The following is a 55,659-nucleotide window of genomic DNA, read 5'->3' as shown; positions in this document are numbered from 1 at the left end:
CGGCGCAAGTCAGCGAGTTGATGCACCTGTCCGACAAACTCGCGGCCCTGAATGTCGCGCGCTTCGGCAGCTGGACCGCGAAGTTCACGCCTGAAAATGCCAAACAGGCGCTGCTCGCGTTCAAGGGCGACGTCTACACCGGCCTCGCAGCCGAGGATTTCTCCGAAGAGGACTTCGACTTCGCCCAGCAGCACCTGCGCATGCTGTCAGGACTGTACGGCCTGCTGAGGCCACTGGACCTGATGCAACCCTATCGCCTCGAGATGGGCACCAAGCTCGCCAATCCACGCGGCAAGGATCTTTACGCTTTCTGGGGCGAGCGCATCAGCGAATGGTTGAACGCTGCACTGCAGGCACAAGGTGACCAGATACTGCTCAACCTCGCGTCCAACGAGTATTTCTCGGCAGTCAAGCGCAAAACCTTGCAGGCCCGGGTAATCGACGTGGATTTCAAGGACCTGAAGAACGGGCAGTACAAGATCATCAGCTTCTACGCCAAGAAAGCCCGGGGACTGATGGCGCGATACGTGATCAAGGAACGCATCCAGAACCCTGATCGACTGCGCGACTTCGATTACGACGGCTATCGATTCAGCGCGGCGGATTCAACACCCGACCACCTGGTCTTCCTGCGCGACAACCCGGACGCCTGACCTCTGGGCGGGCCGGACGTCCTCCGCTCGGCCTGCGCCCCCTACCCGGCAACCTCTCCTCACTGAACCCCGCATCGCCGACCGTGATGCGCGATGCAGACCTCTTGCACCGTTCGAAATTACTCACCGATCAACGGTCTAGCCCGCGGGAACTATCGAGCGGCCCCCGCAATCATAAAGCGCGTACCGACAATTCCAGACTGGAAAGGGACGTCGCACATGAACGTGCTTGGGTTCTTCAACACCGATTACAGCCACCCGCTCCGCTGGCGGATGACGCGGACGGGCTCAGCGCACGCCGCGACGCGGCTGCAACACAGCGCTAGCGCCAGGACTGCCGCGCCACACAGCCGATCGACACCAGCTTGGCGACGCGCACCACGAGGGGTTCGGCCATGTGGGCACATCACCCTTACGCATCTCTTCAAGCGGAAATTGCGACGACGGCGCGCCGCTTCGGCATCTGCTCGAGCCATTGCCCTACACCCGCGCTTTCCCATGGTGGAACCGCGCGCTACGACCTGCGGCGACAACCACGCAACTAAGTCGATTCGCCAGGATGCAGGCAACAAACAACTGAGACTCGGATGACCGATCCGATCGAGGGACATCAGGCTGCGCCGCTCAGCGCGGCAGCATCTGAAGTCCGCCCAGAACAATTCGATTTCGACCGCCTGATGGCGCGTCAAGAGACAGCAGAACGATTAACGATTCAGGAGAGATGACATGATCCCGGTAATTCTTTCAGGCGGTAGCGGTTCGCGCTTGTGGCCTTTATCCCGCAAGCTCTTCCCGAAGCAGTTCCTCGCGCTGACCGGCGAACAGACGCTGTTTCAGCAAACGGTCGAGCGTCTGGCGTTCGAGGGTATGCACCAGCCGCTGCTGGTATGCAACAAGGAACACCGCTTCATCGTCAAGGAACAACTGGCTGCGCGCAAACTCGGCGTTCAGGGCCTGCTGCTCGAACCGTTCGGCCGCAATACCGCCCCGGCCATCGCCATTGCAGCGATGAAGCTCATCGAAGAGGGTCGCGACGAGCTGCTGCTGGTTCTGCCGGCGGATCATGTGATCGAAGACCAGCGCGCGTTCCAGCGCTCACTGGCATTGGCGACCAACGCCGCAGAGAACGGCGAAATGGTGCTGTTCGGCATCCCGGCAACGCGTCCGGAAACCGGCTACGGTTACATCAAGTGCGACCTTGACGATGACAGCGGCCTGCCGGAAGGCATCAATCGTGTCAGCCAGTTCGTCGAGAAACCGGACGAAGCCCGCGCGCAAAGCTATGTCGAATCTGGCGACTATTACTGGAACAGTGGCATGTTCCTGTTCCGTGCCAGCGTCTTCCTCGAGGAGCTTAAGAAGCACGATCCAGACATCTACGACACCTGCTGGGTGGCGCTCGAGCGCAGCACCAAGAACGGTGATGAAGTAGTGATCGACCCCGCCACCTTCGCCTGCTGCCCGGACAATTCGATCGACTACGCGGTGATGGAAAAGACCAACCTCGCCTGCGTGGTACCCATGTCCGCGGGCTGGAGCGACGTGGGCTCCTGGTCGTCGATCTGGGACGTGCACAAGAAGGATGCGAACGGCAACGTGTTCAAGGGTGACGTGATCGCCGAAGATACCCGCAACTGCCTGGTACACGGCAACGGCAAGCTGGTGACCGTACTGGGTCTGGAAGACATCGTGGTGGTGGAAACCAAGGACGCCATGATGATCGCGCACAAGGACAAGGTGCAGGACGTCAAGAAGCTCGTCGCCCGCCTCGATGAACAGGGACGTCCGGAAACCCAGAACCATTGCGCCGTATACCGGCCGTGGGGCTGGTACGACTCGGTCGACATGGGCGGTCGCTTCCAGGTCAAACGCATCTGCGTCAATCCTGGTGCCAGTCTCTCGCTGCAGATGCACCACCATCGCGCTGAGCACTGGATCGTCGTTTCCGGCACTGCGCAGGTGACATGTAACGAGAAAACATTCCTGCTCACCGAAAACCAGTCGACTTACATTCCGGTCACTTCCGTGCACAGGCTAGCCAACCCCGGCAAGATTCCGCTGGAGATCATCGAAGTTCAATCCGGTAGTTATCTCGGCGAAGATGACATCGAGCGTTTCGACGATGTCTATGGTCGCGCCGAACATGGCGCGGAAGCCAAGACCGCTCGCTGATCGAAGTTGGCGAAACATAAAAACCCGTGCCGCAGACACGGGTTTTTATGTTTCCGCACAACTGAGCTCGTTAGCAGGCGCATAATCCAGCCGGGGAAGCCGATCGGAAGCAACAATCGGTAACAGGATGCTGCTCTCACGCCGTGCACTTCACTGCCGGCAGCCTTTTCCACCCATTCTTTGAACCACCTCTCGTTTTCACGTAGAGCGGGTCGCGGAAAATGCCGGGCACGAAAACTTTTTCGATAGACGACGTCTGATAAACCAAGCCTTGTCCTGCATTCCCCCCATCTGGCGGAACAACTGCAATCGCACAGTCCCAGCAGGCTATCTAATTAACATGAGAGAAACGGGTCAATTACGTGACGAAAGAAGAACTGCGTATCGAACTTGAGCGTCAGGCGCAGCGTTACAAGGAAATCTATGGCGGCGAAGTTACAACTTACGCAGCCAAGTCGGAGCCGGACCGCAAACCTTGGCGCAAGAAACCGTCCCTGCAGGACCGCGTGTTCCACGAGGAACTGCAAAAGATGGAAAAAGAGCAAGCCAAGCAGAATGAACTCAATCAGGAACAAATCTGACCACTTGGTCAAACTGGACTTCCAATACGGAACAGATTTGCTCCTTAACCGTGCAGCGATACCGAAAGTTGGCAAGTCGATGCCGACTTATCAGCCAGCCACAGCCACCATTACTTCGCTGGATCACGCGCACTGTCGTGGCTGGTGTGGACGCTCAGCGCGCGCAATCGTAGCGCACGCCTCACACTCAGCGTTTTCCACCCAACAGCGACCCAAGCAGGCCTCGCACGATCTGCCGACCAATCTGACTGGCCGCCTGGTTCAGCGCGCTCTTGAGCACCCGCCCGGCGAAGTCGCCGACGCCGCCGTTCTCGGCTTGGCCACGCGCACGCGATGGCGCCTCGGCAGGTGGTGTCTCAACCGCCTCCCGGGCCCGTGCTGTCAGCATCTCGTAGGCCGATTCGCGATCGATCGCCCGGTCATAACGACCACGCAATGGCGAATGCGCGATCAGGCTGGCACGCTCCGTCTCACTCAGCACGCCAACCCGCGACTGCGGCGGTGCCACGGCAACCCGTTGCACCATCGCCGGCGTGCCCTTCGCTTCCAGGCCCCCCACCAACGCCTCGCCGATACCGAGCTGGGTGAGCTCGTCGAGCGCTGAGAACTCGGGGTTTGCGCGGAAACCATCGGCCACCGAGCGCAGCGCCTTCTGCTCTTTCACGGTGAAGGCACGCAGGCCGTGCTGGACGCGCAACCCGAGCTGGGCCAGCACGTCGTCCGGCAGGTCGCTGGGCGACTGGGTAACGAAATAGACCCCGACGCCCTTGGAGCGAATCAGCCGCACGACCTGGACCAGACGGTCCTGCAGCGCCTTTGGCGTGTCATCGAACAGCAGGTGCGCCTCGTCGAAGAACAGCGCCAGGATCGGTCGATCCATATCACCACGCTCCGGCAACTGTTCGAACAATTCGGCGAGCAACCACAACAGGAAGGTCGCGTAGACCTTGGGCGCCTCATGCACCAGTCGGCTGGCATCGAGCAGATGGATCCGGCCACGACCGTCACGCTCCGGCTGCAGCAGATCCGCCAGCTGCAACGCCGGCTCACCGAAGAGGGCGTCGGCACCCTGCTGCTCGAGCGTGGCCAGGCGCCGCTGCAGCGCCTGCGACGAGGCGCCGGTAAACAGCGCGCTGTCCTCGCCAAGTACCTGGGGATTGTCCTTCAGGTGGGTCAGCAGCGCCTTCAGGTCCTTCAGATCCAGCAGCAATAGCCCCTCGCGGTCGGCCACCTTGAACGCCGCATAGAGCGCTGCCTGCTGGCTATCGGTCAGCTCCAGCAGATTGCCCAGCAACAGCGGACCCATCTCGCTGAGCGTGGTGCGCAAAGGATGTCCGCTCTGGCCATGCACGTCCCACAGGGTCACCGGATATGCCCGTGGCTGATGCTCCAGCCACGGCATGCTGGCGATACGCTCGGCGATCTTGCCCGCGGGCGCACCAGCGGCGCCAAGGCCGCACAGATCACCCTTGATATCAGCAGCGAATACGGCAACGCCGGCGTCACTGAACTGTTCGGCCAGCCGCTGCAGGGTCACCGTCTTGCCGGTTCCGGTAGCACCGGCGATCAGCCCGTGCCGGTTGGCGAGCCGCAGCGGGTGCAGATTGGGCTGGCCGTGGGCATCGGCCCCCAGTACCAGATGATCGACAAATGCATCCATCAGCTATCTCTCCGTGTACGGGGTGGCGATCGCTCAGCCGAGCGCGGCGCCGCTGGCCTGTGGGTTGCTGTCCGGGTAATCGTTGAACGCGTTCACTTTGTCGGCGCTGGCGATGGACTGCAGATGCGCCCACAACGCGGCGGCCCCGGCGAACTCGGTACCCAGCTCGTCGCTCAGAGCATCGGGATCGTAGCGCCGGGTACAGCCACTGCCGATGACGGGTGGCGCCTCGGCCGTGGCTCGCTCGAACGGATCACCCATGAGCATCCCTTCCGATCAGTTGAATACCAGGGTCTTGTTGCTGTGCACCAACACGCGGTCCTGCAGGTGATAGCGTAGCCCGCGGGACAGGACCATCTTCTCCACGTCCTTGCCCAGCCGCACCATGTCCTCGACGCTGTCGCGATGGCTGACGCGCACCACATCCTGCTCGATGATCGGACCGGCATCCAGCTCCTCGGTCACGTAGTGGCAGGTCGCCCCGATCAGCTTGACACCTCGCATCGACGCCTGGTGATAGGGCTTGGCACCGACGAAGGACGGCAAGAAGCTGTGATGAATGTTGATGACGCGCTGGGCGAATTCCTTGCACAGCTCTGACGGCAGGATCTGCATGTAGCGCGCCAATACGATTGCATCCGCCCCATGCTCACGCACCAGCCGGGTCACCTCGGCAAACGCCTCGTCCTTGCGGGTCGGCTCTACCGGCACATGGAAATACGGGATGCCATGCCACTCGACCATGCTGCGGAGGTCGTCGTGATTGGAGATCACGCAGGGGATATCGCAGTCCAGCTCATCGCTATGCCAGCGATGCAACAGATCGGCCAGACAATGCGACTCGCGGCTGGCCATCAGCACGACGCGCTTGCGCTGCTCGGAATCGGTAATGCGCCACTCCATGGAAAACTCGCGCGCAATCGGCGCGAAGGCCTGACGGAAACCGTCGAGGTCGAAAGGCAGGGAATCGGCGCGAATCTCGTGACGCATGAAGAACCATCCACTCTGATGATCAGAATGATGGTTGGCCTCGGTAATCCAGCCGTTATAGGTCGCCAGAAAATTACTGACCTTGGCCACGATGCCGACGCCGTCGGGACAGGCAATAACCAGCCTGAAAGTGCGCATTAAAGATGACTCCGCTCTAAACAAAAGACGCCGCATTCTAGCCCAGCCACCTAAACCGCGCCCATCTCGGAAAGCAGGAGGACGAAGCACCCGCTATCGCTCTCAAGCATCGGCTACGGCAGGCGACGGCGACAACAAAGAGGCGCGGGACCGGCAGTTGCGAACATATATGAGGCAAAGGGGAAAACCCACATTGCAGTCATGCCGGGTAAATTATTGTCAGCAAACTGACCGCGCTATACGGCAAAGCGTTGAGCGAGTTCAATTGTTCGACTTTTACCTTAATGCCGACAACGCTCGTTAAAAGGACATTTCACACAAATAAACACACCTTTTTACCGGGCAGCTATATTTACTTGCAGATTGCGCATGACTATGATTGCTGCCACTTGCGTACAAACCTATCCCAAGGAAGCCACATGTCCCTGATCAACGAATACCGCGCCACGGAAGAAGCCATCAAGGAACTTCAAGAGCGTCTGAAGTCCCTGTCTGCCGATGACAAACTGAAAAAGGAACTGGAGTTCGAAGGCAAACTGCGCGAACTCATGGGCGAATATCAGAAGTCGCTGCGCGACATCATCGCTCTGCTTGATCCGGACGCCCGCACCAAAGCACCGCGCGGTGCCGCCAAAGCGCCGGCCACCAGCAAGCGCGCGCGTCGAGTCAAGCAATACAAGAATCCGCACACCGGCGAAGTTATTGAAACCAAAGGCGGCAACCACAAAACGCTGAAAGAGTGGAAAGCCAAGTGGGGCGCCGAAACCGTAGAAAGCTGGGCCACTCTGCTCGGCTAATAGTTGCGGTCATATAACGAAACGCCGCATCCCTCGACGGGGATGCGGCGTTTTTGTTTGTATGGCACAAGCTCAGTCGCTAATCGCATAACGCTCGCGCAACTGCTGCGCATGGCTACGCCATTGCTCAAGCAGCTGTGTTTGTTCCGGACTTGCAGTGGCCCGAAACTGGCGTAGCCCTTCGTCAAACTGCCGCAGCGTATTCGGCGCTCCATATTCCGTCGCAATCAACCGCAGCCTGCAGAACTGTCGCCACTGCTCGCGCTCGGTCGCCGACAATGCTTCGGGGAAGTTACGCGCGCGATAACGAAACAGCAGTTCCAGCAGACGCGGATCGTCGAACACCCAGGTTCGCGCGGCACACTCTGCCGCCGACAGGCTTCTCACCTGCTCACACAGGCGACGGTCGCGGTCACCGAGAAAACCGTCATAGAGCTGCTGTTCGGGATCGAGACACTCTTCGAACGCCTCTTCCTCGTAGATGTGCGACAGCTTGGGTAGCCACTCCTGCTGGGTATCGCGCAGCCACTGCGCGCGTTGCTGGCACTCCTGCAGATCCAGCTGCAGCCGTGCGACATCCCCTTCGCGCAACACACTCAAGGGCGCCAACACTGGGCACCGATTGACGTGCACCAGCTTCAGCGGTGTCGGTAGCGCGCCCTCCTCCAGAGCCTCGAGGCGGGTGTAGAGGCGCTGACGCAAAGTTTGCGCGCTCTCATCGCACAGCACCGAGGTGTCGGCCTGCAGATCACAAACGATCAGCGCATTGCGGTTACGTGGATGCCAGGCCAGCGGCAAGACGATCGACAGATAATGACGTTCGGCAGAAAAACGCCCCGAGACATGCACCAGCGGCTTGAGCAACTGGATCTGGTCCAGGACGGCCTGCTTGCGACGCAACTGATACAGATAGGTGTAGAGCCTCGGTTGCCGCTCCCTGAGCAGTCGCGCCAACGCGATGGTGGCACGCACATCGGACAACGCATCGTGCGCGTGCATGTGCTCCAGCCCGTTGGCCGCGCTCAGCCGCTCGAGCTTGAGCGTTACCCGGCCGTTCTCCTCCGGCCAGACGACCCCTTCCGGGCGCAATGCATAGGCGGTGCGCACCAGGTCAATCAAATCCCAGCGGCTGTTGCCGCCCTGCCACTCGCGGGCGTAGGGATCGAAGAAGTTGCGATAGAGACTGTAACGGGTCATCTCGTCGTCGAAGCGCAGGTTGTTGTAACCAGCGCCACAGGTGCCTGGCGTGGCCAGCTCCTGATGCAGGCGGTTGATGAACTCCGCTTCGCATAGCCCCTTCTGCTGCAGGATCGACGGCGTGATGCCGGTCACCAGGCAAGCGGCCGGATGCGGGAGGATGTCATCTGCCGGGCGGCAATAGATGTTCAGCGGTTCACCGATTTCCTCCAGCGCCTCGTTGGTGCGGATACCCGCCACCTGCAACGGACGGTCGCAGCGCGGCGAGATGCCGGTGGTTTCGTAGTCGTACCAGAAGATGCTCGGGCTCACGAAAAGATCCTTCTCAGTCATCGCGCGCCAGTCTAACAGGCGTTCGCGACGCTCATCGCGCAGCGCTCCCGCACACAGCGTCTTCGAATTCGGCCCATCGCGCGAATGAGTACGCGAGCCTGAGAATCGCCTCGCAACCGTCAGCACGTTTCGTGCCACGCACATTGATCCGCCAGGCCGTTGCCGCATAGCATCAGCCTCCGCCGTCACCCATACGAGCCCGATCCTTGCCACCCGCCCACCTGCCCACCGCGCTACTGGACAATCGACACCGGGTCGAAACGCCCGAAGGGATCGATCTGCTGCTACGTCCGGCAGGCCTGGTGCCGCGTGCGCTGGCCTTCGCCGTGGACCTGGCAATACGTGCAGCCATCCTCCTCACGCTAGTCCTCGGTTTCGGTCTGCTCGGCAAATTCGGCGGCGGGCTGAGCGCATTGCTGCTGTTCCTTGTGCAGTGGTGGTACATGGTGCTGTTCGAAGTGCTCAACCAGGGCCGCACGCCGGGCAAGCAATGGATGGGCCTGCGCGTGGTGCACGATGACGGCACGCCGGTCGGCTGGGCGGCGTCACTCACGCGCAACCTGCTGCGCTTCGCCGATATGCTGCCATTCGGTTATTTCCTTGGCGCACTGAGCTGCCTCGCGCACCCGGCATTCAAGCGGCTTGGCGACATCGCCGCAGGTACCCTGGTGGTCTATCGCGACCAGCCTGCCGAGCGCCCGGCGCTGCCGGAGATCGAGGCGCAGAGCGCGCCGATCGAGCTGGATCGCGAAGCCCAGCGGGCACTGATCGAGTTTGCCGAGCGCCGGGCAACCCTGACGCCGGAGCGCAGCCAGGAACTCGCCGCGCTGCTCGCCGAGCCCATGCAGCTCAGCGCATCCAACGCGGCGCCGAGCCTGGTCGCCATCGCCCAGGGTCTGCTGCGCACCACGCTGAAACAGGAGGCCTTCGAGCGCCAGCATCGGATCGAGTGGGAGACATTCGCCACCCAGTTGGACAGCCTCGAACGCACCAGGTCCGGAACCACCGGCAATCTCGACTTCCCCGCAGCCTATCGGCGGCTCTGCCAGCAGCTGGCCCTGGCCGAAGCACGCGGTTACAGCAGCCAGCTGCTCGAGCAGCTGCGGCAACTGGCACTGCGCGGCCATCAGCAACTCTATCGCCATCGCAGCCCGCTGCTCGGCCGACTGCTGGGTTTCATCCTCGGTGGCTTCGCCCGGCTGGTGCGCGCCGAGTGGCGCAGCGTGCTTGCCTCCAGCCTGCTGTTCTACGGCAGTCTGCTCGGCATGGGCCTGCTGGTCTTTGCTTTTCCTGAACTGGTCTACAGCCTGGTGCCCGCGGATCAGGTCGCGCAGATGGAAGCAATGTACGATCCCGACGCCAGCCGCCTGGGTCGCTTCGGCGAGCGCGGCTCGGCCGACGATTGGCTGATGTTCGGCTACTACGTGATGAACAACATCGGCATTGCTTTCCAGACCTTCTCCGGCGGCCTGCTGTTCGGCGTCGGCAGCCTGTTCTTCCTGATCTTCAACGGCCTGACCATCGGTGCGGTGGCCGGCCACCTGAGCGAGATCGGCTATCACCAGCCATTCTGGTCCTTCGTGATCGGCCACGGCGCCTTCGAACTCACCGCCATCACCCTCGCCGGTGCAGCGGGTCTGAAGCTTGGCGCGGCGCTGATCGCGCCCGGCAGGCACCGCCGTGGCGAAGCCCTGCGCCTGGCGGCGGCTTGCGGCGTCCGGCTGGTTGCCGGTGCCACCCTACTGCTGTCGATCGCGGCGTTCATCGAAGCCTACTGGTCATCGATGACCTACAGCTCGGCCAGTATCAAGTACGTGGTAGGCGCGCTGCTCTGGTTGCTGGTCGCGCTCTATTTCGCGTTCGCCGGCAGGAGTCGTCATGCGACTGACTGAAGCGAACCTGGCGATTCGCCCGCGTAGCGCCTGGGAGGCGCTGGACCTGGGCACGCTGTTGGCGCGGCGCCACGCCGGCGTGCTCATGCTCAGCTGGGCGACGCTTACGCTGCCGGTATTCGGCCTGCTCAGCCTGCTGTTCTGGCAGCAGCCGACCCTGGCGCTGTTGCTGTTCTGGTGGCTGAAGCCACTGTACGAACGCCTGCCGCTACATATTCTTTCACTCGCGGTTTTCGGCGACGCACCCGATCTGCGACAGAGCCTGCGTGCCCTGCCCGGCCTGCTGCGCCCCCAGTGGCTGGCCAGCCTGACTTGGCGCCGCTTCAGCTCGACCCGCAGCTTCGACCTGCCGGTATTGCAGCTTGAAGGGCTCTCCGGCCAAGCACGACACCAGCGCCTGAGCGCACTCGGCCAACGTGACCGCAGCGCGGCACGCTGGCTCACCGTGGTCGGCATGCACCTGGAAGGTGCACTCTGGCTCGGCCTGCTGGCATTGCTCTATTTCTTCCTGCCGACCCAGCTGGTGCAAAGCTGGAGCTGGCAGGACCTGCTCGGTCTGGACAGCGACTGGTTGTGGCTGGAACACCTGTCCAATCTGCTCTACGTCCTCGTATTGATTGTCTGGGAACCAATCTATGTCGCCTGCGGTTTCAGCCTCTATCTGAATCGGCGCACGCTGCTCGAGGCATGGGACCTCGAACTCGCCTTCCGCCGCCTGCGCGCACAACTGCTGACAACGCTACCGGCACTGCTGCTAGGACTCTGCCTGCTGTCGCCAAGCCAGCCCGGATGGGCCGCGAACGCGGCAACGACACCCGCCGACCAGTACCAGGCTCCGGCGGGCGCTCGCCCGCTCGAGTCACCCCTGACTCGCGACTTGGCCCGCCAGCAGATCAGCGAGCTGCTCGATCAACCGCCATTCAGCAATCGCGAGACGGTCACCCGCTGGCGCTTCGCCGAGACTCCGGACGATGTCGAAGCGGGCGGCCTGACCCGCCTGCTGGAGAACCTGTTCCGCCTCACGCAGTTCGGACAAGGCCGGGAGCGCCTGGCGCTGCTGATCGAGACCCTGCTCTGGAGCGCCTTCGCCCTGCTGATCGTGCTGCTGCTGTGGCGTCGACGCGACTGGCTGCAGGCTTTTGGCCGCCGCCTGCCGCACCCCACCAGGCGCCGCAAGGTCCCGCCAGCGCTGCTGTTCGGCCTCGAGGTAGCCCCGGAAAGCCTGCCGGACGACGTCGCCGCCGAGGCCGAACGGCTCTGGCCGACACAACCACGCCAGGCCCTCGGCCTGCTCTATCGCGCCCTGCTCAGTCGGTTGCTGCACGATTTCCAACTGCCGCTCAACGCCAGTCATACCGAAGGCGAGATGCTGCAGGCAGTGCGCACGCTCGAGCATCCCGAACTGATGCATTACGCCGAAACGCTCAACCGCCACTGGCAGAACCTCGCCTACGGCCACCAGCCGCTCGCCGAGCCACGCTGGAACGAACTCTGTGCTGGCTGGCGCGCGCTGTTCGACGGGAGGCCGGGCCGATGAAATGGCGACTGCTGACATATCTGGGCGTCGGCCTGGTGCTGCTGATCGGTCTCGGCGTGACAGTCATGCTCGAGCCCTACGACGAAGTCATCGACCACGGCCCCGCGCCGGAAACTCGCGGCAATCCCTACCTGGCCGCCGAGCAGTTCCTGCGCCGCACCGGCCGCCCGATCAGCCGCAGCGAGCATCTCGCCGACCTCGACGAGCTTCCCGCGGCGGGCCACAGTCTGTTGCTACTCGGCGACCGGGGCCGGCTGACATCCCAGCAAACCCAGCGCCTGCTCGACTGGGCGGCCCGCGGCGGGCACCTGCTGTTCGTTGCCGAACGACTGTGGAACGAAGCAGACGGCCGGAGTGGCGACCTGCTCGCCGACCGGCTCAACCTGCAGCAGTACGCCAGCGAGAGCCACAACAACAAGGACGATCCGCATGGCGAGTCGGCGGCCAACGAAGAGCATCCGCAACTGACCAAGCTGTACCTGGAGAACGAAACCAGCCCGGCCTATCTCGCCTTCGACACCGATTTCCACCTCTACGACGCCGATAACCGCGCCCACGCCTGGGCCAACAGTGCCGGCGCCACGCACATGCTGCAGCTGCGCCACGGCGACGGACTGATCACCGCCATGACCGACGCCTGGATCTGGCAGAACGACCGCATCGGCGAGTACGACCACGCCTGGCTGCTCTGGTATCTGACCCAGGACAGCAGCGTCACTCTGGTCTATCGCAACGATCATCCGGGACTGTCCAGCCTGCTGCTGAAGCATTTCCCCGAGGTGCTTGCAGCGCTCCTGCTGCTCGCGCTGCTGGGCGCCTGGCATTTCGGCCAGCGCCACGGGCCGCTGCAGACACCTGCAGACCACACGCGCCGCCGACTGCACGAGCATCTGCTGGCTTCCGCGGAGTTCACCCAGCGGCAGGCAGGCCGAGAGCACCTGTTGGCGCAGCTGCAGCAGGAGATCGCACAGCGTGCCGGCCGACACCAGGCGGACTTCAACCTGCTCGACGGCGAGGAACAGCGGCGTCTGCTCGGCCTGCTCAGCGGGCTGCCGGCCCCCGTCATCAACCAGGCCATGCGCCCTCCGGCGCGACTCAGCGCCATCGACTTCACCCGGCAGGTTGCCGACCTGCAAACACTCAGGAATGCCTTATGAGCGAACCAAACGTCGAACCAAGCAGCAGCACCGCACCCGCCCAGCAGGGCAACCAGCGCGAGCGTGCCAGCCAGCTGGCACAGGCGCTGCGCGAGGAGTTGCGCAAGGCGGTGATCGGTCAGGACGAGGTCATCGACGGTGTTCTGACCGCGCTGATTGCCGGCGGCCATGTGCTGGTCGAGGGCGTGCCGGGACTGGGCAAGACCCTGCTGGTACGCGCCCTGGCGCGCTGCTTCGCCGGCGAGTTCAGCCGTATCCAGTTCACCCCCGATCTGATGCCCAGCGACGTCACCGGCCACGCCGTCTACGACCTGCAGAGCGAGCAGTTCAAGCTGCGCAAAGGTCCGGTATTCACCAACCTGCTGCTGGCCGACGAAATCAACCGGGCGCCGGCCAAGACCCAGGCCGCGCTGCTGGAGGTGATGCAGGAGCGCCAGGTCACGCTGGAGGGGCGAGCCCTGGCGGTACCGCAGCCGTTCCTGGTGATGGCGACGCAGAACCCCATCGAGCAGGAAGGCACCTACCCGCTGCCGGAAGCGGAGCTGGATCGCTTCATGCTGATGCTGCGCATGGATTACCCCAGCGCCGACGCGGAGCTGCTGCTGGTTCGCCAGGTGACCCGCTCCGCCCGGGCCGACATGCTGGATGTCAGCGCACTGCGCCCGCAACTGACGGCCAAGGATGTGTTGGCGCTGCAGCGGATCGCCAGCGATCTGCCACTGGACGAGCAAGTGCTCGACTACGCAGTGCGTCTGGCGCGCAGCACTCGCGGTTGGCGCGGACTGGCACTAGGCGCCGGACCGCGTGCCTCCATCGCGCTGGTACGGGGAGCCAGAGCACGCGCGCTGCTGCGCGGTGGCGCGTTCGTCACCCCGGATGACGTCAAAAGCTGTGCGCTGAGCGTGCTGCGCCACCGCGTGCGGCTATCACCCGAGCTGGATATCGAAGGCCTGTCGGTAGACCGCGTGCTGCTGCAGCTGCTCGACCAGGTCGCGGCACCACGCCTGTGACTGTCATGCCCACGCGCTCCGCAAGGTCTCAGCAGCCATGATTCCGTCCCGCCGTATGCTGGCGGCACTCGCGATACTCGCGCTGCTGGGCTTGCCGCTGGGCATCCTCAGCGCGCTTGGCGAGCCCCCCTCCGCCGGCTGGCGTTCGCTGTGGTGGGGCCTGTTGTTGGCGCTGGCCCTGCTCGCCGCGCTCGACGCGCTCCGTCTGCGGCGCACGCCTACGCCGCTGGTCGAACGCCGCCTACCCACACGGCTGCCGCTGGGGCATTGGAGCGAGGTGCGTCTATTGGTACGTCAGCACAGTGCCGCGCCGCTGAGCATGGAGATTTTCGATCATCCACCGGCACAGATGGATTTCGAGCAGCTACCTCGGCGCATACACCTGCGCCCAGCGGAGCACTGCGAATTCAGCTACCGCCTGCGACCGCTGCAGCGCGGGCTTTTCGCCTTCGCCCGGTGCGAGATCCGTCTGAGCTCAGCGCTGGGGCTGTGGCACAGCCGACGCCTGCTGGCCCTATCCGACAGCACGCGCGTCTATCCGGATTTTGCCCAGCTGCACAGCGCGGGCCTGCGCGCGGTCGACGATTGGCTGAACCGGCTCGGCGTGCGACAGCAGCCGCGGCGCGGCCTGGGGCTGGAGTTTCACCAGTTGCGCGAGTTCCGCGAGGGCGACACTTTGCGGCAGATCGACTGGAAGGCCACCGCGCGCATGCGCACCCCCATCGCACGCGAGTATCAGGACGAGCGCGATCAGCAGATCCTGCTGCTGCTCGACTGTGGCCGGCGTATGCGCAGCCAGGACGACCAGCTGTCGCACTTCGACCACGCGCTCAACGCCAGCCTGCTGCTGGCCTACGCCGCCCTGCGCGAGGGCGATGCGGTCGGATTCAGCACCTTTGCCAGCGACCAGCCGCGCTTTCTCGCCCCGGCCAAGGGCCAGGCACAGCTGGGCACGCTGCTGAACGGCGTCTATGACCTGCAATGCACCCGCCAGCCAGCCGACTTCAACGCCGCGGTCGACCAGGTGCTGGTTCGCCAGCATCGCCGTGCCCTGGTGGTCGTGCTGAGCAACCTGCGCGACGAGGATGACGACGAGCTGTTCACCGCAATGCAGCGCCTCGCACGTCGGCACCGGGTACTGCTGGTCAGCTTGCGCGAAGAGGTGTTGAGCCGCGTCCAACAGCGGCCGGTGGAGAACCTCGATGACGCCCTCGCCTATTGCGGCACGCTGGCGCATCTGGAGCGGCGCGAAGCACTGTATCGGCGTCTGGTGGCGCACGGTCTGCCGGTACTGGAAGCGCGACCGCACGAGCTGGGCCCCGAGCTGGTTGGCCGCTACCTGGCCTGGAAGCGTGCCGGCGCACTTTGAGCCGGCACGCACCGTCGCCCGCGTGACTCACATGCCGCAGCAGCAGCCCTTGTCAGCGGAACGATCGGCCGCATACGGCGGCAGGGATAGCGGCGCGTACTGGATCGGCTGGAAGCTGAAGTAGTGATGCAGCGCGGCGATCATTTCCTGGATGTCACCTGGCGGCGTGATCAGCGCGAACCCGGTGTCGTAACTGCCGGGCGTGACATCCTCGCGTGACCACAGGCTCTTCGCGCTGAAATCCACGAAACGCAACTGGCCGTCGTGGCGAGGGATCTTCAAGCGCATCTCGAAACGCTCCTCGAGCATCATCGGATAGCGGCTGATCAGCATCAGACCTCCCTCGGAGAGGTTGCCGATGAAGCCCAGCGGCTTGTCGGTGTAGCGATTGAACACGTTCAGGTAGTACGGCAACTGATGCCGCTGGATACGGCGCTGATTCGACATATTCATGGTTCGAGCCTGCCTTTGCGCATGCCCCTGCCACTGCTTCCAATCCGCTCAGTCACATCGTTGGCGAATACGACTGGCCAGTTGCTGCCGGGCTTTCTCAATCTCGCTTTCACTGTAGTAGACCCGCTCACCCGCTGCATCGGTACGAAAATAACGCCCGCCGCGCTGCAGCACGGCCAGTTCCTCGCGCAGCCCGCGACATTCCTTTTCACGCTGTGCGCGCTGCTTGCCAACCTGCGCGGCATCGGCCTGTTGCTCCTGGCGCCGTGCGTCGAAGAATTTCTCGCTACGCTCCTCGCGCTGGCGAGTCGCCTCATCGCGCTCGATGATCTGTGGACGCACTTCGACTTGCTCGGCACCCGCTGCCGGCCGCTGACCGAAGTGCACCCGCCCTTCGGCATCGGTCCAGCGATAGATCTGCGCCGTCGCCAGCGGTGGCAACAGAGCAAGCAGCAGCAACAGGACGCGCATGGTTCCTCTCCTTGGATGGCATGTTCGCGAAACGGTTCAGCGTCCGGCGGGATGGACCACCGCCGGTTCGACCGGCTCATAGTGCCCGAGCTGGCGCAGCGTCTCCAGGCGCGCCGCGGCACGGTAGGCGTATTCGCTGGCGGGATAGCGGGCGCGGATGAAGCGGTAGGTCTGTGCCGCGTCGACGTACAGCCCCTGGCGTTCCAGGCACTGGCCGCGCAGCAGGGAAATCTCCGGCTGCACCTCACCGCGTCCGCGCGTGCGGCGTTCAGCCTGCGACAGGGCAAGCATGGCGCCGCCGCAGTCGCCCGCTTCGTAGCGGATGTAGGCCTCGTTGAGCTGACGATCGGCGGCATGCTGGCTGCTGCAGCCAACGGTGAACAGGGTCAGGCAGGCAATGATCAGGGTACGCATGAATGGCTCCTCCGGAGCCGGCTTATCGACCGTCGCGGGAAAAACTGCAGGCATTCGGGCCGGCAAAAGAGTAGTGCGGCGGAACAATGACTACAGCGAACGAGCATAGTAGCCTCCGGACAGTCAGAAAAAGGAGCCATTGCATGACACCGCGTCGCACCAAGATTGTCGCCACCCTGGGCCCGGCGAGCAGCTCGCCCGAGGTATTGGAAAAGATGATCGTCGCCGGGCTGGATGTCGCCCGTCTGAACTTCTCTCACGGCTCGCCCGACGAGCACCGCGCCCGCGCCGAACTGGTCCGCACGATTGCCGCTCGCCATGGCCGCTTCGTCGCGCTGCTCGGTGACCTGCAGGGCCCGAAGATCCGCATCGCCAAATTCGCCAACAAGCGTATCGAACTCAAGGAAGGCGACAGCTTCCGCTTCTCTGTTACCCACCCGCGCGACGCCGGCAACCAGGAAGTGGTCGGCATCGACTACCCGGACCTGGTCAAGGACTGCAGCGTCGGTGACGAACTGCTGCTGGACGATGGCCGCGTGGTGATGCGCGTCGACGCCGCCACCGCCGATGAACTGCACTGCACGGTACTGATCGGTGGCCCGCTGTCGGACAACAAGGGCATCAACCGCCGCGGCGGCGGCCTAACCGCGCCGGCACTGACGGCCAAGGACAAAGCTGACATCAAGCTGGCCGCCGACCTGCAGCTGGACTATCTGGCGGTGTCCTTCCCGCGCGACGCCGCCGACATGGAACTGGCCCGCCGTCTGCGTGACGAGGCCGGCTCCAGTGCCTGGCTGATCGCCAAGATCGAACGCGCCGAGGCCGTCGCCGATGACGAGGCGCTCGACGGCCTGATTCGCGCCAGCGATGGCGTGATGGTCGCGCGCGGCGATTTGGGCGTCGAAATCGGCGACGCCGAACTGGTCGGCATCCAGAAGAAAATCATTCTGCATGCCCGGCGCTACAACAAGGTGGTGATCACCGCGACGCAGATGATGGAGTCGATGATCCACAACCCGATGCCGACCCGCGCGGAAGTGTCCGATGTAGCCAACGCCGTGCTCGACTACACCGATGCGGTGATGCTGTCGGCCGAAAGTGCCGCGGGCGAGTATCCGGTGGAAGCCATCAAGGCGATGGCACGCGTCTGCTGCGGAGCCGAGAAGCATCCGACCAGCACTCGCTCCGGCCACCGTCTGGGTCAGACCTTCGAGCGTTGCGACGAAAGCACCGCGCTGGCGGCGATGTACACCGCCAACCACTTCCCGGGCGTCAAGGCCATCATCAGCCTGACCGAAAGTGGCTACACCCCGCTGATCATGTCGCGCATCCGTTCCTCGGTGCCGATCTTCGCTTTCTCGCCCCACCGCGAAACTCAGGCGCGCGTGGCCTTGTTCCGTGGCGTGCAGACAGTGCCGTTCGACCCGGCGGCATTGCCGGCCGACAAGGTCAGTCAGATGGCGGTGGAAGAGCTGCTCAAACGCAACGTGGTGCAGCCCGGCGACTGGGTGATCCTGACCAAGGGAGACAGCTATCACGACAGCACCGGCGGTACCAACACCATGAAGATCCTGCGAGTCGGAGACTCGTTTAGCTGATGGACCGCGCGAGCCGGCCTACCCGGCTCGCGCCCCCCTCTCGCGCCAACGTGCAACGCCTTGGCAATTCCGACGACGCACTCAATCTCCGTCCAGCCCGTCCCCCACTTCTCGCTCGAGAAAGCAGTCACTCAGAACCTGTCCCCGCGGCAACCCCGCGAGAAACAACTGTTTGCAGCTGGCGGCAACGAATTCGGCATGCCCGCAGACCAGCGCGATCTCCTGTCGTGACGCGACCCGCAGTTCGCGTATGCGTTGCTGCGCCTGGCTGGCGTCAGCCCACTGCACCTCCAGCCCGGCATGCTGACCCGCCAGTTCCAGCAGTGGCCCAGCCAGGTAGGAGCGTTCGCGCACAAGGTGGAGCAGGCGCACAGGCCCGGAATGCTGCTGACGCAGCGCCTCACGCAAAATGGACCACAGCGGCGCCAGCCCGGTGCCGCTGGCGAGCAGCAACAGCGGTCGCTCCGCCCAGTCCGGATCGTAGTGCAGCGCCCCGCCGTGCAGCTGCCCCAGGCGCAGTCGATCACCGGGCTGCAGCCGGCGAGCCGCCGTGCTGAAGGCACCCGGCCGGCTACAGTCGAGGTGGAATTCCAGCCAACGGTCCTCGCCCGGCAGGCTTGCCAGCGAGTAGGGCCGGGCAATGCCAGTCGGCGTCCAGAGCAGTACGTGCTGGCCGGCGCGATAACGCAATGGCCGTTCGGGCAGCAAGCGCAAGCGCAGCACATCGTGGTCCAGCCAGTCGGCACTATGCACCTGCGCCGACAGCCCCTCATGTGCAGGATCGAACGGTTCCACGCACAGATCGGCCGTCACACGGCACTGACAGGCCAACCGCCAGCCCTGGCTGCGTTGCGCCGCCGACAGCGCAGCGGGACGTTGATCGAGCGGCTCCCCATCCACGCAGCGCACCAGACAAGCATGGCAGCTACCTGCCCGACAGCTGTAGGGCACGCGCAGCCCGGCCTGGTTCAACGCATCGAGCAGGTTGGCGCCGACCTCTACCGTCCAGTGCCGTCCGCCACAACTCAGTTCAGGCATCGCTGGTCGCCCAGGCCGCCTCGCAGCGATTGCGTCCGCTGCGTTTGGCGCGGTACAGCGCCTCATCGGCGCGCTGCAGCGACGCCTCCAGATCATCGCCAGCATTCAGCAACGTCAGGCCGACCGACAGGCTCAGTTGTCCGGCCTGGATACCGGGGTCCACTGGCTGGGCATTGGCGAACGCCTCACGCAGGCGCTCGCAGCAGGCACTGAATTGCTCCGCGTCGGTGGTCGGCAGCAACAGCACGAACTCTTCACCGCCATAGCGCGCAAGCACATCGCCATCACGCAGGCAGGCCCGTGCGACGGCGGCGAAGGTCTGCAGCACGCGATCACCGGCAGCATGGCCGTGCATGTCATTGATCCGTTTGAAATGATCGAGATCGATCAGTGCCAGCCCGATCTGATGCCCGTTGCGCAGTCGGCCCAGCTCGCCTTCGGCGATACGCAGGAAGCGCCGCCGGTTGTACAGGCCGGTGAGTTCGTCGGTCGACGCCAAGTCCTCAAGCTGGCGCAGCATGCCGCGCAGCGTGTCCTGGTGAGCCTGCAGGGCAAACCGGCGCTGACGCATGCGCTGGCGCAGTTGGTAGACGTAATTGACGAACAGGCACATCCAGGTCAGCGTCACCAGCAGCACGCTCGCCTCGAGCAGAAACGCCGCCGGTTCGGCCAGTCGCCCCAGGTAGGAATCGACCACGTTGAGCCCGACGAAACTGACGAATGCCAGCACGGCGTAGCGGATGAATACCTTGGGCGGCAGAAACACCGCGAACATCAGTACCAGTAGGTAGAGCACCAGCAGCGAGCCGCGTGCGCTACCCAGGTTGAAGAGAAAGTAGGTCAGCCACACCAGCGCCACCAACACCTGTGGCTCGGTCAGGCTGGGATCCTCGAAGCGCAGGTTGAACCCGCGCCAGAACAGTCCGAGAAACATCAGCTGGCTCAGCACGATCAGCACCGAGCAGACCACCGCACTGCCAAGCGACGCCTTGTAGAAGCCTGCAGCGACCGTGATCCACGTCAGCAGCAGCGCCAGCCCGTAGGTCAGCGCGGCCATTGCGAATCGCTTCATGACCAGCTGCTGCAACGACCGCTGATCGATCTCGTCACGCCTTGCGCTCATAGGGATCCGTCCCGCTGTGGCAATGGGTCGCACTCTACGCCAGCAAAATTCAAAAACCTAGCCAACATCCCTTCACTCCTGGTCCATCCGTGTACCCGACAGTCCGACGGGTTATACTGCTGCGCTTTTTTTACTCGGCACGCCGACTGCCATGCTCGACGCGCCAAATCTCCGCCCCGCCACGAGGACGCGCTGCATGACCGTGATCAAGCAAGACGACCTGATTCAAAGCGTCGCTGACGCTTTGCAGTTCATTTCTTACTACCACCCCGTCGACTTCATTCAGGCGATGCACGAAGCCTACCTGCGTGAAGAATCTCCGGCCGCGCGCGACTCCATGGCGCAAATCCTGATCAACTCGCGCATGTGCGCCACCGGTCATCGGCCGATCTGCCAGGACACCGGCATCGTCACCGTGTTCGTTCGGGTCGGCATGGACGTGCGCTGGGATGGCGCCACCATGAGCCTGGACGACATGATCAACGAGGGCGTGCGCCGCGCCTACAACCTGCCGGAAAACGTCCTGCGTGCTTCGATCCTGGCCGACCCGGCAGGTTCCCGCAAGAACACCAAGGACAATACCCCTGCGGTCATCCACTACTCCATCGTCCCCGGCGACAAAGTGGAAGTGGACGTCGCGGCCAAAGGCGGCGGCTCCGAGAACAAGTCGAAGATGGCCATGCTCAACCCGTCCGACTCGATCGTCGACTGGGTCCTGAAGACCGTGCCGGAGATGGGCGCTGGCTGGTGCCCGCCGGGCATGCTGGGCATCGGCATCGGCGGTACCGCGGAAAAAGCCGCGGTGATGGCCAAGGAGGTCCTGATGGACCCGATCGACATCCACGAACTGAAGGCCCGCGGCCCGCAGAACCGCATCGAGGAGCTGCGCCTGGAGCTGTTCGAGAAGGTCAACCAGCTGGGCATCGGCGCCCAGGGCCTGGGCGGCCTGACCACCGTACTCGATGTGAAGATCATGGACTACCCGACCCACGCCGCCTCGCTGCCGGTGTGCATGATCCCCAACTGCGCCGCCACCCGTCATGCGCACTTCGTGCTCGACGGCTCCGGTCCGGCCGAACTGACCCCGCCGCCGCTGGACGCCTACCCGGAAATCGTCTGGGAAGCCGGCCCGAGCGCACGCCGCGTCAACCTCGACACCATCACCCCGGAAGAGGTGCAGAGCTGGAAGCCGGGCGAGACCATCCTGCTCAACGGCAAGATGCTCACCGGCCGCGACGCCGCGCACAAGCGCATGGTCGATATGCTGAACAAGGGCGAAGAGCTGCCGGTGGACCTCAAGGGCCGCTTCATCTACTACGTCGGCCCGGTCGATCCGGTCGGTGACGAAGTGGTTGGTCCGGCCGGCCCGACCACTGCCACGCGCATGGACAAGTTCACCCGGCAGATCCTCGAAAGCACCGGCCTGTTGGGCATGATCGGCAAGTCCGAGCGTGGCCCGATCGCCATCGAGGCGATCAAGGACAACAAGGCCGTGTACCTGATGGCCGTCGGCGGCGCCGCCTACCTGGTTGCTCAGGCGATCAAGAAGTCCAAGGTGCTGGCCTTCGCCGAACTGGGCATGGAAGCGATCTACGAGTTCGAGGTGAAGGACATGCCGGTTACCGTGGCCGTCGACACCAAGGGCGAGTCGGTGCACATCACCGGCCCGGCGATCTGGAAACAGAAGATCGCCGACAGCCTGGCGGTGGAAGTGCAGTAAGCACTTCGCGTCAGATACAAAAAAAGCCCGGCCAAGTGCCGGGCTTTTTTGTTTCCTCGTTTTCTGCGATCAACCACGCTTGCCACGCAGTTGGACGAACAGTGTCTCGACCTTCTGCCGGGCCCACGGTGTGCGGCGCAGGAAGGTCAGACTCGACTTGATGCTCGGCTCGCTCTTGAAGCAGCGGATATCGACCCGCTGCGCCAGCCCTTCCCAGCCGTAGTGCGCCTGCAGTTCGACCAGCATCGCCTCGAGGGTGACGCCATGCAGTGGATTGTTCGGGGCCGTACTCACTGGGTAGGTTCTCCTGGCGGGACCGCCGCCTGGCATGCGGTCATCGGTGACAAAAATGGGCACGACCAGCGGCGCTGGCCGGCCGTCGCGCATGCTACAGGGTTATCTGGGTGCCGAGCAGCTTGAGAAATCCCGCCAGCCAGGCCGGGTGTGCAGGCCACGCCGGAGCGCTGACCAGATTGCCCTCGGTGTGCGCCTGGTCCACCGGAATATCCACGTACTCGCCACCGGCCAGCTTAACTTCCGGCGCACAGGCCGGATAGGCACTGCAGGCACGGCCCTTGAGCACGCCGGCGGCAGCCAGCAGCTGAGCGCCGTGGCACACGGCCGCGATAGGCTTGTTCGCTGCGTCGAAGGCGCGAACCAGCGCCAGCACCTGCTCGTTCAGGCGCAGGTACTCTGGAGCCCGCCCGCCGGGGATGACCAGCGCATCGTAGTCTTCGGCGCGTACTGCGGCGAAATCGAAATTCAGCGCGAAATTGTGGCCCGGCTTCTCGCTGTAGGTCTGGTCACCCTCGAAATCGTGAATCGCGGTACGCACGCTATCGCCCGCCTTCTTATCAGGGCAGACCGCATGTACGCGATGCCCGACCATCTGCAGGGCCTGGAAAGGCACCATGGTTTCGTAGTCTTCGGCATAGTCGCCGACCAGCATCAGGATGTTCTTCGCCGCCATTGATCGTTCCTCTTGTCAGGTTAGGAGCATCGCTCAGTTGCGCAGCGGCCTCAGCCGCCGCGATTGAAGATATTGACCAGCAATCGATCGAGCCCGCCCCAGAGCCGCTGATACAGCCGCATATGCAGCGGCCGGGCGTACCACTTGCGCAGGTCGATCTCCAGGCTTTGCTGAAAGTCGCGTTCGAAGCTCTGCACCACCTGTGCGGTCAGCTCGGGATCGATCGCCTCGAGATTCGCCTCGAGATTCCAGCGCAGGTTCCAGTGATCGAAGTTGCAGGAGCCAACGCTGACCCAATCGTCCACCAGCACCATTTTCAGGTGCGAGAAGTGTGGCTGATATTCGTGAATTCGCACGCCGGCGCGTAGTAACCGCGGATAGAAACGCTGGCCGGCGTAGCGGATCGGCGGATGATCGGTGTTGCGACTGGTCAGCAGCAGACGCACCTCGACGCCACGACGAGCCGCGCGGATCAGCGCCCGCCGCACCTTGCCGGTGGGCAGGAAATAGGGGGTTGCCAGCCAGATGCGTTTTTCCGCCTGGCGCAGGTTGCGCAGCAGGCTGTGGAGAATGTCGCGATGCTGGCGCGCTGCCGAATAGGCCACGCGGCCGAGGCCGGAACCGGTCGGCAGCAGCGGAATCCGCGGAGCCTTCTGCGGCAGCGGGAACTGCCAGATGCGCCGCTTGAGGCAGTTCACCCAGTGGCTGTCGAACAGCACCTGCCAGTCCTGCAGCAGCGGGCCGGTCATCTCGACCATCACCTCGTGCCAGTACACCTGCGGCAGCTGGGGATTCCAGAATTCATCGGTCACGCCAGCGCCGCCGACATAGCCCTTGCAACCGTCGACCAGCAGAATCTTGCGATGGTCCCGATGCAGGTTGCGCATCTTCAAGCGCAGCGACAGCGGGTTGTACAACCGCAGTTCAACCCCCGCTGCGGCGAGCCGGTCGCGACTGCCCTGGCTCATCTTCAGGCAGCCGAAGCCATCGAACAGACAGCGCACGCGCACACCCCGCCCTGCAGCAGCCAGCAGCACCTCGAGCAGCCGTTCGAGGCAGTGCCCATCCTCCACCAGATACAGCTCCAGATCCACGCGCCGTTCGGCGCGTTCGATGGCCTCGAGCATCGGCGGGAAAAACTGCGGACCGTCAATCAGCAACCGAAACTGGTTGGCGCCGCGCCAGGGGAATACCGCGCCGGTCGGCATCATCGGCGGCTAGCTCCGCCTGGTCTGGCTGCACGGTTGAACAAGGAAGAGACGAACAGACAACGCAATGGCATGAAATCCTTTTATTCCGATTGTGCCGCCGTGGCCTCGGGCAGCCCGCACGAGCGCGACCGACACGCGTGACGGCAACTGACGGATCGGGCAGCTTAACCAGTCCGCAGCGCATGGCAAAGCGCCCGCAGCCGCACTCCGGCGGTCCGGCGTATGAAGCACGGCTTGATGGAGGTCAACGGCAACGGACATGAGCATCAGCTGAATATAGGTCCGTGGCGGCTGGCAGAGTTCCCCGGCCGTTTCAGCTGGAGACTGGCGACTCGATGCCCAGCTGCAGCAACGCCTTGCGCAGGCGCTCGGCCTGAGCGCCGCGGGCGAGCCCAAGTACGGCGCGATCACGCAGCCACAACGCCGACCATGCACCAGGCGTGCTCACCAGCGCCCGTTCGAGTTCTGCCTGCAGCGTGGCGAACTGCTCGCTCAACGCAGCCAGCAACACATGCGTGGCGGCCTCGCCCACTGGCTGGCGTGCAACCTCGGCAGCGCCGGCCAGCACACCGGTCAGCCGCAGCAGCAACCCTTGCGGCCAGGCGTGTTCCAGCGCCACGCCGTACAGCCATCCCGCCAGCGCCACCAGAACGTACAGATCCTCCAGCGTGCGAAACGGTTTGACGTAGTCATCCCAACCATCACCGGCCAGGCGCTGGCCCGCCGCCTCGGTCAAGCGCAGTCGCGCATGCGGAATGTCCGGCACCAGCGGCAATGGCGACCCGGCCTCGAGCGTTACACCGCCAGCCGTCGCCGAGAGCAGATACATGCCCAATCGCGGTGCTTCGTCGGCGCCTTCCTCGCGGGCCGGCACCAACAGCCAGCTCACCGCCGCGCCGGCAGTCACGAAATCCTTGGCGCCGACCAAGTGGCCGGCGGCGCTGCGGGTGGTCATGTCGGCCGGACGCAGTCGGCGATTCTCCGTTGCACAGAGCGCACCGAGCCCCTTCGGCGCTTCCGGCCACAACGCCCGCAGCGCCTGCTGGTAACCCGCGAGAAACGCCAGCCCCGGAGTCGCGGCCAGCCGCCCCCCCAGCAACGCTCGGGCGAACGGCGCCGCATCGCCCGGGTGTTGCTGTACACGGGCATGCCAATCGTCCAGCAGGGCGGTGCCCGGCAGGCGCTGCAGCGGGCCCAGCAACCCATCCCACGACATCGATCTCTCCAAAATCCCTCCGTTTGCGGGCCGTCACCCAACCATCACCGATCCGTCACAGCCGTGACACGGCTGCTACCTAGCCTGAGCCGGCCACCTGAACGACCGAGCGCAACCATAACAAGCAGGCGCCGCCGATTGCCAACCCGCCACCGCCAGGGGCGGAACAGGAGTAGACCGCATGAATGCCATCGATCACCCACGCAGCACCCGCCAACTGCAAGCCGAGCGCCTGGTCGGCGCAGCGGCCCTGCGCGAAGCTCAGGCCCTGCGCTATCGCGTGTTCAGCAGCGAATTCGACGCATGCCTGCAAGGTGCGGAGTTCGGTCTGGACATGGATGACTACGACGCCCACTGCAGCCACATCGGCGTGCGCGATCTGAGCAGCGGCGCGCTGGTTGCCACCACGCGCCTGCTGGACCACCTGACCGCCCGCCGCATCGGCCACTTCTACAGCGAACAGGAATTCAGCCTGCACGGCCTGACGGCCCTGAACGAGCCGCTGCTGGAGATCGGCCGCACCTGTGTCGATCCGGCCTACCGCAACGGCGCAACCATCGCCGTGCTCTGGGGCGAACTCGCGGAAATCCTCAACCAGGGTGGCTACCGCTACCTGATGGGCTGCGCCAGCATTCCCATGCGCGACGGCGGCGTGCAGGCGCAGGCCATCATGCAGCGGCTACGCGAAGCGCATCTGAGCACCGAACTGCTGCGTGCCGAGCCGAAGACGCCGTTACCGCAGCAGGAGCTGGCGCCGAACGTCACCGCGCAGCTGCCGCCCCTGCTCAAGGCGTACATGCGCCTGGGTGCGAAAATCTGCGGCGAGCCATGCTGGGACCCGGACTTCCAGGTAGCCGACGTATTCATCCTGCTCAAGCGCGACGAACTCTGCCCGCGCTATGCGCGTCACTTCAAGGCAGCGGTGTGATGCGGCGCTTACGCCTGTACCTGCGCCTGCTGCGCATCGGGGCGGTGGTCTTGCTCGGCGTATTGCTCGCCGCCGCCATCGAGCTGGGCAGCCGGATCGGTGTGGTCACATCGATGGAACGCAAGCAGCGTCTGACGCAATGGTTTCTTGCCCGACTGGCAAACGCCCTGCCGCTGCAGGTACGCGTGATCGGTGAGTGCCCTGGCGAGCCGATGCTGTGGGTCGCCAACCACATCTCCTGGAGCGACATTCCACTGCTCGGTGCGCTGCTACCGATGTCGTTCCTGGCCAAGGCGGAAGTGCGCCAGTGGGCGGTGCTGGGCTGGCTCGCCCATCAGGCCGGCACGCTCTTCATTCGCCGGGGCGCCGGCGATACCGCGCAGGTGAACCGCGAGCTAGCCAGCCACCTGCGGGATGGTCGCCATTTGCTGATCTTTCCGGAAGGGACCTCGACTGCCGGGAATACCCTGCGCACGTTCCACTCCCGGCTGTTCGCCTGCGCCGTGGAGTCCGGCTGCGCGATTCAGCCGGTCGCCATTCGCTACCTGCGTGACGGCGAGCCCGATCCCCTCGCGCCTTTCGTCGGTGACGACGATCTGCTGTCGCATCTGCGCAGGCTGCTGGCCGGTGATCTGGCCGAGGTAAAGATCCAGCTGCTACAGCCGATCCGCAGCGAGAACATGCGCCCGCGCGAACTGGCGAGCGAAGCCCAGGACGCCATCGTCCGGGCGCTGTTCGGCGCTGCCGCGGAGCTCGATCAGGCGGCCTGAACACTCATACGCTGCGACTCTGGGGGGCTGCCGGGTATCTGGGGTAAGCTCAGCCGATGAACTATCTCGCACATCTGCATCTCGGCGGCCGCCAACCGGCCGACATGCTCGGCAGCCTCTACGGCGACTTCGTCAAAGGCCCGCTGCAGGGTCGCTGGCCGCTGCAGGTCGAGGCCGGGATTCGCCTGCATCGGCAAATCGACGCCTTTACCGATAGTCACCCCTTGGTACTCCAGGCCAAGGCGCGCTTTCCCAGCGAACGGCGGCGCTACGCCGGCATTCTGCTGGATCTGTTCTTCGACCATTGCCTGGCCGCCAACTGGCGGGATTACTCGACCGAACCGCTCGAGGATTTCACCCTGCGGGTCTATCGCGCCCTGCAGAATGAGCCGCAACTTCCCGGCAAACTGGCCCTGATCGCACCGCGCATGGCGGAGCAGGACTGGCTGGGCAGTTACCGCGAATTCGCCGTACTGGAACAGGTGCTGGCCAGCATGAGCCGGCGGCTCAGCCGCCCGGAGGGCCTGGCCGGCGGCCTGGCGGAGCTGGAGCGGCTATATCAGCCGCTCCATGAAGACTTCCGCGCCTTCTATCCGCAACTGTGCGCTTTCGCCAGCCACGCCGGGGCCTGAACGCGACGGAATCGAGCCGGGCCCGCGGCGCCCCGGCTCAGCTGGCGTAGCCGGGATTCTGCGCATCCAGCGTGCGCAGCAAGGCCGGCCAGGCCAACGCACCACCCATACCCATTTTTGAACGGGTCACGGCCGCCGCCATGGCCTTGGCGCCGGCGAGGATCGGTGCCGGGATCGAGATCAGTTCGGCGCCACCTGCCTGCGCCATGACCTGGATCTCGCACGCGCGCTGGAAGGTGAACATCATCAGGAAGGTGTCGGCGATGCTGCCAGCGCAGGTGAGCAGGCCATGGTTGTGCAGGAGCATGAAGCTGTTCTCGCCGAGATCGCTCTGCAGACGGGCCTTTTCCTCGCGTTGTAGCGCTACGCCTTCGTAACCGTGAGTGGCCAGACTGGACAGCACGAACAGCGACTGCTGACTGATCGGTAGCACACCCTGGCGCTGCGCCGAGACCGCGACGCCAGCAGCGGTATGAGTGTGCAGCACGCAGGCCACATCGTGCCGCACTTCGTGTACCGCACTGTGGATGGTGTAGCCGGCCGGATTGATGTCGTAGGCGCTGTCCATCAGCTTGTTGCCGTTCAGGTCGATCTTCACCAGGCTGGACGCGGTGATCTCGTGGAACATCAGTCCATAAGGGTTGATCAGGAAATGCTCGGTGTCGGGAATCCTCGCCGAGATATGGGTGAAGATCAGATCGTCCCAGCCATACAGCGCAACCAGCCGATAGCACGCGGCGAGGTCGACGCGGGTCTGCCACTCGGCAGCGCTGACTTGGTTTTCCACGGAGACTGGAGCGGAGAAAGCGGACATGGCGGCACCTCTTGTTGTCGTTGTAGTGCCACGATTCTAGCTGCCTGCTAGTCGCGCGGAAGTCGCCCGGGCAGCCAGCCTGCTGGCCGAGCGAGTCACCTTCAGCCGCGCAGAGCCTCGGCGAACCGCGCCAGCCAGGGCTCGGCATCGCTTGCCGGCGTCACGGTCTCGCTGGCGTCGAGGCGCAGCATCTCCTGCATTTCGCGCACACCGAGTTCGGCGAACAGCTCGCGCACCAGCTCGCCGCCGCCGCAGTAGGTGTCGCCATAGCTGGCGTCGCCCAGCGCGATGACGCCACCTGGCAGGCCGTGCCAGGCCGGAAACTGCTCGCGAATCGCCGAGTACAGGGGAATGAAACTGTCGGGCAGCTCGCCCATGCCGGTCGTGGAGGTGACCACCAGCAGCGCCTCGGGCGCGAACTCGAGGATCTGCGCCAGCTGTGCGCGAGGGTCGTGCCAGGCGTCGTGACCGGCGGCCTTGAGTTGCTGCTCGGCATGACGGGCAACGTCCTCGGCATTGCCATAGACGCTACCGGAGAGAATGGCGACTTTCATGAAGGAACCTCTGCACAGTTTGAAGCCGCGCATTATGCCGCAAGGCGGTCTCGCCATTGCGTGACATGTGACCGGCATCGGCTTTTGGCGCAGCGCTCGTTTGCAAAGCTTGACGCACTGAACTGAACTATTTTCGCGCGCTGCGATCATAGCGCGCAGTAAACCGAACCGCGGCAACGTCGCGTGGTCCGGTCGTCGACGACACCCGAGTCGTCGCCCCGAGGATGCTCGAATGGCCGAACGGACCGTGCTGACCAGCGATGAGCTGGCATTCATCAACAAACTCATGACCCGCGCCGCCAGCGGCACGGGCGAGCGCGCTTCCGGCTTTCACCTCGATGGCGGCCCGCAATCCAACGAGCTGCTGCTGGAGCTGGCGACGCATGCCGAACTGTCACTGGAAGCGAAAACCGCTGACTTCCGCCTGTCCTTCCCGGTCCAGCTGAAAGAAGACGAGTTCCACAGCCTGCACCTGCATCTCGCTCCGCCCGTAATCTTCGAGCGCGGCCCCATCACCCGCGCCTGGCGACTGCAGCTGGAGCAGCCGTTATCGTTGCTGAAGAGCGACGGTGGCAAGAGCCCGCTGCGCGTACGCGAGCTGTCGTCTCACGGTTTGCTGGTGGATGCCGGTAACGCACGGGTACCCAAGCATTTCCACTTGCGTCTGGCCTTGCCGGACGACGCCCCCCTCGAGATCGATGCGCACCGGGTACGCGAAGTGAAGAACGGGGTGGCAGCCTATGAGGTCGAGTTCAGCGGTGAAAAGGATGCCGAGCGCATCCGCAGCTTCCTCTACCGTCAGCACAAGCGCCTGCATCCCGAAGCGCAGGCCGAGTCGCCCGCCGATCTGGTGTAAGCTGGCCGGCCAGCGCTGCCCGCAACAAGCATGACATCAGCGCTCGACGGCTCGAGGCGCACGATGAACCAGCACCCGCTCCCCATCTTGATTACCGGTGCCAGCCAGCGGATCGGCCTGTATTGCGCCGAACGCCTGCTCGACGATGGCTACCCAGTCATCATCAGCTACCGCAGCGAGCGCGAAGGGGTGGCCCACCTGCGCAGTCGTGGAGCCACCACACTGGCCGCCGATTTTGCTAACGCAGCCGGCATCCTGGGCTTCATCGACACCCTCAAGGCGCATACTGGCGGCTTGCGTGCCATCGTGCACAACGCCTCCGAATGGCACAGCGAAACGCCTGGCCAGGAAACCGAACTGTTCCAGCGCATGTTCAATGTGCACATGCTTGCGCCCTACCTGATCAACCTGCATTGCGCCGAGCTGCTGCGCCACGGCGGGGCCGCCGACATTGTGCATATCGGCGACGACGTCACCCGCCGCGGCAGCAAGAAGCACATCGCCTACGCTGCCAGCAAGGCCGGGCTGGACAACCTTACCCTGTCCTTCGCGGCGAGCCTCGCACCGGCGATCAAGGTCAACGGCATCGCCCCGGCGCTGATTCAGTTCAATCCTGACGATGATGAGGATTACCGGCGCAAGGCGCTGGCCAAATCGGCGCTGGGCATCGAACCGGGGCCGGAGGTGATCTACCGGAGCCTGCGATATCTGCTCGACAACCCCTATGTCACCGGCACCATCCTCACGGTGAACGGCGGCCGCCACCTGATCTGACTCACGACAAGGAGACGACATGCCAAGACTGGAACCCTCGATGGCGCGCATCCGCGTCAAGGACCTGCGCCTGCGCACCTTCATCGGCATCAAGGAAGAGGAAATCCTCAACAAGCAGGACGTGCTGATCAACCTCACCATGCTCTACCCCGCCGCTGATGCGGTGCGCGATAACGTCATCGACCACGCCCTGAACTACCGCACCATCACCAAGGCAATCATCCGCCACGTCGAGGACAACCGCTTCGCCCTGCTGGAGCGCCTCACCCAGGAGATTCTCGATCTGGTCATGCAGCATCCGCAGGTGCGCTATGCCGAGGTGGAGGTCGACAAGCCCCATGCGCTGCGTTTCGCCGAGTCGGTGTCGATCACCCTGGCGGCTCATCGCGACTGATGACGCTGGCATGTCCGGCGAGCCGACGAAGGTCCCACCGATCGGTCGCCGGCGAGACTGGCCGCTGCCGAATGCCAAGGTTATGATCCGGCCCACCTCAGCCAACGCCGAGACGCACACATGAACGAGCAAGAACGCACCGAACTGGAAGCCGCCGCCTTCCGCCGTCTGGTCCAGCACCTGCGCAGCCGCCCGGATGTGCAGAACATCGATCTGATGAATCTGGCCGGCTTCTGCCGCAACTGCCTGTCCAAATGGTACAAGGCCGCCGCCGACGACCTTGAGGTGACCGTCAGCATCGACGAGGCGCGGGAAGAGGTGTACGGCATGCCCTACGCCGAGTGGAAGAAGCGCTACCAGAAGGAAGCGACGCCCGAGCAGCAAACCGCTTTCGACAAGGGCCAGAAGCCATGAGCAGCCTCAAGGATTTCCGCGCCAGCCTGCGCAACCGCAACCATCCGTTCAGCGACACGCTCGCTTTCATCGCGGCTCACTACGACTATCAGCCGAGCCGCTTCATGAACGGCAGTGTGGAAAACGCCGCCGGAGAGAACGAAGGCTCCTGCAAGACCTTGGGCCTGGCGCTGCTGGAAGGCTTCTCCACCGAGGAAGCGCTGCTGGCCTTCGGCGAGCACTACCAGGCGGTGCTGGCCTCGCCGACCGGCTCCGACCATCGCAACATCCGGGCGCTGATGGAAACCGGCCTGCCGGGTATACGTTTCGACCAGCAGCCGCTCCGCCGTCGATGATCGGCGGGTCAGCAGCTCTCCGCCGAGAAGAAAAAAGGGCCATCCCAAAGCACTAGGGGAAGGCTGTAGGAGTGGATGACCCTTGGGAAACCAATGGCGCCACTCTACGGATGCGCGCTCCAATACGGAAATTCACCTCGCTCATCCCATCTATAGCCGCAGCCTATCGACTGTACCCTCACGGCCTTTTCCCCGTCCGGCAAAGCCGGTATGGTCCCGCCGTTTCCCGTTCTGGAGTCGCCCCATGCCCATGCCCGCTCTTATCGGCCCGCATTACCTTCGTGAAGGCCTGAGGCTGGTACTTAGCCCGGGTCTGCGGCTGTTCGTCATCCTGCCGCTGACGGTCAACGTGCTGCTGTTCGCCGGCCTGATCTATTTCGCCATCAGTCAGTTCGGTGCCTGGGTCGATGCGTTCATGCCGAGCCTGCCCGAGTGGCTGGCCGTTCTGGAATACCTGCTCTGGCCGCTGTTCGTCAGTCTGGTCATATTGATGGTGTTCTTCACCTTCACCATGCTGGCGAACATCATCGCCGCGCCCTTCAACGGCTTTCTCGCGGAGAAGGTCGAGGTGGTGGCGCGTGGCGAGGATACCGCGCCGCCCTTCAGCTGGGCCGAACTGCTCGCGATGCTGCCGCGCACCCTGGCCCGCGAGGCTCGCAAGCTGGCCTATTTCGCGCCGCGGGCGCTGGCCCTGCTGATTCTGTCGTTCATACCGGTACTCAACATCGTCGCCGCCCCCCTATGGTTGCTGTTCGGCATTTGGATGATGGCCGTGCAGTACATCGACTATCCGGCGGACAACAACAAGATGAGCTGGGCCGACATGATGAGCTGGCTGCGCCAGCGCCGTTGGCAGAGCCTGAGTTTCGGCGCGGCGACCTACGCAGCACTGCTGGTGCCAGTGCTCAACCTGCTGATCATGCCCGCGGCGGTCGCCGGTGCGACCTTGCTGTGGGTCCGCGAAGGCGGCCGCAGCCACCTGCCAACCAACCGCCCGGATAGCCAACCGAAGCCCAATCGACCTCAATGAAAAAAGGCCGGAGCGCAGCGAGCGGTCCGGCCTTCTATTGGCACCAGCGAATCAGGCGAGGGTCTTCAATGCCTCGCGACTGAACGGCAGGATGTCCTGCATCCGTCCTTCGCGTACCTTCTGCGCCCAATCCGGGTCGACCAGCAGCGCCCGCCCGACCGCCACCAGATCGAACTCCTGCCTGTTCAGACGCTCCAGCAGACCCTCGATGTTCGCCGGCTGCGCCACCTTGTCGGTCTTGACCATGAACTGCAGAAACTCATCATCCAGCCCGACGCTGCCGACAGTGATGGTCGGTTTGCCGGTCAGCTGGCGCGTCCAACCAGCCAGATTCAGCTCCGAACCCTCGAACTCCGGCTCCCAGAAACGCCGCGTCGAGCAATGAAAGATGTCCACCCCGGCGGCCGACAGCGGCGCGAGGAATTCACCCAGTTGCTCAGGGGTCTGCACCAGCCGCGCGCTGTAGTCCTGCTGCTTCCACTGCGAGAAGCGGAAGATGATCGGAAAATCAGGCCCTACAGCCGCACGTACCGCCTCGATCAGCTCGATGGCGAAACGCGAACGGTTGGCCAGGCTGCCGCCGTACTCGTCGGTACGCTGATTGCTGCCCTCCCAGAAGAACTGATCGATCAGGTAGCCGTGCGCGCCGTGAATCTCCACGCCATCCATACCGATCGCCTGGGCATCGCGGGCGGCCTGGGCGAAGGCGGCGATGACATCCTGGATGTCCTGCTTGGTCATGCCATGGACGACGACCTGATCGTCCTTGCGTTTCTCCATGGGGCCGTAACCAGGCACGTTCGCCTCCGGCTCAGTGCCGATGCGCCGCACATTACCGACGTGCCACAGCTGCGGAACGATCCTGCCGCCCGCAGCATGGACGGCTTCGACCACCAGCTTCCAGCCGGCCAGTGCATCGGCACCGTAGAACCGCGGAACCTGCGGGTAGCCGTTGGCGGCAGCGTGCCCAACCGTGGTGCCTTCGGTGATGATCAGCCCCACCCCGGACGCCGCCCGCCGCCGGTAATACTCGACCACATCGGCCGGCGGCACGCCGTTGGGCGAGAACGAACGGGTCATCGGCGCCATCACCACGCGGGTCGGCAGATGCAGGGAACCCAGCTCGAACGGCTGGAACAAGGCGTGTACGGTAGCGGTCATGCGGCACTCCTGTTGTGTTTATCGTGGCAGCCGGCCATCGGCGGCGCCGAGCGGAAAATTCAGCGGGGAATCAGCATGAGTTCCAGCTGATCAAGAAAACATTGCAGCGGCGCGACGCTGCCACTGACCTTCATGCGCAGCAGTGCGCCTTCCCAGGCATTGCCGATGAACTCGGCGAGCATGACGCAGTCGCTGTCGGCAGCGATCTCACCCTGCTGGCGCGCCTGCTCCAGGCAGCCGGCCAGCAGCTCGAGCGACTCGGCAAGAATCGCCAGCACCTGTCGGCCAATGGGCGGACACAGCTCGGCCATCTCGAAACTCAGGCTGCCGATGAAACAGTGGTACTCGGGTTTTTCCTGGCGGGAAAAATGCGCGATCAGCTCGCGGTAATAGGCGAGGATGCGCTGACGGGGAGAGCCGCCAGCTTCGTTCAGCGCCGCACGGTAGCGCTCCAGGCGCGGTCGATACAGCGCCTCGAGCGCTTGCAGGGCGAAGTCTTCCTTGCTGGCGAAGTAGTGATAGAACGATCCCTTGGGAACACCTGCCGCCTGCACGATTTCCTGCACACCGGTGCCGTGATAGCCGCGGCGGATCATCACCTGAGCGCCCTTGGCCAGGATCAGTGCATGCTTGTCGGTGCGGGTTGGACTAGTCATGCCGCGAGCATATGACCGGTCGTCTCGCGGACCTAGGATCATCAGCGATGCTTATTGCCGCTAATGCGCAGGAAGGGCGTTCGCCTCTGGCGATGGGGTGGTCAGCCCGGACGAGGCATGTCTTGCGCCACCGCCCCATCACGGGGCAGTGGCGAGAACGGCAAGGCGCTTACCAGTCAGGCGAGCGCAGCTTCGATCGCCTGGATCAGCGCCGGATCATCCGGGCTGGTGCGCGGGGAAAAGCGCGCCAGCACCCGCCCGTCCTTATCGACGAGAAACTTTTCGAAGTTCCAGCTGATGTCGCCAGGGAAATCCGCACCCTCGCCGGCCAGCAGACGATATAGGGGATGGCGTTGCGGCCCGTTGACCTCGAGCTTGCCGGTCAGCGGGAAGCTGACGCCATAGTTGAGGCTGCAGAACGCGCGGATCTCCTCGTCGCTTCCCGGCTCCTGCGCGGCGAACTGGTTGCACGGCACGCCGAGGACGGTGAAGCCACGCTCGCGATACTGCTGATGCAAGCGTTCGAGGCCCGCATACTGCGGCGTCAGGCCGCATTGCGAGGCGACGTTGACCACCAGAGTCAACTTGTCGCCGAACTGCGCCAGCGCGAGTTCCTGACCGCCAAGCCCTGGCAGAACCAATTGGTGAAATGCGCTCATGACCTGTCTCCAGACAAAAAAAACGCCCCGGCAACAACCGGAGCGCCTTTTACACAGCTAGCACAGCACACGATGACGAGGCTGTAAAACCGAACGCCCGAAGGCGCATCGATTAGTGGTGATGGCCACCCTCGCCGTGCACGTGGCCGTGGGCCACTTCTTCTTCACTGGCATCACGGACGTTGATGATCTTGACGTCGAAGTTCAGCCGCTGGCCGGCCAGCGGATGATTACCGTCGACGATCACGTCATCGCCCTCGACATCGCGGATGGTGACGATCTGCATGCCGCCATCCGGACCGGAGGCATGGAACTGCATACCGACTTCCAGCTCATCGACACCTTCGAACATGGCGCGATTCAGCGTGGCGACCAGCTCCGGACTGTACTCGCCGTAGGCGTCCTGCGGTTCGATGGTGACCTGGATCTGGTCGCCGCCCTGTTTGCCTTCCAGTGCTTTCTCCAGGCCGACGATGATATTGCCTGCACCGTGCAGGTAGACCAGCGGCGCGCCGCCAGCCGAGCTGTCGATTACCTCACCGGCATCGTTGGTGAGGGTGTAGTCGATTGAGACAGCCTTGTTAGCGGCAATCAGCATGGGCAAAACCTTTGCTTGAGGAAATAGGCGACACAGTTTACCCGCGCGCAGCCCCGAATGCGAACCAGGCCCGGATAAACGGAGCAGGCAGGCGTCTGACAACGATCCGCCATGTAGTGCCATCGACAGGCGGACTACAACCTTTGGATGGCATCGTTTTTACTGTGGGTATGCAAGAATCCGAAGCCTGAGATTGTTTTGTCAGTTCATATCAATAACTTTTAGTGAACCAAGGAGCACCGATGTCGGCTCGTAACATCCTGGTGATCAACTGCGGCAGCTCTTCGATCAAATTCGCCCTGGTCAACGAAGCGCAATCGACCTTCCCGCTGCAAGGCCTGGCCGAGTGCATCGGCACCGCAGAGGCTGTCATCCACTTCGAAAGTGCTGCCGGCAAGGAAAGCGTCAAGGTACCGAATGCCGACCACCAGGCCGCCCTCGCCCAGATCCTGCCGCGTGTCGAAGACGCAGCCGGCGGCCATCTGGACGGCATCGGTCACCGCGTGGTGCACGGCGGCGAGAAGTTCTTCGCCTCCAGCCTGCTCACCGAGGAGACGCTGGTCGGCATCGAGGCCAACATCCAGCTGGCGCCGCTGCACAACCCGGCTAACCTGAGCGGCATTCACGCCGCAATCAACCTGTTCCCCGATCTGCCGCAGGTCGGCGTGTTCGACACCGCCTTCCACCAGACCATGCCTGCGCATGCCTACCGCTACGCGATCCCCGGCTTCCTCTACGAGGATCACGGCGTGCGTCGCTACGGCTTCCACGGCACCAGCCACCGCTATGTCAGCAAGCGCGCGGCCGAACTGGCCGATCTGCCGGTAGAGAACAGCAGCTGGCTGGTCGCGCACCTCGGCAACGGTTGCTCCACCTGCGCGGTAGTCAACGGCGAGAGCCGTGACACCAGCATGGGGCTGACCCCGCTGGAGGGCCTGGTGATGGGCACTCGCAGCGGCGATGTCGATCCGAGCCTGCATAATTTCCTCAACAAGACCCTGGGCTGGGATCTGACCAAGATCGACAACATGCTGAACAAGGAAAGCGGCCTGAAGGGCCTGTCCGGTCTGTCCAACGACATGCGGACCCTGGCCGAAGCCCGCCACGCCGGACACCCGGGTGCCGTGCTGGCCTTCGAGGTGTTCTGCTACCGCCTGGCGAAGTCGCTGGCCGCGATGTCCTGCGCCCTGCCGCAGCTCGATGGTCTGGTCTTCACCGGTGGCATCGGCGAGAACTCCTCCGCCGTCCGTGAGCGCACCCTCGACCACCTCAAGTTGTTCGGTTTCAAGGTCGACGCCGAAGCTAACGCCCGCTGCACGCGTGGTGTCGCTGGCGAGATCCAGGTCGAAGGCAGCCCGCGCATCATGGTCGTGCCGACCAACGAAGAGCGCCAGATCGCTCTGGATACCCTTGCGCTGCTCGACGCCTGACCCCACCCTTGCAGGCGGGATGCCTGCACCGCAGACCCGGCGACCCGATGGCCGCCGGGTCTTGCCTCGCTCGTCCCGCCTGCGGCCCCGCTTTCTGCAGCCTGAGCACCCTGCTCCCCTGAAGGAGAACCCATGCACACTCTGTTTCTAGCCCCAACCGGTTTCGGCGGCGGTCTGAACTCCGTCAGCCTCGGACTGATTCGCGCGCTCGAGAGCGCCGGCCTGAAAGTCGGCTTCTTCAAGCCGATCGCACAACCGTTCCCGGTCGATCAGGGCCGCGAGCGCTCGTGCATCCTCGTGGAAAAGACTCTGAACCTGCCGTCGCCCGAGCCGCTGGCCCTGGAGCAGGTCGAGCGCCAGCTGGCCGATGGCGAGCTGGACCTGATGCTGGAAGAAGTGGTCAGCCGCTTCCAGCAAGCCGCTGCCGGCAAGGATGTAGTCATCGTCGAAGGCATGGTGCCGACTACCAGTTCCGACTACACCTCGCGCATCAACACTCATCTGGCCAAGAGCCTGGACGCCGAGATCATCCTGATCGCCGCCCAGGGCAAGGACAGCCTCAAGCGCATGGCTGAACGCATCGAGATCCAGGCGCAGCAGTTCGGCGGCGCCAAGGACGCAAAGGTGCTCGGCGTGATCCTCAACAAGGTCAAGAGCGAGGACGGCGTACCGGCCTTCATCGAGCGCCTCAAGGAACACCTGCCGCTGCTCGGCAGTGCGGACTTCCAGTTGCTCGGCGCCATTCCCTTCGCCGAGGAGCTCAACGCCCTGCGCACTCGCGACATCGTCGAGCTGCTCGGCGCGCAGGTGTTGAACGCCGGTGAAGCCGACCAGCGCCGCGTCGGCAAGATCGTGCTGTGTGCCCGCGCCGTTCCCAACACCGTGCAACTGCTGCGCTCCGGCGTGCTGGTCGTCACCCCGGGCGATCGCGACGACATCATCCTCGCCGCCAGTCTGGCTTCACTCAACGGCGAAAAGCTCGCCGGTCTGCTGCTGTGCAGCGACTTCGCACCCGATCCGCGCATCCTCGAACTGTGCCAGGCAGCACTCGCCAGCGGCCTGCCTGTGATGACGGTGAGCACCAATTCCTACGACACGGCCAACAACCTGTTCGGTCTGAACAAGGAAACGCCGGCCGACGATATCGAACGTGCCAGCCGCGTAACCGACTACATCGCCAAGCACCTGCACCCGGAATTCCTGCACACCCGTTGCAGCGTGCCGCGCGCCGAACTGCGCCTGTCGCCGGCGGCTTTCCGCTACCAGCTGGTCAAGCGCGCCCAGGATGCCAACAAGCGCATCGTCCTGCCGGAAGGCAACGAGCCACGCACCATCCGCGCCGCCGCGATCTGCCAGGAGCGCGGCATCGCCCGTTGCGTGCTGCTGGCCAAGCCGGCGGAAGTCGAGCAGGTCGCCCGCGAACAGGGCATCACCCTACCGGCCAGCCTGGAAATCCTCGATCCGGAAGCGATCGCCAATCGCTACGTCGAGCCGATGTGCGAAATGCGCAAGGCCAAAGGACTGACCGCCGAGGATGCGCGCGAGCAGCTCAAGGACACCGTGGTGCTCGGTACCATGATGCTGGCCCTGGATGAAGTGGATGGTCTGGTATCCGGCGCCGTGCACACCACCGCCAACACCATTCGTCCGGCCCTGCAGCTGATCAAGACTGCGCCGGGCTATAGCCTCGTGTCCTCGGTGTTCTTCATGCTGCTGCCGGACCAGGTGCTGGTCTACGGTGACTGCGCGGTGAACCCGAACCCAAGCGCCACCGAGCTGGCCGAAATCGCCCTGCAGAGTGCCGAATCGGCCGTGGCCCTCGGCGTTCCGCCGCGCGTAGCGATGATCAGCTACTCCACTGGCAGCTCCGGCAGCGGTGCCGAGGTGGAGAAGGTTGCCGAAGCCACCCGCATCGCCCAGGAGCGTGCGCCGCAGTTGCCAATCGACGGCCCGCTGCAGTACGACGCGGCCTCCGTGGCCAGCGTCGGCAAGCAGAAGGCGCCGAACAGCAAGGTCGCCGGACAAGCCACCGTGTTCATCTTCCCGGACCTGAACACCGGCAACACCACCTACAAGGCCGTTCAGCGCAACGCCAACTGCCTGAGTGTGGGCCCGATGCTGCAAGGCCTGGCCAAGCCGGTCAACGACCTGTCCCGCGGTGCCCTGGTCGAAGACATCGTCTTCACCATCGCCCTCACCGCTCTGCAGGCCGCCAGCCAGAAGGCCTGATCGACGCTCTGCCCTGAAGCCGTCCGCTGCGGCGGCTTCAGGTTTCTCTTTTCTCCTCAGATGGTTGCAGTTCAGCGCGTAATCGCTACTCTTTGCGCCTCGAATCAGGTGTATCGACGAGTGTTTTCATGCTGAGCTTCCTTCCTGCCCCTTTGCGCGGCGTCATCGCTGCCTTGATCCTGGCCGCCAACACCCTGTTCTTCTGCTGGCCATTGTTCGCTCTGGCGCTGCTCAAGCTGGTGCTGCCGATATCGGCGGTACAGCGCACGCTGCGTTTCGGCATGCACTGGATCGCCGAGTCCTGGATGGCAGTGAACAGCTTCTGGATGGACCTGGTACGCCCGATCCGCTGGGACGTGCAGGGCCTGGAGCGGGTGGACATGCGTCATTCCTACCTCGTCACCAGCAATCACCAGAGCTGGGCGGACATTCTCGTCCTGCAGTACCAGCTCAATCGGCGCATGCCGATCCTGAAGTTCTTCCTCAAGCAGGAGCTGATCTGGGTGCCAGTCATCGGCCTGTGCTGGTGGGCGCTGGAATTCCCCTTCATGAAGCGCTTCAGCAAGGAATACCTGGCCCGGCACCCGGAAAAACGCGGCCAGGATCTGATCACCACGCGCAAGGCTTGCGAGCGCTACCGGACCAACCCGGTATCGGTATTCAACTTCCTCGAAGGCACTCGTTTCACACCAGCCAAGCACGATCAGCAGGACTCGCCATTCAGCCATCTCCTCAAACCGCGCGCCGGCGGCATCGCCTTCGTGGTCGATGCCATGGGCGAGCAGCTGAGCGCGCTGATCGACATCACCATCCACTACCCCGATGGTCGCCCGAGCTTCTGGGATCTGCTCGCCGGGCGTATCCGCCAGGTGGTACTACGCATCGAGGCACGGGAGATTCCGGGCGAGTTCCTCGGCCGGAACTACGACCAGGACGAGCAGTATCGACTGGCCTTCCAGCAGTGGGTCAATCAGCTCTGGACCGCCAAGGACGCCGAACTGCGCACACTGCACGAGCAGTTCCCGCCGCGCTGACGGTCTCGTTCGACGCGCGTATCAACGCGCGTCCCATTGCACCTGTGTCGGGAAGGCGGTCGCCTGCGCAGGATCGATTGCCGGCGAAACCAGGAACCCCTGCATCACGTCACAGCCATTGGCGATCAGCCAGTCGCGCTGCGCCAGGCTCTCGACCCCCTCGGCAATCACCTCAAGGCCCAGATTGCGTCCCAGATCGATGATGGTACTGACCACCGCCGCATCGCGCGGCGAGTCGAGCATGTTGGCGATAAACAGGCGGTCGATCTTCAGCGTGTCGAGTTCGAAGTGACGCAGATAGGCCAGCGACGAGTAGCCGGTGCCGAAATCATCGATCGCCACGCGCACCCCGAGCTTGCGCAGCCGGCTCAGCTTGTCGCAGCTCTGCTCCAGATCCTGCATCAGCGTGCCTTCGGTCACCTCCAGCTCGAGCTGTGATGGCGCCAGCTGGTACTCGTCGAGTAGGCGCTTGAGACTGTCCAGCAAACCGGCCTTGGCGAACTGCAGCGGACTGACGTTGACACTGAGGATCAGGTCTTCGCCGAACGCCTTTTGCCACTGACGATGCTGATTGAGCCCCTCGCGCAACACCCAGTCGCCCACCCGCTCGATCAGCCGAGTTTCCTCCAGCAGCGGGATGAATACCCCTGGTTCGACCTGCGAACTGTCATCGCTCGGCCAGCGCAACAGCGCCTCAAAGCCACGCAGCCGGCCGCTGCCGAGCATGATCTGTGGCTGGTAGGCGAGCTCGAAATCGTTACGCTCGATGGCACTGCGCAGGTTTTCCTCCATCATCAGCCGCGCGTGGGCGCGGCCATTCATCTCGGCGGAGAAGAAACGGTACTGCCTGCGCCCGGCACGTTTGGCCTCGTACATCGCCATGTCCGCCGAGCGCAGCAGCTCGTCCACGCTCTGCCCGCAATCAGGGAAATGCGCGATACCGATGCTGGCGCCCAGGGTGACTTCCGTACCATCTACGCGGTGACGTACCGAGATCAGCTCGATGAGCTTCTCCGCCACCCGCGCCGCATCCTCAGGATGATCCAACGAGTCCAGCAGCGCGGTGAATTCGTCGCCGCCCATGCGCGCGATGATGTCGTAGGGGCGCATGCAGGTTTCCAGCAGCCGCGCCACCTTGCAGAGAATCTCGTCGCCGGCGTCGTGGCCGAGCGAGTCATTGATGCGCTTGAAGCCATCCAGATCGATATAGAGGATGGCCATGCGCTTGCCGTTGCGGTCGACCCGCGCCAGCGCCGACTCCAGCGCCTGGTGGAAGCCGCGCCGGTTGAGCAGGCCAGTCAGCGAATCGGTCACCGCCTGGGTTTCCAGTTGCACGTGCAGGTTGCGCACCACCGACATATCCAGCGCGATGACCACCATCGAGCGCTGCTGGCGCGGCAATGGCGAGCTGGACAGCGCCACCGGCAACGTCGTCCCATCGCCCTTGTACAGCTGCGCCTCGTGCAGACGGTAGGTAGAACCGCTGCGCCAGTGCTGGTAGAACGCCGACTCGCGCCAAGGTGCTGTGACGTCCGGCGCGGCCAGATGCGCAAGCAGCAAGGTGCCCTGCAGATCCTCCACACGCGTGTGCAACATCTCGGCGATCGCCGGATTGGCAAAGGTGATGTAACCATCCTCACCGACCACCAGAATGCCCTCGGCGGCGTTGTTCAGCACCGAAGCGTTAAAGGCTCGCGCGCTGTCGAGCTGTTGAGACAGCAGCTGCAGATCGCGCCGATTATGCTCGTGCGCCAGCAGCGTGTTGATCTTGTGTTTGAGCACCTGCGGATCGAACGGCTTGAGAATGAAATCCACCGCGCCGGTGGCATAGCCACGCAGCACCGATTCGCGAGTATGCGCGATGGCCGAGACGAAGATGATCGGGGTGTAGCGCGTATGCGGGCTGCCCCGCATCAGCCGGGCGACTTCGAAGCCGTCCATGCCCGGCATCTGCACGTCCAGCAACACCAGCTCCACGTCCAGTTCGAGCAGCGCCTTGAGGGCCGCCTCGCCAGAATTGACGCTGTGCACCTGCCAGTCACCATCACCCAGCAGCGCCTCCATGGCGACCAGATTGGCCTCGCGATCGTCGACCACCAGCAATGTGCGACTGCGTGGCTGTGCCTTAAGCTGCGTACGCCCCATGAAGGCCCTCCCGCGCACTGGCACGTGACGTCAAACGGTGACAAACGCCGACTTCGGCGCCCGGGACCGGCATTGCGGCTCGACGCCCGTATGCAGGAAATTCAGCGCACACTAAACACTACTCCTCTTCAGCCTTGTTCGAGTCCGCCTCCAGGCCCAGCCAGTGCCGCAGCAGCGCAGCCAGTGCCGCACGCTCGACCGGCTTGACCAGTACATCATCGGCCCCCGCATCCAGACAGCGCTGGCGCTCCGCCTCGCTGGCGCTGGCCACCAGTGCCACGACCGGCACCTGGCACCCATGCTCGCTCTTCAGGGCGCCAGGCAACATCGCACCTTCCGCCCCCGGCTTGCTCATGTCCAGCAGCACTAGATCGAAGGCACCGTCATCGAAACGGGTCAGCGCCATCGCGGCGCTGGTGACCGGCTCGACCTGCAGCCCCAGCTCGTCGAGCTCGGCGGTCAGCGAATAAATCAGCCGCACATCGTCGTCCACCAGCAGCACCTGATGCCCCAGCGCCGGGCGCGGCGCCAGGCGCATCGCCTCGGGAATGCTCAGCGGTAACGTGCGGCGGGCCAGCTCGCCCATGCGTTCCAGGCCGTCGAGTTTCGACAGCACCGCTGCCGAATAGCGTCGCAGCTGCTGCAGCTGCTCCTCGCCCAGCGGCGCGTGGCTGCTCACCATGATCAACATGCCCTGTAGCGGCCGCAGGCGCTCGAGCGCCTCGAGCAGCTCCAGGCCGTTGCCGTCGGCGAGGTCGAAGTCGATCGCCAGTGCGCTGAACGTCTGCTCGGCGAACGCCAACCGTGCCGACTCGCTGCGCCCGGTCGCCGTCACGCTGTAGCCGAGACGCTCGAAATAGTCGCGAACCTCCATGCGCCGCTGCGGATCGCCCTCCACCAGCAGCAACCGCAGCGGGTTGTGCCCCTGCCGGCGCAGCTCGATGAAAAGCTGCTCCAGGGTCGCCTGGGCGACCGGTTTGACCAGATAGCGCGCATTGTCGTCGTGCCATTCGTGAGGCTGCGGCACGCAGGAAATGATCGCCACCGGCATGCCCTGCAGATGCTCATCGGCACGCAGCTCACGGTACACCTGCCAGCCACTGAGATCGGGCAGCAGAATGTCCAGAATAACCGCGGCGAAGCGCTGCGTGCGCAGTGCCGCCAGCCCCTCGGTGCCGGTGCCGCAGACAGTGCTGACAAAACCGTGCCCCTGACCAACCTCGTCCAGCACCGAAGCGAAATCGGCATCGTCCTCGATGATCAGCAAATTCGGCTCCGGATTGCCGCGCAGAACCGGACGCGCGGCCGGAACATCGAGCGTGACGGGCGCCTCGCCCGGCGGCACCGGGAACTCGACAGTGAAACAGGAGCCGCGTCCCGGTGCGCTTTCCACCTCGACGCGCCCCCCGAGCACCGCCACCAGTTGCTGGGTGATCGCCAGCCCCAGGCCGGTCCCGCCGTACTGCCGACTGATCGAGCCGTCGATCTGCTGGAACGCCTGGAAGATCCGTTCGTGCTGGTCTTTGGCGATGCCAATGCCGGTATCACGCACCTGAATCTGCAGGGCTTCGCAGCTACCGCCGGCGCCAAGCGGATCCTTGCAGCGCACCAGCAACTGCACTTCGCCTTGTTCGGTGAACTTCAGCGCGTTGGTCAGCAGGTTATGCAGAATCTGCTGCAGGCGAACGCGGTCGCTGTTCAGCGTTTCGGGCACACCCGCTGCGATCTCCACCGTCAGCTGCAGCCCTTTCTGCTGTGCCATCGGCGCGTGCGACGCTTCGACATCCGCCAGCAGCTCGCGCAGGTTCAGCGGTTCGCGCTTGAGCTGCATGTGCCCGGACTCGATCTTGGCCAGGTCCAGCACATCGTTGATCAGCTGCAGCAGGTCGTGACCGGCGCGGTGGATGATATCGGCGTGCCGGACCTGCTTTTCATTGAGGTTGCCGCTGCCATTCTGGCGCAACTGGTCGCTGAGAATCAGGATGCTGTTGAGCGGCGTGCGCAGCTCGTGGGACATGTTGGCGAGGAACTCCGACTTGTAGCGATTGGCGACCGCCAACTGATCGGCCTGGTCGCGCAGGCGGCGTTCAGCGGCCTTGCGATGGCTGATATCGATGATCACCGCCTGCACCAGCTGCTCGTCGCCACTGCGCAACGGCGACAGCCCGATCTCCACCGGCACCGCGCTACCATCGCGGTGGCGACCGAAGAGTTCACGATTGCCGCCCATCCGCCGCGGTTCGGGGTGCTCCGTGTAACCTTGGCGCAGCCCGCTATGGGCCTCACGGGCTGCTTCCGGCAACAGCAGTTCCACCGGCTGGCCGAGCATTTCCTGACGGCCATAGCCGAACAGCAGCTCGGTCTGACGGTTGACCATGACAATCCGCCCTTCGCTATCGACCAGTACGAAGGCATTCGGCGAGGCTTCGACCACATTGCGAAAGCGTTCCTCGTCGCGCTTGCGGGCCTGCAGATCGAGCAGATTGAGTACGTAGTAACGCGCATCATCGTGGTTGAAGCTGGTCAGGCTGAGGGCCACCGGCACCGGGCTCGCGTCTTCGCGCAGTGCCTGCGTTTCCTGCTGAGCGAGCCCGCTCTGCTGAGCCAGCGAGCCATCCGCCGACAGGCTCGGCAGGTAGCGGCTGACCCGCTCGCCCGCGAGCAGCGCCGCACTACTCCCGAGCAGGCTGGCGGCACTCTGGTTGGCCAGTTCGATGCGGCCGGCAGCGTTGCACAACAACGTCGCCACCGGCAGCTGCTCGATCAACTGGCGGAAGCGTGCCTCGCGCTCCTGTGACTGCAGGCTGAGCAACTGGCTGGCACGCAGCGCCCGCTCGCGCAGATACAGATAGCCGCCGACCAGCAACGAAAACAGCGCTGCCGCGATCAGTGGTGAGAACAGGTTGAAGGTTCGGTTGCTGTGACGTAGCACGGCCTCGTACTCGGGCGTGCTGGCGACCTTGAGTTGCCAGCTGCGGCCGTACATGTAGATGTTGCGAGTGCGGCGGAAACCGGCATCGGTACTGACCGGACCGCGCCCCGCGAGCAGCGGTATGGCCGGCTCGGCGGCATCGTACAGCTGTAACTGCAGTGCGCTGCTGCGCGAACCTAGGATGCCCTCCATCAGATCGGTCAGCCGGAACGCACCGTGCAGAGTGCCGAGAAACGCGCGCTGGCGCTCCTCCTCCGTGGTGGCCGGAGCGTTCGGCACATACACCGGAAGATAGAGCAGGACGCCAGTCTGGATGTTCTGTTCGGTTTCCTGCTTGAGCCGCAACGGCCCGGTCAGCACCGGATTGCCACTGTTGCGCGCCGCCACGATCGCTTCGCGCCGGGTCGTCTCGCTGAACATGTCGAAGCCCAGCACCCGTCGGTTGCGCCAGTCGGTGGGATGGATGTAGTCGACGAACAGGTACTCGCCGCGCTGGCCAGGCGGATACATGCGAAAACGCGAACGGCCGGACTGGCGGATAGCCTCCAGAGTTGTCTCGAGCGTCTCGTCGGTGGCATAGCGGGCCAGCGCGACCGCCTGGATGCCCGGGTAGAAATCCTGCAACTGCAGCTGGTCGGAGGCGCGCACCCACTCCTCGAGGGAGACACCGTCGCTGCCGGCAAATAGTCCGGCCACGCCACGCAGGACCATCTCATAGGCACGCATGCGCTCGCGCAGAGTGCGCTCGATATCATCGACCGCAAAGGTGAAGCGCTGCTCCTGCTCGGCCCGATTGCGCGTTTCCTGAGCATGCCATTGCCAGCCGATCCATCCACCGAGCCCGGCCATCAGCGCCAGCGTGACGATCAGCGGCAGCCAAGGCTTGCGGGAATGGAGAGCGGGACGATCATCCATTCGACCTCCTCTGCGCCACTACTGGCGTGCTTCAAGTGCTTGAGAGTCACGAAGCAGGCAGAGGTTCCGCAGATCGAAGGGCTTGAACATTCTATGGCGCCGGTTTCCCGGCAAAGGCAGGGCCGTTGCGGCCCCGCCGGCTATCGCAGGTTTACAGCGGGCGCAGATTGATTTCTACACGACGGTTCTGGGCGCGGCCGGCCGCCGTATCGTTGCTCGCGATCGGCTGGCTCGGGCCGACACCTGCCGCGGAAATGCGCGATGGCGACACGCCGTTGCTGATCAGATAGGACGCAACGCTCTGCGCGCGGCGATTGGACAGATCCTGGTTCAGCTGCAGCGAGCCGGTGCTGTCGGTGTGCCCGACGATATCGACACCGTTCTTGTCGAATTCCTTGAACACCTGCACCAGCGAATTGAGGGTCGGGTAGAAGTTGCTGGAAATGTCGGCCGAGTTGCTGGCGAAGGTGATGTTGCCCGGCATGATCAGCGTCAGGTTGTCGCCGTTGCGCTGCACCTGCACGCCAGTGCCCTGCAGCGTCTGGCGCAGCTTGGCTTCCTGAGTATCGACGTAGTAGCCGTAACCGCCACCGGCCGCACCGCCGACCGCTGCGCCGATCAGCGCCCCCTTGGTGCGATCCTTTTTGCTGGACGTCGCCGCACCGATCACCGCACCGCTGACTGCACCGATGCCGCCGTAGATTCCCGCCTTGCCGGCCTCGCGCTCACCGGTATAGGGATTGGTGGTACAGCCGACCAGCAGAGCGGCGCCCGCAGCGAAGACAGCCAGGTTACTCAGCATTTTCATAAGCACATCCTTCATTTCGTCGGTAATCAGCCCGTCGTCCGCTCGTTCGAGGACGGGTCGCAATGCGCGGCTAGATTAACACCGGAAACCTCGGCAAACAGGAACGGCGCCGGAAAAGCTGCCGCAGCATGTCTGCCGCCGCAGCTGCAGCCCGGATGTGCAGAGCCGGGCTGCAGCTGCGGCGCCGGACTGAACCGCGCTGGCGCGTGGGTCAGCCGGCATGGGCCATCATCAGAGCGAGGAAATCGCCGTGCTGCCCGCCTCCAGCCAGCGTGCGATCTCCTGCCGGATGCGTTTCTTGTCCAGCTTGCCGACGCTGGTCTTGGGGATTTCGCCAACCACGGCGATCTGCTGTGGGATCGCCCATTTGTTGATATGCCCCTGCGCCACCGCCGGCTCGAGAAACGCCTTGAGCTCCTGCGCCGTCAGCTTCTGGCCCTCGCCAAGCACCAGCAGTGCGAACGGACGTTCGCCCCAGCGCTCATCCGGCACGCCGACCACGGCCACCTCGCGCACCGCCTCGTGGCGGCTGATCAGGCCCTCGAGTGCCAGGGAGGAAAGCCACTCGCCGCCGGTCTTGATCACGTCCTTGAGTCGGTCGCGGATGTCGATGTTGCTCATCTCATCGATCACCGCCACGTCACCGGTATGCAGCCAGCCACCGGCCCAGAGTTCCTCGCTCTTTTCCGGCTCATTGAAATAGCCCTGGGTCAGCCAGGGCGCGCGCAGCACCAGCTCGCCCTGTGACTGGCCATCGGCCGGCAGGAAACTGCCATCCGGAGCCTGGATCGCGGCATCCACCAGCACTACCGGTACGCCTGCCTTGAGGTGATAGCGGCTGCGGGTTTCGTCGTCGGCGGCGAGCAACTCGTCATTGATGTGCGCACCGGAGATCAGCGGGCAGGTTTCCGACATGCCGTAGGCGGCGATCAGGTTCATTCCGCGGGACTTGGCGGTGTCGTAGAGCCCGCGGGTCAGCGCGCTACCGCCAATGGTGATCTTCCAGCCACTGAAGTCGACACCCTGGGCGGCCTTGGCATTGAGCAGCATCTGCACGATGGTCGGCACGCAATGGGAGAAGGTCACCTGCTCGCGGCGCCATAGTTCGATGAGGAAATCCGGGTCGTAGCGCCCGGGATAGACCTGCTTGAGGCCGAGCATGGTGGCGACGTAAGGCAGGCCCCAGGCATGCACGTGGAACATCGGCGTGATCGGCATGTAGACGTCGCCGGAACCCATCAGCCGCGGATTCTCCCGCGCGCTGACGGTCACTGCCGCCGCCAGGGTATGCAGCACCAGTTGGCGGTGCGTGAAGTAGACGCCCTTCGGATTGCCGGTGGTGCCGGTGGTGTAAAAGGTGGTGGCGACCGAGTCCTCGTCGAAGTCGGGGAAATCGTAGCTCGGCGCGGCGGCGGCCAGCAGGCTCTCGTACTCGCCGACACAATCGGGCAGTCCCACCTCGTGCGCACCGCCATCGCTGAGCAGCAGCGTCTTCTGCACCGTGGTCAGCTGCCCGGCGATCGCCTGATACAGCGGCACGAACTCGCTGTTCACCAGTACGAAGCGATCCTCGGCATGATTCATGGTGTAGAGGATCTGGTCTGGCGAAAGGCGCACGTTGATGGTGTGTACCACGGCGCCAATCATCGGGATGGCGAACATGCACTCGAGGTAGCGATGACTGTCCCAGTCCATCACCGCCACGGTGTCGCCCGGCTTGACGCCGGCCTCGGTCAGCACATTGGCCAACCGCGCGATGCGCTCATTGAGGGTGCGATAGTCGAAACGCAGCTGGTCGCGATAGACGATCTCGCGGCTGCGCTCGTAGCGCAGCCCCGACAACAGCAGGCGTTTGATCAACAACGGGTACGAATAGGCATTGGCGGCCGGCTTGATCACACGGGTCTGCAACATGAGGGCATCCTGTTTTCTTGGAGTTGTAGGCTGCACTCTAGAGCGTCAGGGGCACCGCTAAATCAGTCCAAAGGAGGATTTTCTTTTGCCCACATGGCGTGGCTCTAGCGCATTTCACTGAAAGCCAGACGAGCACCGAGCCCGATCAGCACCGCGCCGGTCGCACGGTCGAACCAGTGCCCCATGCGCGCAAAGCCAGCGCGTACGCGCGCTCGGCTGAACAGCCAGGCCACCAGGCAGAACCAGCCCGTGGTCGCCAGCGCCAGGTAGATGCCGTAGCCGGCCTGCACCAGCAAGGGTGTATCGGGGTCGATCACCACCGTGAATAACGACAGGAAGAACAGCGTCGCCTTCGGATTCAGGCCGTTGGTGACGAAACCGATGACGAATGCCTTGCCCGCCGAGCGTTCCGGAACGTTCTGCGCAGCGTCCAGCTCGGCAACCGACAGCGGGCGCGCCTGCAGCGCACGCCAGCCCAGATAGAGCAGATATGCCGCGGCGAGCCATTTGAAGAGGTTGAACAGCACGATCGACTGCGAGACGATCAGGCCGATCCCGAGCAGGGAGTAGGCTACGTGCAGGAAAATACCGCAGCCGACACCCAGCGCGGTCCAACTGCCGGCACGACGCCCCTGCGTCACGCTCTCGCGCACCACCACCGCGAAATCCGGACCGGGACTGGCCACCGCGAGCAGATGTACCAGCGCCACGGTCAGAAATTCCATCCAGTACACAGTTCACCTCCGCTCATTCATGCCGGGCTGCATTGTCGACCAGCAACGGCCCCTTCGAAAGGTACAGTTGATGACCAGTTGCCGCGCCGTGTTTCTCGATCTCGCACCACTCGACCAGGGCGATCTTGACCTCACCGCTCTGCAGGCGGCCTTCGATGATCTGACCTGCCACACGCTAAGCGCAGCAGAACAGGTAAGCGAGCGTCTGCAGGGCGCACAGGTGGCGATCGTCAACAAGGTTGCACTGACTGAGGAAACGCTTGAGCGCTGCCCCGAGCTCAAGCTGATTCTGGTCGCCGCCACCGGTGTCAACAACATCGATCTGGCAGCGGCGCGCCGACGCGGCATCACCGTATGCAACTGCCAAGCCTACGGTACTCCTACGGTGGCGCAGCACACCCTGATGTTGCTACTGGCTCTGGCCACCCGTCTGCCGGATTACCAGGCGGCGGTCGCTGACGGCCGCTGGCAGCGAAGCGGGCAGTTCTGCCTGCTGGACTTCCCCATCGTCGAACTGGATGGCAAGACGCTCGGCCTGCTCGGTCAAGGCGAGCTGGGCAGCGCGGTGGCACGCCTGGCCGAAGCCTTCGGCATGCGCGTGCTGGTCGGCAACCTGCCGGGACGGCCGCCGCGCCCGGGACGCCTGGACCTCGACGAGCTGCTGCCGCAGGTCGATGCGCTGACATTGCACTGCCCGCTAACCGAACAGACCCGCAATCTGATTGGCGCTCGCGAACTGCAGCTGATGAAACCCAGCGCCTTTCTGATCAACGCCGCGCGCGGCGGTCTGGTCGACGAACAGGCACTGGCCGATACGCTGCGCCGCGGACACCTGGGTGGCGCAGCCACCGATGTACTGACCAGCGAACCGCCGCGTGACGACAACCCGCTACTGGCGCCGGATGTGCCGCGCCTGATCGTCACGCCACATAGTGCCTGGGGCAGTCGCGAAGCGCGCCAGCGCATCATCGGCCAGCTGGCGGAGAATGCCGCCGCGTTCTTCGCCAGAACACCGCTACGCCGGGTCGGCTGACGCGCCAGTCGATGTATCGAGCGGGGAACGCTGCTAAGCTCCCGGCTTTTTTGCGGAGGCCTCATGGATCCCCGAAGCGAAGTCCTGCTACGCCAGGCAGACCTGTTCACCGGCCGGATACTGCTTGCCGGCTTGCCGGCCGATGACCTGCTCGGCCAGTGGCCGGCGGCGCTCGGTTGGAGCTGGCACGCCGGCGAACAGCGTACGCTCGATGAGCGCTTTCCCGGCCGGTGCAGTTTCGGAGTCGAGGCACCGGCAGCTACGTTCGATGCGGCGGTGCTGTATCTGCCCAAATCTCGTGAACTCACCGACTACCTGCTCCAGACGCTCGCCGCCGGCCTCGCCGGTCGGCCGCTGTACCTGGTGGGTGAGAAGCGCGCGGGCGTCGAGCGCGCTGCCAGGCAGCTCGCTGCCTTCGGCCATACGCGCAAGCTCGACAGCGCACGGCATTGCCAACTTTGGCAGGTGCAGGTCGAACAAGCACCCGCCGCACCAGTCCTGGCGACACTCGCCGAGCGATTCAGCCTGGTGCTGGCGGACGGCCCGCTGCAGGTAGTCAGCCTGCCCGGCGTGTTCAGTCACGGGCGTCTCGACCGTGGCAGTGCGCTGCTACTCGAGCACCTCGACGAGCTACCGAGCGGGCGCCTGCTGGACTTCGGCTGCGGGGCGGGCGTACTCGGTGCCGTGCTGAAACGGCGCTACCCACAGAGCGAGGTGTTCCTGCTGGACGTCGACGCCTTCGCGCTCGAAAGCAGCCGGATGACCTTGGCGGCCAACGGACTGAACGGCACGCTGATCGCCGGCGATGGTATCGATGCGGCACCGTTCGAACTGACTGCGATCATCAGCAATCCGCCCTTTCATCACGGGGTGCACACCAGCTATCAGGCCAGCGAGGCGCTGCTCGAGCGGGCCGCGCGCCATCTGGCCCGCCACGGCGAACTGCGCCTGGTCGCCAATGCCTTCCTGCGCTACCCACCGCTGATCGAGGCCCATCTGGGTCGCTGCGAGACGCTGGCTGAGGCGGACGGTTTTCGTATCTACCGTGCCGTGCGCACAGCGTAGCGGTTGCGAAATCCGCGGCGCTTGGGCACACTCGCGCCCGTCCTTGGGGGAGTAGTCTCCGGCGAGCGCCCAGCCCGCCCGGCACGCGTCAACATACTTGGTCGGCAGACCATGGCGCATGCGACCGCACGATCGTGCCAGCCACGCTTCGCTGCCGGTTTGACAAGACCCATGGCATGAACACCTCATCCGGGGCGGAGAGGTTGTGCATGTCATGGTGTTTATGTCGATCCGCCCTTGAGGAAATCCGCTTGGAATCGTTTTTCATCCCGACCCTGATCGTTGCGCTCGCCGAAATCGGCGACAAGACGCAACTGCTCGCCCTTCTGCTCGCCGCCCGCTATCGACGCCCCTGGCCGATCATCTGGGGCATCGTGGTCGCCACTCTGGCGAACCATACAGCAGCCGGCGCGGTGGGTAACTGGGTCTCGAGTCTGTTCACCCCTGCCGTATTGAGCTGGATTCTCGCCGCCTGCTTCGCCGCCGTCGCGCTATGGACGCTGGTGCCTGACAAGCTGGACGATGACGACACCAAGCTGGGCCGCCCATATGGGCCGTTCATCGCCACCGTGATCGCATTCTTCATTGCCGAGATGGGCGACAAGACGCAGATCGCCACGGTGATGCTCGCCGCTCAGTATCCAGACTTCCTGCTGGTGATCCTCGGCACCACCGCCGGCATGCTGATTGCCAATGTGCCCGTGGTGCTGGTCAGCCACTTCGCCGCCGACCGCTTGCCGCTGACGCTGATTCGCCGGGTCGCCGCCGCGGGTTTCGCACTGCTGGCGCTGTATGCCGTCTACCAAGCGCTGAACCTCAGCGGCATGCTCTCAGGGTGATACACAGCGCAAATCCGCGAATCGAGGGAGCTGCTAGAGTGCGCAGCCGCAGCACACCGCCAGCGCCCCGAGGAGACCAGGCTGCATGTCAGCGGATGGACGCAAGAAACGAGTCTGCACCCATATCGACCTCAGTTGGAACAAGGGCCGCCTGGCCCTTTCCGAACAACTGCAGAGTCGGTATTTCAGCTACAAGTGCTCGCTGATCAGCCAGCCGCTGAACAGCGCCGGCTTCGCCGAACTGGTACGCGCAGCGCGCAGCGCGATGCCCGATCTGGAGGTCGTAGTCGACGACTGCATTTGCGAAGGCCACAAAGTGATCACCACCAGCACGGTGATGGGCACCCTGGTCAAGCCCCTGCCAGGCTGGCCTGCGAGCGACAAGATCCTCGCCGTCGCGGCAGTCAGCATCTGGACGCTCAATTCCACCGGCGATATCGAAGACGTCAGCACGCTGGTCGATCTGGAGAACCTCCGGCTGCAGCTCGGGCTGCACAGCGCGCTGTCCGATCATCTGCCGACGAACTGAACGGCCGTCGGCAGAACTTAACGGTTAGCGATTGCGTGCCTGCTCGTACAGCGGCATGACTTTCGGGATATTGGCTTTGAGCGTCGCAGTACGTGTGCTGGACGACGGGTGTGTGCTCATGAACTCCGGCGGCGCCGAGCCACCCGCCGAGGCCATCTTCTCCCACAGAGTCAGCGCTGCATTGGGGTTGTAGCCAGCCCGCGCTGCCAGCTCCAGGCCGATCAGATCCGCTTCGTTCTCGTTGTTGCGACTGTTGGGCAGCGTCATCAGATATTCCACCCCCATGTTCGCCAGCTGCAGGCTGCCGGTACCGACGCCCATCGCCGAACCTAGCTGGGTCGCCATCTGTACGCCATAAGCCTTCGACATCGCCTCGCGGCCATGCTCACGCAGGGCGTGGGCGATCTCGTGGCCCATCACTGCGGCGATTTCATCATCGGTAAGCTTGAGTTTCTCGACCAGCCCGGTATAGAAGATGATCTTGCCCCCCGGTCCGCAGTTGGCGTTGAGTTCCGGACTCTCGATCACGTTGACAGCCCAGTCCCACTGCGCCGCGTCCGGACGGAACACCGAGACCTTCGCGATCAGGCGCTGGGCGATGGCGTCGACCCGCTTGGTCACTGTGCCGCTCTTGGCTAGCACCCCCTTGCTGGAGGCCTCGCTCAGGGTCTGCTGATAGGACTGCGCATACATCTGGTTGACCTGCTCGGTCGACAGCATGCTGAACATGTACTGCTTGCGCTCGACACCGACGGCACCGCCGCTGGTGGTGTTGACGGCCTGGCAGCCGGCCAGCAGCGCGGCCGCGATCAGCACGGACAAAGGTTGCAGTTTGAACATGAAGCTTCTCCGTAGAATCTGCGTCGTATCCTAGAGCGGGGCCGACACCCAGGCAACCGAGGCGAAACGAGCATCTCAAGCGATTCGGCCCGCAGGCCTGGCAGCAGCGACGCCCCAAGCAGCGACTAGTTCGCCGGGGTCAGACACTCCGGCGCATCGAGTTTGGGATCGTTGACCAGCGTCGCCAGCGGTCGTTCGCGCAGCAGCGGCTGCGGCTGGCCCAGCAGTGCCTGCAGGGTTTCCAGCGGAGTATCAGGATCGAGCCAGGCGGCCTGCGCAGCCTCATCGAGGATCAGTGGACGCCGTTGGTTAGCCGCCGGAACAGTCACCACCGCGGCACTGAGATAGGTATGCCCCTGTACCGGATAGGCTTCCCACAACGCGGCGAAGTAGCTGAGCGAGCCCTCGGCGGTCATCCAGTACGGTCGCTTGCGCGCCGTGCCACGCCACTCGTAGAAGCCGTTTGCCGGCAACAGCCCCCGGCGTAGGCGGAAGGCTTCGCGGAACATCGGCTGCTCGGCCAGGGTTTCGGCGCGCGCCTGCGCTGGGGTGCGAGTCAGGTCGCTGAGCCAGGCCGGCGTCAAGCCCCAGCGCACGCTATCCAGCGCAAGCTCGCCATCGACCTTGCGCAACAGCAGCACCCGGGCACCCGGCGCCAGGCTCCAGTGCGGTGCCTGATCGGCGGGAAATCCCGGTAACGCGGCGAACGCCGGGCTCCAACGAAAAAAGGCATAGCGGCCACACATAAGCACACTCGTCAGCAGATCAATTCACCGGGGTAGCTCTCCGGCTCATCGCCCGGCAACGGCAGCGCGCCATTGTACGCGGCGATCAGCTGGCGCGCGCGCACGGCGTCGCGGTCGGCCACCATCAACCCGAGCAGACCGATCGCCGGCAACTCCCCCATCGCGCCGACCAAATGGCCGCCGGCGAGAAA

At 64.1% G+C, this 55,659-nt stretch carries 55 protein-coding genes and 1 pseudogene (2 of these 56 running past the window's edge); 29 read left to right on the top strand and 27 right to left on the bottom strand.

The window, feature by feature from the left end; all coding sequences use genetic code 11:
• The 4 genes from yaaA to N8H22_RS15215 form a co-directional block, all read left to right on the top strand.
• A protein-coding gene (gene yaaA, locus N8H22_RS15230; protein WP_264591353.1) for a peroxide stress protein YaaA crosses the window boundary here: on the top strand, nt 1–653 show its 3' portion. The gene continues 127 nt to the left of window position 1, outside the view; 653 of the gene's 780 nt are visible here — the last part of the coding sequence; its start codon lies beyond the left edge, outside the window; it ends in the stop codon at nt 651–653.
• Between the two features lie 587 nt (nt 654–1,240).
• A complete protein-coding gene (locus tag N8H22_RS15225; protein WP_264591352.1) occupies nt 1,241–1,378 on the top strand; it encodes a hypothetical protein in 138 nt (45 codons plus the stop codon).
• Nucleotide 1,379: 1 nt separating this feature from the next.
• Nucleotides 1,380–2,825, top strand: a complete 1,446-nt coding sequence (locus tag N8H22_RS15220; RefSeq protein WP_264591351.1) for a mannose-1-phosphate guanylyltransferase/mannose-6-phosphate isomerase — start codon at nt 1,380–1,382, stop codon at nt 2,823–2,825.
• Nucleotides 2,826–3,187: 362 nt separating this feature from the next.
• Nucleotides 3,188–3,406 (top strand): hypothetical protein, encoded by a 219-nt coding sequence (locus N8H22_RS15215; RefSeq protein WP_264591350.1) that lies wholly within the window; start codon nt 3,188–3,190, stop codon nt 3,404–3,406.
• A gap of 187 nt (nt 3,407–3,593) precedes the next feature.
• Here N8H22_RS15215 and N8H22_RS15210 read toward each other — a convergent pair whose 3' ends face one another.
• Genes N8H22_RS15210 through purU form a run of 3 tightly spaced genes read right to left on the bottom strand, consistent with a single transcriptional unit; the run spans nt 3,594 to nt 6,194 of the window.
• The gene (locus tag N8H22_RS15210; protein WP_264591349.1) at nt 3,594–5,066 is read right to left on the bottom strand and encodes a DUF853 domain-containing protein; all 1,473 of its coding nucleotides are present in this window, start codon (nt 5,064–5,066) and stop codon (nt 3,594–3,596) included.
• Nucleotides 5,067–5,099: 33 nt separating this feature from the next.
• Nucleotides 5,100–5,327: a hypothetical protein gene (locus N8H22_RS15205; protein ID WP_264591348.1), complete on the bottom strand. Its 228-nt coding sequence runs from the start codon at nt 5,325–5,327 to the stop codon at nt 5,100–5,102.
• A 15-nt stretch (nt 5,328–5,342) separates the two neighbouring features.
• Complete coding sequence (gene purU, locus N8H22_RS15200) at nt 5,343–6,194, bottom strand: formyltetrahydrofolate deformylase (RefSeq protein WP_264591347.1); 852 nt, start codon at nt 6,192–6,194, stop codon at nt 5,343–5,345.
• 419 nt (nt 6,195–6,613) lie between these two features.
• On the opposite strand from purU, the gene mvaT reads away from it, so the two are divergent.
• Nucleotides 6,614–6,991 carry a histone-like nucleoid-structuring protein MvaT gene (gene mvaT / locus N8H22_RS15195; RefSeq protein ID WP_264591346.1) on the top strand — a complete coding sequence of 126 codons (378 nt, stop codon included), beginning with the start codon at nt 6,614–6,616 and terminating at the stop codon, nt 6,989–6,991.
• A gap of 72 nt (nt 6,992–7,063) precedes the next feature.
• Here mvaT and sbcB read toward each other — a convergent pair whose 3' ends face one another.
• On the bottom strand, nt 7,064–8,500 hold the full coding sequence (gene sbcB, locus N8H22_RS15190) for an exodeoxyribonuclease I (protein ID WP_264591345.1): 1,437 nt from the start codon (nt 8,498–8,500) through the stop codon (nt 7,064–7,066).
• Nucleotides 8,501–8,727: 227 nt separating this feature from the next.
• Here sbcB and N8H22_RS15185 point away from each other — a divergent pair.
• From N8H22_RS15185 to N8H22_RS15160, 6 genes and pseudogenes are all read left to right on the top strand, one after another.
• A pseudogene (locus N8H22_RS15185) lies at nt 8,728–9,366 on the top strand (RDD family protein); the annotation flags it as partial.
• Nucleotides 9,367–9,432: 66 nt separating this feature from the next.
• The gene (locus tag N8H22_RS15180; RefSeq protein ID WP_264591459.1) at nt 9,433–10,413 is read left to right on the top strand and encodes a stage II sporulation protein M; all 981 of its coding nucleotides are present in this window, start codon (nt 9,433–9,435) and stop codon (nt 10,411–10,413) included.
• The gene (locus N8H22_RS15175; RefSeq protein WP_264591344.1) at nt 10,400–11,950 is read left to right on the top strand and encodes a DUF4129 domain-containing protein; all 1,551 of its coding nucleotides are present in this window, start codon (nt 10,400–10,402) and stop codon (nt 11,948–11,950) included. The genes N8H22_RS15180 and N8H22_RS15175 overlap by 14 nt, the downstream gene beginning before the upstream one ends.
• The gene (locus N8H22_RS15170) at nt 11,947–13,107 is read left to right on the top strand and encodes a DUF4350 domain-containing protein (RefSeq protein ID WP_264591343.1); all 1,161 of its coding nucleotides are present in this window, start codon (nt 11,947–11,949) and stop codon (nt 13,105–13,107) included. Before N8H22_RS15175 ends, N8H22_RS15170 begins: the two co-directional genes overlap by 4 nt.
• A complete protein-coding gene (locus N8H22_RS15165; protein WP_264591342.1) occupies nt 13,104–14,117 on the top strand; it encodes a MoxR family ATPase in 1,014 nt (337 codons plus the stop codon). Before N8H22_RS15170 ends, N8H22_RS15165 begins: the two co-directional genes overlap by 4 nt.
• A 37-nt stretch (nt 14,118–14,154) precedes the next feature.
• Nucleotides 14,155–15,486, top strand: a complete 1,332-nt coding sequence (locus N8H22_RS15160; protein ID WP_264591341.1) for a DUF58 domain-containing protein — start codon at nt 14,155–14,157, stop codon at nt 15,484–15,486.
• A gap of 27 nt (nt 15,487–15,513) precedes the next feature.
• Here N8H22_RS15160 and N8H22_RS15155 read toward each other — a convergent pair whose 3' ends face one another.
• Genes N8H22_RS15155 through N8H22_RS15145 form a run of 3 tightly spaced genes read right to left on the bottom strand, consistent with a single transcriptional unit; the run spans nt 15,514 to nt 16,824 of the window.
• The gene (locus N8H22_RS15155) at nt 15,514–15,939 is read right to left on the bottom strand and encodes a PilZ domain-containing protein (protein ID WP_264591340.1); all 426 of its coding nucleotides are present in this window, start codon (nt 15,937–15,939) and stop codon (nt 15,514–15,516) included.
• A gap of 48 nt (nt 15,940–15,987) precedes the next feature.
• On the bottom strand, nt 15,988–16,410 hold the full coding sequence (locus N8H22_RS15150; protein WP_264591339.1) for a DUF4124 domain-containing protein: 423 nt from the start codon (nt 16,408–16,410) through the stop codon (nt 15,988–15,990).
• A 36-nt stretch (nt 16,411–16,446) separates the two neighbouring features.
• The gene (locus N8H22_RS15145; RefSeq protein ID WP_264591338.1) at nt 16,447–16,824 is read right to left on the bottom strand and encodes a hypothetical protein; all 378 of its coding nucleotides are present in this window, start codon (nt 16,822–16,824) and stop codon (nt 16,447–16,449) included.
• Nucleotides 16,825–16,967: 143 nt separating this feature from the next.
• Between N8H22_RS15145 and pyk the strand changes: the two genes are divergently transcribed.
• A complete protein-coding gene (pyk, locus tag N8H22_RS15140; RefSeq protein WP_264591337.1) occupies nt 16,968–18,422 on the top strand; it encodes a pyruvate kinase in 1,455 nt (484 codons plus the stop codon).
• Between the two features lie 81 nt (nt 18,423–18,503).
• On the opposite strand, the gene N8H22_RS15135 is transcribed toward pyk, so the two are convergent.
• Both N8H22_RS15135 and N8H22_RS15130 read right to left on the bottom strand, forming a co-directional pair.
• Complete coding sequence (locus tag N8H22_RS15135; RefSeq protein WP_264591336.1) at nt 18,504–19,460, bottom strand: iron-sulfur-binding ferredoxin reductase; 957 nt, start codon at nt 19,458–19,460, stop codon at nt 18,504–18,506.
• On the bottom strand, nt 19,453–20,583 hold the full coding sequence (locus N8H22_RS15130) for a GGDEF domain-containing protein (protein WP_264591335.1): 1,131 nt from the start codon (nt 20,581–20,583) through the stop codon (nt 19,453–19,455). Before N8H22_RS15130 ends, N8H22_RS15135 begins: the two co-directional genes overlap by 8 nt.
• A 196-nt stretch (nt 20,584–20,779) precedes the next feature.
• On the opposite strand from N8H22_RS15130, the gene N8H22_RS15125 reads away from it, so the two are divergent.
• Nucleotides 20,780–22,303, top strand: a complete 1,524-nt coding sequence (locus N8H22_RS15125; RefSeq protein ID WP_264591334.1) for a fumarate hydratase — start codon at nt 20,780–20,782, stop codon at nt 22,301–22,303.
• 69 nt (nt 22,304–22,372) lie between these two features.
• Here N8H22_RS15125 and N8H22_RS15120 read toward each other — a convergent pair whose 3' ends face one another.
• From N8H22_RS15120 to N8H22_RS15105, 4 genes are all read right to left on the bottom strand, one after another.
• Nucleotides 22,373–22,597, bottom strand: a complete 225-nt coding sequence (locus N8H22_RS15120; protein WP_264591333.1) for a VF530 family protein — start codon at nt 22,595–22,597, stop codon at nt 22,373–22,375.
• 94 nt (nt 22,598–22,691) lie between these two features.
• Nucleotides 22,692–23,273: a DJ-1/PfpI family protein gene (locus N8H22_RS15115; protein ID WP_264591332.1), complete on the bottom strand. Its 582-nt coding sequence runs from the start codon at nt 23,271–23,273 to the stop codon at nt 22,692–22,694.
• A 50-nt stretch (nt 23,274–23,323) separates the two neighbouring features.
• Nucleotides 23,324–24,481 (bottom strand): phosphatidylserine/phosphatidylglycerophosphate/cardiolipin synthase family protein, encoded by a 1,158-nt coding sequence (locus N8H22_RS15110; protein ID WP_264591458.1) that lies wholly within the window; start codon nt 24,479–24,481, stop codon nt 23,324–23,326.
• A gap of 316 nt (nt 24,482–24,797) precedes the next feature.
• On the bottom strand, nt 24,798–25,700 hold the full coding sequence (locus N8H22_RS15105) for an acyl-CoA dehydrogenase family protein (RefSeq protein WP_264591331.1): 903 nt from the start codon (nt 25,698–25,700) through the stop codon (nt 24,798–24,800).
• Between the two features lie 181 nt (nt 25,701–25,881).
• On the opposite strand from N8H22_RS15105, the gene olsB reads away from it, so the two are divergent.
• From olsB to N8H22_RS15090, 3 genes are read left to right on the top strand one after another with little or no spacing between them, the layout of a single operon-like run.
• Nucleotides 25,882–26,628: an L-ornithine N(alpha)-acyltransferase gene (gene olsB, locus N8H22_RS15100; protein ID WP_264591330.1), complete on the top strand. Its 747-nt coding sequence runs from the start codon at nt 25,882–25,884 to the stop codon at nt 26,626–26,628.
• Entirely contained in the window at nt 26,628–27,398 is a 771-nt protein-coding gene (locus N8H22_RS15095; protein WP_264591329.1) for a lysophospholipid acyltransferase family protein, read from the top strand. The genes olsB and N8H22_RS15095 overlap by 1 nt, the downstream gene beginning before the upstream one ends.
• A gap of 56 nt (nt 27,399–27,454) precedes the next feature.
• Nucleotides 27,455–28,030, top strand: coding sequence for an ACP phosphodiesterase (locus tag N8H22_RS15090; RefSeq protein WP_264591328.1), 576 nt, complete (start codon nt 27,455–27,457; stop codon nt 28,028–28,030).
• A gap of 37 nt (nt 28,031–28,067) precedes the next feature.
• Here the strand turns inward: N8H22_RS15090 and N8H22_RS15085 are convergent, their stop codons facing one another.
• Nucleotides 28,068–28,844, bottom strand: coding sequence for a class II aldolase/adducin family protein (locus N8H22_RS15085; RefSeq protein ID WP_264591327.1), 777 nt, complete (start codon nt 28,842–28,844; stop codon nt 28,068–28,070).
• A 101-nt stretch (nt 28,845–28,945) separates the two neighbouring features.
• Entirely contained in the window at nt 28,946–29,398 is a 453-nt protein-coding gene (locus N8H22_RS15080; protein ID WP_264591326.1) for a flavodoxin, read from the bottom strand.
• Nucleotides 29,399–29,630: 232 nt separating this feature from the next.
• On the opposite strand from N8H22_RS15080, the gene N8H22_RS15075 reads away from it, so the two are divergent.
• The 6 genes from N8H22_RS15075 (at nt 29,631) to cysZ (ending at nt 33,201) form a co-directional block, all read left to right on the top strand.
• Complete coding sequence (locus N8H22_RS15075) at nt 29,631–30,254, top strand: PilZ domain-containing protein (RefSeq protein ID WP_264591325.1); 624 nt, start codon at nt 29,631–29,633, stop codon at nt 30,252–30,254.
• Between the two features lie 63 nt (nt 30,255–30,317).
• Complete coding sequence (gene folM / locus N8H22_RS15070) at nt 30,318–31,028, top strand: dihydromonapterin reductase (protein WP_264591324.1); 711 nt, start codon at nt 30,318–30,320, stop codon at nt 31,026–31,028.
• Between the two features lie 19 nt (nt 31,029–31,047).
• The gene (folX, locus tag N8H22_RS15065) at nt 31,048–31,422 is read left to right on the top strand and encodes a dihydroneopterin triphosphate 2'-epimerase (RefSeq protein ID WP_264591323.1); all 375 of its coding nucleotides are present in this window, start codon (nt 31,048–31,050) and stop codon (nt 31,420–31,422) included.
• A 120-nt stretch (nt 31,423–31,542) separates the two neighbouring features.
• Nucleotides 31,543–31,836: a DUF1244 domain-containing protein gene (locus N8H22_RS15060; protein WP_264591322.1), complete on the top strand. Its 294-nt coding sequence runs from the start codon at nt 31,543–31,545 to the stop codon at nt 31,834–31,836.
• The gene (locus N8H22_RS15055; protein ID WP_264591321.1) at nt 31,833–32,171 is read left to right on the top strand and encodes a HopJ type III effector protein; all 339 of its coding nucleotides are present in this window, start codon (nt 31,833–31,835) and stop codon (nt 32,169–32,171) included. Before N8H22_RS15060 ends, N8H22_RS15055 begins: the two co-directional genes overlap by 4 nt.
• 244 nt (nt 32,172–32,415) lie before the next feature.
• On the top strand, nt 32,416–33,201 hold the full coding sequence (cysZ, locus tag N8H22_RS15050; protein ID WP_264591320.1) for a sulfate transporter CysZ: 786 nt from the start codon (nt 32,416–32,418) through the stop codon (nt 33,199–33,201).
• Between the two features lie 51 nt (nt 33,202–33,252).
• Here cysZ and N8H22_RS15045 read toward each other — a convergent pair whose 3' ends face one another.
• The 4 genes from N8H22_RS15045 to N8H22_RS15030 form a co-directional block, all read right to left on the bottom strand.
• Nucleotides 33,253–34,362 carry an NADH:flavin oxidoreductase gene (locus N8H22_RS15045; protein WP_264591319.1) on the bottom strand — a complete coding sequence of 370 codons (1,110 nt, stop codon included), beginning with the start codon at nt 34,360–34,362 and terminating at the stop codon, nt 33,253–33,255.
• A 59-nt stretch (nt 34,363–34,421) separates the two neighbouring features.
• The gene (locus N8H22_RS15040) at nt 34,422–35,018 is read right to left on the bottom strand and encodes a TetR/AcrR family transcriptional regulator (protein ID WP_264591318.1); all 597 of its coding nucleotides are present in this window, start codon (nt 35,016–35,018) and stop codon (nt 34,422–34,424) included.
• Nucleotides 35,019–35,194: 176 nt separating this feature from the next.
• On the bottom strand, nt 35,195–35,677 hold the full coding sequence (locus tag N8H22_RS15035; RefSeq protein ID WP_264591317.1) for a glutathione peroxidase: 483 nt from the start codon (nt 35,675–35,677) through the stop codon (nt 35,195–35,197).
• 112 nt (nt 35,678–35,789) lie between these two features.
• On the bottom strand, nt 35,790–36,275 hold the full coding sequence (locus tag N8H22_RS15030) for a peptidylprolyl isomerase (RefSeq protein ID WP_264591316.1): 486 nt from the start codon (nt 36,273–36,275) through the stop codon (nt 35,790–35,792).
• A gap of 242 nt (nt 36,276–36,517) precedes the next feature.
• Between N8H22_RS15030 and N8H22_RS15025 the strand changes: the two genes are divergently transcribed.
• From N8H22_RS15025 to N8H22_RS15015, 3 genes are all read left to right on the top strand, one after another.
• A complete protein-coding gene (locus N8H22_RS15025; protein WP_264591315.1) occupies nt 36,518–37,705 on the top strand; it encodes an acetate kinase in 1,188 nt (395 codons plus the stop codon).
• Nucleotides 37,706–37,837: 132 nt separating this feature from the next.
• Entirely contained in the window at nt 37,838–39,934 is a 2,097-nt protein-coding gene (gene pta, locus N8H22_RS15020; protein ID WP_264591314.1) for a phosphate acetyltransferase, read from the top strand.
• A 128-nt stretch (nt 39,935–40,062) separates the two neighbouring features.
• Complete coding sequence (locus N8H22_RS15015; RefSeq protein ID WP_264591313.1) at nt 40,063–40,968, top strand: acyltransferase; 906 nt, start codon at nt 40,063–40,065, stop codon at nt 40,966–40,968.
• A 21-nt stretch (nt 40,969–40,989) separates the two neighbouring features.
• Here the strand turns inward: N8H22_RS15015 and N8H22_RS15010 are convergent, their stop codons facing one another.
• The 5 genes from N8H22_RS15010 to N8H22_RS14990 form a co-directional block, all read right to left on the bottom strand.
• Nucleotides 40,990–43,113: an EAL domain-containing protein gene (locus tag N8H22_RS15010; protein WP_264591312.1), complete on the bottom strand. Its 2,124-nt coding sequence runs from the start codon at nt 43,111–43,113 to the stop codon at nt 40,990–40,992.
• Nucleotides 43,114–43,231: 118 nt separating this feature from the next.
• Entirely contained in the window at nt 43,232–46,960 is a 3,729-nt protein-coding gene (locus N8H22_RS15005) for a CHASE domain-containing protein (protein WP_264591311.1), read from the bottom strand.
• Between the two features lie 151 nt (nt 46,961–47,111).
• Nucleotides 47,112–47,768, bottom strand: a complete 657-nt coding sequence (locus tag N8H22_RS15000; protein ID WP_264591310.1) for an OmpA family protein — start codon at nt 47,766–47,768, stop codon at nt 47,112–47,114.
• 231 nt (nt 47,769–47,999) lie between these two features.
• The gene (locus tag N8H22_RS14995; RefSeq protein ID WP_264591309.1) at nt 48,000–49,682 is read right to left on the bottom strand and encodes a fatty acid--CoA ligase; all 1,683 of its coding nucleotides are present in this window, start codon (nt 49,680–49,682) and stop codon (nt 48,000–48,002) included.
• Between the two features lie 104 nt (nt 49,683–49,786).
• Nucleotides 49,787–50,416 (bottom strand): LysE family transporter, encoded by a 630-nt coding sequence (locus tag N8H22_RS14990; RefSeq protein ID WP_264591308.1) that lies wholly within the window; start codon nt 50,414–50,416, stop codon nt 49,787–49,789.
• 70 nt (nt 50,417–50,486) lie between these two features.
• Here N8H22_RS14990 and N8H22_RS14985 point away from each other — a divergent pair, with 70 nt between their 5' ends.
• The 4 genes from N8H22_RS14985 (at nt 50,487) to N8H22_RS14970 (ending at nt 53,882) form a co-directional block, all read left to right on the top strand.
• Complete coding sequence (locus N8H22_RS14985) at nt 50,487–51,449, top strand: 2-hydroxyacid dehydrogenase (protein ID WP_264591307.1); 963 nt, start codon at nt 50,487–50,489, stop codon at nt 51,447–51,449.
• 63 nt (nt 51,450–51,512) lie between these two features.
• Complete coding sequence (locus N8H22_RS14980) at nt 51,513–52,514, top strand: class I SAM-dependent methyltransferase (protein WP_264591306.1); 1,002 nt, start codon at nt 51,513–51,515, stop codon at nt 52,512–52,514.
• 251 nt (nt 52,515–52,765) lie between these two features.
• The gene (locus N8H22_RS14975) at nt 52,766–53,353 is read left to right on the top strand and encodes a TMEM165/GDT1 family protein (protein WP_264591305.1); all 588 of its coding nucleotides are present in this window, start codon (nt 52,766–52,768) and stop codon (nt 53,351–53,353) included.
• Between the two features lie 85 nt (nt 53,354–53,438).
• The gene (locus N8H22_RS14970) at nt 53,439–53,882 is read left to right on the top strand and encodes an ester cyclase (protein WP_264591304.1); all 444 of its coding nucleotides are present in this window, start codon (nt 53,439–53,441) and stop codon (nt 53,880–53,882) included.
• 24 nt (nt 53,883–53,906) lie between these two features.
• Here N8H22_RS14970 and N8H22_RS14965 read toward each other — a convergent pair whose 3' ends face one another.
• The 3 genes from N8H22_RS14965 to N8H22_RS14955 all read right to left on the bottom strand — a co-directional run.
• Entirely contained in the window at nt 53,907–54,722 is an 816-nt protein-coding gene (locus tag N8H22_RS14965) for a M48 family metallopeptidase (protein ID WP_264591303.1), read from the bottom strand.
• Nucleotides 54,723–54,847: 125 nt separating this feature from the next.
• A complete protein-coding gene (locus N8H22_RS14960; protein WP_264591302.1) occupies nt 54,848–55,468 on the bottom strand; it encodes an SOS response-associated peptidase in 621 nt (206 codons plus the stop codon).
• Nucleotides 55,469–55,479: 11 nt separating this feature from the next.
• On the bottom strand, nt 55,480–55,659 hold the 3' portion of the coding sequence (locus N8H22_RS14955; RefSeq protein ID WP_264591301.1) for a DUF2007 domain-containing protein. It continues 81 nt past the right edge of the window; 180 of the gene's 261 nt are visible here — the last part of the coding sequence; its start codon lies off the right edge, out of view — the gene reads right to left on this strand; it ends in the stop codon at nt 55,480–55,482.

Origin of the sequence: Stutzerimonas sp. S1, assembly GCF_025966695.1 — a bacterium.
Classification (GTDB): Bacteria; Pseudomonadota; Gammaproteobacteria; order Pseudomonadales; family Pseudomonadaceae; genus Stutzerimonas.
This window is presented reverse-complemented; position numbering and strand designations above follow the sequence as displayed.

What these genes read in the sequence shown, in the direction of transcription:
- N8H22_RS15225 (WP_264591352.1), top strand. Translation starts at nt 1,241, where the DNA reads ATGACCGATCCGATCGAGGGACATCAGGCTGCGCCGCTCAGCGCGGCA.
- N8H22_RS15220 (WP_264591351.1), top strand. Translation starts at nt 1,380, where the DNA reads ATGATCCCGGTAATTCTTTCAGGCGGTAGCGGTTCGCGCTTGTGGCCT.
- N8H22_RS15210 (WP_264591349.1), bottom strand. Translation starts at nt 5,066, where the DNA reads ATGGATGCATTTGTCGATCATCTGGTACTGGGGGCCGATGCCCACGGC.
- N8H22_RS15205 (WP_264591348.1), bottom strand. Translation starts at nt 5,327, where the DNA reads ATGGGTGATCCGTTCGAGCGAGCCACGGCCGAGGCGCCACCCGTCATC.
- purU (WP_264591347.1), bottom strand. Translation starts at nt 6,194, where the DNA reads ATGCGCACTTTCAGGCTGGTTATTGCCTGTCCCGACGGCGTCGGCATC.
- mvaT (WP_264591346.1), top strand. Translation starts at nt 6,614, where the DNA reads ATGTCCCTGATCAACGAATACCGCGCCACGGAAGAAGCCATCAAGGAA.
- N8H22_RS15175 (WP_264591344.1), top strand. Translation starts at nt 10,400, where the DNA reads ATGCGACTGACTGAAGCGAACCTGGCGATTCGCCCGCGTAGCGCCTGG.
- N8H22_RS15170 (WP_264591343.1), top strand. Translation starts at nt 11,947, where the DNA reads ATGAAATGGCGACTGCTGACATATCTGGGCGTCGGCCTGGTGCTGCTG.
- N8H22_RS15165 (WP_264591342.1), top strand. Translation starts at nt 13,104, where the DNA reads ATGAGCGAACCAAACGTCGAACCAAGCAGCAGCACCGCACCCGCCCAG.
- N8H22_RS15160 (WP_264591341.1), top strand. Translation starts at nt 14,155, where the DNA reads ATGATTCCGTCCCGCCGTATGCTGGCGGCACTCGCGATACTCGCGCTG.
- N8H22_RS15155 (WP_264591340.1), bottom strand. Translation starts at nt 15,939, where the DNA reads ATGAATATGTCGAATCAGCGCCGTATCCAGCGGCATCAGTTGCCGTAC.
- N8H22_RS15150 (WP_264591339.1), bottom strand. Translation starts at nt 16,410, where the DNA reads ATGCGCGTCCTGTTGCTGCTGCTTGCTCTGTTGCCACCGCTGGCGACG.
- N8H22_RS15145 (WP_264591338.1), bottom strand. Translation starts at nt 16,824, where the DNA reads ATGCGTACCCTGATCATTGCCTGCCTGACCCTGTTCACCGTTGGCTGC.
- pyk (WP_264591337.1), top strand. Translation starts at nt 16,968, where the DNA reads ATGACACCGCGTCGCACCAAGATTGTCGCCACCCTGGGCCCGGCGAGC.
- N8H22_RS15135 (WP_264591336.1), bottom strand. Translation starts at nt 19,460, where the DNA reads ATGCCTGAACTGAGTTGTGGCGGACGGCACTGGACGGTAGAGGTCGGC.
- N8H22_RS15130 (WP_264591335.1), bottom strand. Translation starts at nt 20,583, where the DNA reads ATGAGCGCAAGGCGTGACGAGATCGATCAGCGGTCGTTGCAGCAGCTG.
- N8H22_RS15125 (WP_264591334.1), top strand. Translation starts at nt 20,780, where the DNA reads ATGACCGTGATCAAGCAAGACGACCTGATTCAAAGCGTCGCTGACGCT.
- N8H22_RS15115 (WP_264591332.1), bottom strand. Translation starts at nt 23,273, where the DNA reads ATGGCGGCGAAGAACATCCTGATGCTGGTCGGCGACTATGCCGAAGAC.
- N8H22_RS15110 (WP_264591458.1), bottom strand. Translation starts at nt 24,481, where the DNA reads ATGCCGACCGGCGCGGTATTCCCCTGGCGCGGCGCCAACCAGTTTCGG.
- N8H22_RS15105 (WP_264591331.1), bottom strand. Translation starts at nt 25,700, where the DNA reads ATGTCGTGGGATGGGTTGCTGGGCCCGCTGCAGCGCCTGCCGGGCACC.
- olsB (WP_264591330.1), top strand. Translation starts at nt 25,882, where the DNA reads ATGAATGCCATCGATCACCCACGCAGCACCCGCCAACTGCAAGCCGAG.
- N8H22_RS15095 (WP_264591329.1), top strand. Translation starts at nt 26,628, where the DNA reads ATGCGGCGCTTACGCCTGTACCTGCGCCTGCTGCGCATCGGGGCGGTG.
- N8H22_RS15090 (WP_264591328.1), top strand. Translation starts at nt 27,455, where the DNA reads ATGAACTATCTCGCACATCTGCATCTCGGCGGCCGCCAACCGGCCGAC.
- N8H22_RS15085 (WP_264591327.1), bottom strand. Translation starts at nt 28,844, where the DNA reads ATGTCCGCTTTCTCCGCTCCAGTCTCCGTGGAAAACCAAGTCAGCGCT.
- N8H22_RS15080 (WP_264591326.1), bottom strand. Translation starts at nt 29,398, where the DNA reads ATGAAAGTCGCCATTCTCTCCGGTAGCGTCTATGGCAATGCCGAGGAC.
- N8H22_RS15075 (WP_264591325.1), top strand. Translation starts at nt 29,631, where the DNA reads ATGGCCGAACGGACCGTGCTGACCAGCGATGAGCTGGCATTCATCAAC.
- folM (WP_264591324.1), top strand. Translation starts at nt 30,318, where the DNA reads ATGAACCAGCACCCGCTCCCCATCTTGATTACCGGTGCCAGCCAGCGG.
- folX (WP_264591323.1), top strand. Translation starts at nt 31,048, where the DNA reads ATGCCAAGACTGGAACCCTCGATGGCGCGCATCCGCGTCAAGGACCTG.
- N8H22_RS15060 (WP_264591322.1), top strand. Translation starts at nt 31,543, where the DNA reads ATGAACGAGCAAGAACGCACCGAACTGGAAGCCGCCGCCTTCCGCCGT.
- N8H22_RS15055 (WP_264591321.1), top strand. Translation starts at nt 31,833, where the DNA reads ATGAGCAGCCTCAAGGATTTCCGCGCCAGCCTGCGCAACCGCAACCAT.
- cysZ (WP_264591320.1), top strand. Translation starts at nt 32,416, where the DNA reads ATGCCCATGCCCGCTCTTATCGGCCCGCATTACCTTCGTGAAGGCCTG.
- N8H22_RS15045 (WP_264591319.1), bottom strand. Translation starts at nt 34,362, where the DNA reads ATGACCGCTACCGTACACGCCTTGTTCCAGCCGTTCGAGCTGGGTTCC.
- N8H22_RS15040 (WP_264591318.1), bottom strand. Translation starts at nt 35,018, where the DNA reads ATGACTAGTCCAACCCGCACCGACAAGCATGCACTGATCCTGGCCAAG.
- N8H22_RS15035 (WP_264591317.1), bottom strand. Translation starts at nt 35,677, where the DNA reads ATGAGCGCATTTCACCAATTGGTTCTGCCAGGGCTTGGCGGTCAGGAA.
- N8H22_RS15030 (WP_264591316.1), bottom strand. Translation starts at nt 36,275, where the DNA reads ATGCTGATTGCCGCTAACAAGGCTGTCTCAATCGACTACACCCTCACC.
- N8H22_RS15025 (WP_264591315.1), top strand. Translation starts at nt 36,518, where the DNA reads ATGTCGGCTCGTAACATCCTGGTGATCAACTGCGGCAGCTCTTCGATC.
- pta (WP_264591314.1), top strand. Translation starts at nt 37,838, where the DNA reads ATGCACACTCTGTTTCTAGCCCCAACCGGTTTCGGCGGCGGTCTGAAC.
- N8H22_RS15015 (WP_264591313.1), top strand. Translation starts at nt 40,063, where the DNA reads ATGCTGAGCTTCCTTCCTGCCCCTTTGCGCGGCGTCATCGCTGCCTTG.
- N8H22_RS15010 (WP_264591312.1), bottom strand. Translation starts at nt 43,113, where the DNA reads ATGGGGCGTACGCAGCTTAAGGCACAGCCACGCAGTCGCACATTGCTG.
- N8H22_RS15005 (WP_264591311.1), bottom strand. Translation starts at nt 46,960, where the DNA reads ATGGATGATCGTCCCGCTCTCCATTCCCGCAAGCCTTGGCTGCCGCTG.
- N8H22_RS15000 (WP_264591310.1), bottom strand. Translation starts at nt 47,768, where the DNA reads ATGAAAATGCTGAGTAACCTGGCTGTCTTCGCTGCGGGCGCCGCTCTG.
- N8H22_RS14995 (WP_264591309.1), bottom strand. Translation starts at nt 49,682, where the DNA reads ATGTTGCAGACCCGTGTGATCAAGCCGGCCGCCAATGCCTATTCGTAC.
- N8H22_RS14985 (WP_264591307.1), top strand. Translation starts at nt 50,487, where the DNA reads ATGACCAGTTGCCGCGCCGTGTTTCTCGATCTCGCACCACTCGACCAG.
- N8H22_RS14980 (WP_264591306.1), top strand. Translation starts at nt 51,513, where the DNA reads ATGGATCCCCGAAGCGAAGTCCTGCTACGCCAGGCAGACCTGTTCACC.
- N8H22_RS14970 (WP_264591304.1), top strand. Translation starts at nt 53,439, where the DNA reads ATGTCAGCGGATGGACGCAAGAAACGAGTCTGCACCCATATCGACCTC.
- N8H22_RS14965 (WP_264591303.1), bottom strand. Translation starts at nt 54,722, where the DNA reads ATGTTCAAACTGCAACCTTTGTCCGTGCTGATCGCGGCCGCGCTGCTG.
- N8H22_RS14960 (WP_264591302.1), bottom strand. Translation starts at nt 55,468, where the DNA reads ATGTGTGGCCGCTATGCCTTTTTTCGTTGGAGCCCGGCGTTCGCCGCG.